54 protein-coding genes and 1 tRNA gene (1 of these 55 running past the window's edge) are annotated in these 57671 nt (G+C 60.5%); 12 read left to right on the top strand and 43 right to left on the bottom strand.

All coding sequences use genetic code 11. From position 1 onward, the window contains the following. A partial coding sequence (locus ACM62R_RS05245) for a hypothetical protein (RefSeq protein WP_415183076.1) occupies positions 1–89 on the top strand: 89 nt, incomplete at its 5' end. A 66-nt stretch (positions 90–155) separates the two neighbouring features. Here ACM62R_RS05245 and ACM62R_RS05250 read toward each other — a convergent pair. Continuing rightward, a complete protein-coding gene (locus ACM62R_RS05250; protein ID WP_415183009.1) occupies positions 156–1262 on the bottom strand; it encodes an anhydro-N-acetylmuramic acid kinase in 1107 nt (368 codons plus the stop codon). 60 nt (positions 1263–1322) lie between these two features. Here ACM62R_RS05250 and tyrS point away from each other — a divergent pair, with 60 nt between their 5' ends. Beyond that, positions 1323–2573, top strand: a complete 1251-nt coding sequence (gene tyrS / locus ACM62R_RS05255) for a tyrosine--tRNA ligase (protein WP_415183010.1) — start codon at positions 1323–1325, stop codon at positions 2571–2573. A gap of 49 nt (positions 2574–2622) precedes the next feature. Here tyrS and ACM62R_RS05260 read toward each other — a convergent pair whose 3' ends face one another. From ACM62R_RS05260 to ACM62R_RS05295, 8 genes are all read right to left on the bottom strand, one after another. Further along, the gene (locus ACM62R_RS05260) at positions 2623–3963 is read right to left on the bottom strand and encodes an NAD(P)/FAD-dependent oxidoreductase (protein ID WP_415183011.1); all 1341 of its coding nucleotides are present in this window, start codon (positions 3961–3963) and stop codon (positions 2623–2625) included. A 7-nt stretch (positions 3964–3970) separates the two neighbouring features. Further along, positions 3971–5242, bottom strand: a complete 1272-nt coding sequence (locus tag ACM62R_RS05265) for an NAD(P)/FAD-dependent oxidoreductase (RefSeq protein WP_415183012.1) — start codon at positions 5240–5242, stop codon at positions 3971–3973. Between the two features lie 39 nt (positions 5243–5281). Then, the gene (locus tag ACM62R_RS05270; RefSeq protein WP_415183013.1) at positions 5282–6010 is read right to left on the bottom strand and encodes an amino acid ABC transporter ATP-binding protein; all 729 of its coding nucleotides are present in this window, start codon (positions 6008–6010) and stop codon (positions 5282–5284) included. A gap of 54 nt (positions 6011–6064) precedes the next feature. Continuing rightward, positions 6065–6718, bottom strand: coding sequence for an amino acid ABC transporter permease (locus ACM62R_RS05275; RefSeq protein WP_415183014.1), 654 nt, complete (start codon positions 6716–6718; stop codon positions 6065–6067). A gap of 18 nt (positions 6719–6736) precedes the next feature. Next, positions 6737–7378, bottom strand: a complete 642-nt coding sequence (locus ACM62R_RS05280; RefSeq protein WP_415183015.1) for an amino acid ABC transporter permease — start codon at positions 7376–7378, stop codon at positions 6737–6739. 107 nt (positions 7379–7485) lie between these two features. Beyond that, on the bottom strand, positions 7486–8289 hold the full coding sequence (locus tag ACM62R_RS05285) for an ABC transporter substrate-binding protein (RefSeq protein ID WP_415183016.1): 804 nt from the start codon (positions 8287–8289) through the stop codon (positions 7486–7488). A gap of 65 nt (positions 8290–8354) precedes the next feature. After that, positions 8355–8879, bottom strand: coding sequence for an Lrp/AsnC family transcriptional regulator (locus ACM62R_RS05290; protein WP_415183017.1), 525 nt, complete (start codon positions 8877–8879; stop codon positions 8355–8357). 118 nt (positions 8880–8997) lie between these two features. Then, positions 8998–10899 (bottom strand): heavy metal translocating P-type ATPase, encoded by a 1902-nt coding sequence (locus tag ACM62R_RS05295; protein WP_415183018.1) that lies wholly within the window; start codon positions 10897–10899, stop codon positions 8998–9000. Positions 10900–11272: 373 nt separating this feature from the next. Between ACM62R_RS05295 and ACM62R_RS05300 the strand changes: the two genes are divergently transcribed. Next, positions 11273–12979, top strand: a complete 1707-nt coding sequence (locus ACM62R_RS05300; RefSeq protein WP_415183019.1) for a bifunctional sulfate adenylyltransferase/adenylylsulfate kinase — start codon at positions 11273–11275, stop codon at positions 12977–12979. A gap of 211 nt (positions 12980–13190) precedes the next feature. Here the strand turns inward: ACM62R_RS05300 and ACM62R_RS05305 are convergent, their stop codons facing one another. The 6 genes from ACM62R_RS05305 to ACM62R_RS05330 form a co-directional block, all read right to left on the bottom strand. Continuing rightward, the gene (locus tag ACM62R_RS05305) at positions 13191–14132 is read right to left on the bottom strand and encodes a 2-hydroxyacid dehydrogenase (RefSeq protein WP_415183020.1); all 942 of its coding nucleotides are present in this window, start codon (positions 14130–14132) and stop codon (positions 13191–13193) included. After that, positions 14132–14467, bottom strand: coding sequence for a tRNA-binding protein (locus ACM62R_RS05310; protein ID WP_415183021.1), 336 nt, complete (start codon positions 14465–14467; stop codon positions 14132–14134). Before ACM62R_RS05310 ends, ACM62R_RS05305 begins: the two co-directional genes overlap by 1 nt. Further along, positions 14464–15276 carry a pyrroline-5-carboxylate reductase gene (gene proC, locus ACM62R_RS05315; protein WP_415183022.1) on the bottom strand — a complete coding sequence of 271 codons (813 nt, stop codon included), beginning with the start codon at positions 15274–15276 and terminating at the stop codon, positions 14464–14466. The genes ACM62R_RS05310 and proC overlap by 4 nt, the downstream gene beginning before the upstream one ends. A gap of 27 nt (positions 15277–15303) precedes the next feature. Next, positions 15304–15807: a YbjN domain-containing protein gene (locus tag ACM62R_RS05320; protein ID WP_415183023.1), complete on the bottom strand. Its 504-nt coding sequence runs from the start codon at positions 15805–15807 to the stop codon at positions 15304–15306. A gap of 261 nt (positions 15808–16068) precedes the next feature. Then, entirely contained in the window at positions 16069–16500 is a 432-nt protein-coding gene (locus ACM62R_RS05325; protein ID WP_415183024.1) for a hypothetical protein, read from the bottom strand. Between the two features lie 8 nt (positions 16501–16508). Next, on the bottom strand, positions 16509–16859 hold the full coding sequence (locus ACM62R_RS05330) for a DUF883 family protein (RefSeq protein ID WP_415183025.1): 351 nt from the start codon (positions 16857–16859) through the stop codon (positions 16509–16511). 202 nt (positions 16860–17061) lie between these two features. Between ACM62R_RS05330 and ACM62R_RS05335 the strand changes: the two genes are divergently transcribed. Beyond that, a complete protein-coding gene (locus ACM62R_RS05335; RefSeq protein WP_415183026.1) occupies positions 17062–18612 on the top strand; it encodes an AAA family ATPase in 1551 nt (516 codons plus the stop codon). A gap of 64 nt (positions 18613–18676) precedes the next feature. Here the strand turns inward: ACM62R_RS05335 and ACM62R_RS05340 are convergent, their stop codons facing one another. After that, positions 18677–20557 carry a PHA/PHB synthase family protein gene (locus ACM62R_RS05340; RefSeq protein ID WP_415183027.1) on the bottom strand — a complete coding sequence of 627 codons (1881 nt, stop codon included), beginning with the start codon at positions 20555–20557 and terminating at the stop codon, positions 18677–18679. 439 nt (positions 20558–20996) lie between these two features. Here ACM62R_RS05340 and aat point away from each other — a divergent pair, with 439 nt between their 5' ends. Continuing rightward, a complete protein-coding gene (aat, locus tag ACM62R_RS05345) occupies positions 20997–21638 on the top strand; it encodes a leucyl/phenylalanyl-tRNA--protein transferase (RefSeq protein ID WP_415183028.1) in 642 nt (213 codons plus the stop codon). Here aat and ACM62R_RS05350 read toward each other — a convergent pair. From ACM62R_RS05350 to ACM62R_RS05380, 7 genes are all read right to left on the bottom strand, one after another. Beyond that, positions 21602–21958 (bottom strand): DUF2155 domain-containing protein, encoded by a 357-nt coding sequence (locus ACM62R_RS05350; RefSeq protein ID WP_415183029.1) that lies wholly within the window; start codon positions 21956–21958, stop codon positions 21602–21604. The genes aat and ACM62R_RS05350 overlap by 37 nt on opposite strands. Beyond that, complete coding sequence (gene mlaD, locus ACM62R_RS05355; RefSeq protein WP_415183030.1) at positions 21955–22425, bottom strand: outer membrane lipid asymmetry maintenance protein MlaD; 471 nt, start codon at positions 22423–22425, stop codon at positions 21955–21957. Before mlaD ends, ACM62R_RS05350 begins: the two co-directional genes overlap by 4 nt. A gap of 4 nt (positions 22426–22429) precedes the next feature. Then, positions 22430–22804 (bottom strand): NADH:ubiquinone oxidoreductase subunit NDUFA12, encoded by a 375-nt coding sequence (locus ACM62R_RS05360; protein ID WP_415183031.1) that lies wholly within the window; start codon positions 22802–22804, stop codon positions 22430–22432. Between the two features lie 102 nt (positions 22805–22906). Continuing rightward, entirely contained in the window at positions 22907–24172 is a 1266-nt protein-coding gene (gene clpX, locus ACM62R_RS05365) for an ATP-dependent Clp protease ATP-binding subunit ClpX (RefSeq protein WP_415183032.1), read from the bottom strand. A 126-nt stretch (positions 24173–24298) separates the two neighbouring features. Continuing rightward, positions 24299–24928, bottom strand: coding sequence for an ATP-dependent Clp protease proteolytic subunit (locus tag ACM62R_RS05370; RefSeq protein ID WP_415183033.1), 630 nt, complete (start codon positions 24926–24928; stop codon positions 24299–24301). Between the two features lie 433 nt (positions 24929–25361). After that, positions 25362–25435, bottom strand: a tRNA-Gly gene (locus ACM62R_RS05375). Between the two features lie 91 nt (positions 25436–25526). Next, positions 25527–27047 (bottom strand): bifunctional metallophosphatase/5'-nucleotidase, encoded by a 1521-nt coding sequence (locus ACM62R_RS05380; protein WP_415183034.1) that lies wholly within the window; start codon positions 27045–27047, stop codon positions 25527–25529. A gap of 159 nt (positions 27048–27206) precedes the next feature. Between ACM62R_RS05380 and ACM62R_RS05385 the strand changes: the two genes are divergently transcribed. From ACM62R_RS05385 to ACM62R_RS05395, 3 genes are all read left to right on the top strand, one after another. Further along, positions 27207–27545, top strand: coding sequence for a DUF952 domain-containing protein (locus ACM62R_RS05385; RefSeq protein WP_415183035.1), 339 nt, complete (start codon positions 27207–27209; stop codon positions 27543–27545). Continuing rightward, positions 27542–28600, top strand: coding sequence for a quinone-dependent dihydroorotate dehydrogenase (locus ACM62R_RS05390; RefSeq protein WP_415183036.1), 1059 nt, complete (start codon positions 27542–27544; stop codon positions 28598–28600). Before ACM62R_RS05385 ends, ACM62R_RS05390 begins: the two co-directional genes overlap by 4 nt. A gap of 231 nt (positions 28601–28831) precedes the next feature. Continuing rightward, a complete protein-coding gene (locus ACM62R_RS05395; RefSeq protein ID WP_415183037.1) occupies positions 28832–28930 on the top strand; it encodes an ArsC/Spx/MgsR family protein in 99 nt (32 codons plus the stop codon). A gap of 85 nt (positions 28931–29015) precedes the next feature. On the opposite strand, the gene ACM62R_RS05400 is transcribed toward ACM62R_RS05395, so the two are convergent. The 11 genes from ACM62R_RS05400 to ACM62R_RS05450 all read right to left on the bottom strand — a co-directional run bounded on the left by ACM62R_RS05400 (position 29016) and on the right by ACM62R_RS05450 (position 44994). Beyond that, positions 29016–31112, bottom strand: a complete 2097-nt coding sequence (locus tag ACM62R_RS05400) for an exonuclease domain-containing protein (RefSeq protein ID WP_415183038.1) — start codon at positions 31110–31112, stop codon at positions 29016–29018. Continuing rightward, positions 31109–31516, bottom strand: coding sequence for a response regulator transcription factor (locus ACM62R_RS05405; RefSeq protein WP_415183039.1), 408 nt, complete (start codon positions 31514–31516; stop codon positions 31109–31111). Before ACM62R_RS05405 ends, ACM62R_RS05400 begins: the two co-directional genes overlap by 4 nt. 3 nt (positions 31517–31519) lie before the next feature. Further along, positions 31520–32041, bottom strand: coding sequence for a hypothetical protein (locus ACM62R_RS05410; protein WP_415183040.1), 522 nt, complete (start codon positions 32039–32041; stop codon positions 31520–31522). A gap of 29 nt (positions 32042–32070) precedes the next feature. After that, positions 32071–33894, bottom strand: a complete 1824-nt coding sequence (locus ACM62R_RS05415) for a DUF294 nucleotidyltransferase-like domain-containing protein (protein ID WP_415183041.1) — start codon at positions 33892–33894, stop codon at positions 32071–32073. Positions 33895–33984: 90 nt separating this feature from the next. Beyond that, positions 33985–35745 (bottom strand): sodium:solute symporter family protein, encoded by a 1761-nt coding sequence (locus ACM62R_RS05420; protein ID WP_415183042.1) that lies wholly within the window; start codon positions 35743–35745, stop codon positions 33985–33987. A 15-nt stretch (positions 35746–35760) separates the two neighbouring features. After that, positions 35761–36018, bottom strand: a complete 258-nt coding sequence (locus ACM62R_RS05425) for a DUF4212 domain-containing protein (protein ID WP_415183043.1) — start codon at positions 36016–36018, stop codon at positions 35761–35763. Between the two features lie 61 nt (positions 36019–36079). Next, positions 36080–36766: an adenylate kinase gene (locus ACM62R_RS05430; RefSeq protein ID WP_415183077.1), complete on the bottom strand. Its 687-nt coding sequence runs from the start codon at positions 36764–36766 to the stop codon at positions 36080–36082. Positions 36767–36781: 15 nt separating this feature from the next. Continuing rightward, on the bottom strand, positions 36782–38716 hold the full coding sequence (gene acs, locus ACM62R_RS05435; RefSeq protein ID WP_415183078.1) for an acetate--CoA ligase: 1935 nt from the start codon (positions 38714–38716) through the stop codon (positions 36782–36784). A 351-nt stretch (positions 38717–39067) separates the two neighbouring features. Next, positions 39068–40747, bottom strand: coding sequence for a SulP family inorganic anion transporter (locus ACM62R_RS05440; RefSeq protein WP_415183044.1), 1680 nt, complete (start codon positions 40745–40747; stop codon positions 39068–39070). A gap of 126 nt (positions 40748–40873) precedes the next feature. Then, the gene (locus ACM62R_RS05445) at positions 40874–43165 is read right to left on the bottom strand and encodes a glycosyl hydrolase family 28-related protein (RefSeq protein WP_415183045.1); all 2292 of its coding nucleotides are present in this window, start codon (positions 43163–43165) and stop codon (positions 40874–40876) included. Positions 43166–43413: 248 nt separating this feature from the next. Then, on the bottom strand, positions 43414–44994 hold the full coding sequence (locus ACM62R_RS05450) for a lysine--tRNA ligase (protein WP_415183046.1): 1581 nt from the start codon (positions 44992–44994) through the stop codon (positions 43414–43416). 107 nt (positions 44995–45101) lie between these two features. On the opposite strand from ACM62R_RS05450, the gene ACM62R_RS05455 reads away from it, so the two are divergent. Then, positions 45102–45524: a tellurite resistance TerB family protein gene (locus tag ACM62R_RS05455; protein ID WP_415183047.1), complete on the top strand. Its 423-nt coding sequence runs from the start codon at positions 45102–45104 to the stop codon at positions 45522–45524. A 9-nt stretch (positions 45525–45533) separates the two neighbouring features. On the opposite strand, the gene dacB is transcribed toward ACM62R_RS05455, so the two are convergent. The 6 genes from dacB to ACM62R_RS05485 form a co-directional block, all read right to left on the bottom strand. Then, the gene (dacB, locus tag ACM62R_RS05460) at positions 45534–47030 is read right to left on the bottom strand and encodes a D-alanyl-D-alanine carboxypeptidase/D-alanyl-D-alanine-endopeptidase (RefSeq protein WP_415183048.1); all 1497 of its coding nucleotides are present in this window, start codon (positions 47028–47030) and stop codon (positions 45534–45536) included. A gap of 49 nt (positions 47031–47079) precedes the next feature. Continuing rightward, complete coding sequence (locus tag ACM62R_RS05465) at positions 47080–47688, bottom strand: nicotinate-nucleotide adenylyltransferase (RefSeq protein ID WP_415183049.1); 609 nt, start codon at positions 47686–47688, stop codon at positions 47080–47082. Positions 47689–47746: 58 nt separating this feature from the next. Then, the gene (locus ACM62R_RS05470) at positions 47747–48865 is read right to left on the bottom strand and encodes a diguanylate cyclase domain-containing protein (protein ID WP_415183079.1); all 1119 of its coding nucleotides are present in this window, start codon (positions 48863–48865) and stop codon (positions 47747–47749) included. 2 nt (positions 48866–48867) lie between these two features. Next, positions 48868–49455 carry a heme NO-binding domain-containing protein gene (locus tag ACM62R_RS05475; protein ID WP_415183050.1) on the bottom strand — a complete coding sequence of 196 codons (588 nt, stop codon included), beginning with the start codon at positions 49453–49455 and terminating at the stop codon, positions 48868–48870. Positions 49456–49609: 154 nt separating this feature from the next. Continuing rightward, positions 49610–50323 carry an HAD family hydrolase gene (locus ACM62R_RS05480; protein ID WP_415183051.1) on the bottom strand — a complete coding sequence of 238 codons (714 nt, stop codon included), beginning with the start codon at positions 50321–50323 and terminating at the stop codon, positions 49610–49612. Between the two features lie 55 nt (positions 50324–50378). Further along, positions 50379–50660, bottom strand: a complete 282-nt coding sequence (locus ACM62R_RS05485; protein WP_415183052.1) for a DUF3572 domain-containing protein — start codon at positions 50658–50660, stop codon at positions 50379–50381. A gap of 64 nt (positions 50661–50724) precedes the next feature. On the opposite strand from ACM62R_RS05485, the gene ACM62R_RS05490 reads away from it, so the two are divergent. After that, the gene (locus ACM62R_RS05490) at positions 50725–52155 is read left to right on the top strand and encodes a diguanylate cyclase (RefSeq protein WP_415183053.1); all 1431 of its coding nucleotides are present in this window, start codon (positions 50725–50727) and stop codon (positions 52153–52155) included. A 299-nt stretch (positions 52156–52454) separates the two neighbouring features. Here the strand turns inward: ACM62R_RS05490 and argF are convergent, their stop codons facing one another. The 3 genes from argF to ACM62R_RS05505 all read right to left on the bottom strand — a co-directional run bounded on the left by argF (position 52455) and on the right by ACM62R_RS05505 (position 55806). Beyond that, the gene (gene argF, locus ACM62R_RS05495; protein ID WP_415183054.1) at positions 52455–53381 is read right to left on the bottom strand and encodes an ornithine carbamoyltransferase; all 927 of its coding nucleotides are present in this window, start codon (positions 53379–53381) and stop codon (positions 52455–52457) included. A gap of 222 nt (positions 53382–53603) precedes the next feature. Beyond that, on the bottom strand, positions 53604–54785 hold the full coding sequence (locus tag ACM62R_RS05500) for an aspartate aminotransferase family protein (protein ID WP_415183055.1): 1182 nt from the start codon (positions 54783–54785) through the stop codon (positions 53604–53606). Positions 54786–54984: 199 nt separating this feature from the next. After that, entirely contained in the window at positions 54985–55806 is an 822-nt protein-coding gene (locus ACM62R_RS05505) for an ABC transporter permease (protein WP_415183056.1), read from the bottom strand. A gap of 140 nt (positions 55807–55946) precedes the next feature. On the opposite strand from ACM62R_RS05505, the gene ACM62R_RS05510 reads away from it, so the two are divergent. Together ACM62R_RS05510 and rimO are read left to right on the top strand one after the other, a co-directional pair. Beyond that, on the top strand, positions 55947–56576 hold the full coding sequence (locus ACM62R_RS05510; protein ID WP_415183057.1) for a GcrA family cell cycle regulator: 630 nt from the start codon (positions 55947–55949) through the stop codon (positions 56574–56576). 95 nt (positions 56577–56671) lie between these two features. Continuing rightward, positions 56672–57671 carry the 5' portion of a 30S ribosomal protein S12 methylthiotransferase RimO gene (rimO, locus tag ACM62R_RS05515; protein ID WP_415183058.1) on the top strand. 389 nt of this gene lie beyond the right edge of the window, so only the first 1000 of its 1389 coding nucleotides appear in the window; its start codon is at positions 56672–56674; its stop codon lies beyond the right edge, outside the window.

The following is a 57671-nucleotide window of genomic DNA, read 5'->3' on the forward strand; positions in this document are numbered from 1 at the left end:
GGCTGGCAAAGTATAACCAACTGATCCGCATCGAGGAATCGCTGGGCGAAACCGCCGAATACGCGGGCCATTCGATCCTGAGGGCCTGAGCTTTCGATTTTGATGGATCCACCCCGCCAGCGGCATGCGCCTTTGGCGGGGTTTTCAATGGCAGATCAGCGCCCCGTATTGGGCCGGCTGATCTGCCCACCCCCCACCTGCGCTGCGACCCCGGTGGTTGACGGCCCCGAGGTGGAAAGCCCCCGCGCCACCCGCACCGCCAGATAGGCGAATGCCTGCGCCTCAAGCATATCGCCGTTCAGGCCGATATCCTCGACCGGAGCCACGGGACAGGCCAGACGCGCCGACAGCATCGACATCAGCGTTTCATTCAGCCGCCCGCCACCCGTAACATAGACGGCTATGGGCGCATGGGGGAAATGCTCGGCCCCGCGTGCAACGGCGGCGGCGGCGGCGGCGGTCAACGTGGCGGCGGCATCAGCGTCTGAAAGCGGCGCTACGGCGGCAAGAAGGGTGTGAAAATCGTTCCGGTCCAGCGACTTGGGCGGGATCTTGTAAAAATAGGGGTGGGTCAGAAAACCCGCGATAATGCTTTCATCGACGCGCCCTTTTGCGGCCAGCGCCCCACCCTCATCAAAAGGCAGGCCGCGCCGTGCGCGGATCAGGTCATTGACCGGGGCATTGGCGGGGCCGGTATCAAAGGCCAGCACCGCGCCGGGTACCTCGGGGCCGGGTTGCGACGGGTCAACCCAGGTAACATTGCCCACGCCGCCAAGGTTGAGAAAGGCCACCGGAGCGCGCAGCCCCGCCCATTTCGCCGCCGCAAAGTGAAAATAGGGCGCAAGCGGCGCACCCTGCCCGCCCATTCGCACATCGGCTGAGCGGAAATCCCACACCACCGGACGGCCCAGAACCTCGGCCAGAACCGCGCCGGAACCGGCCTGATGGGTGCCCCGCCCAGCCGGATCATGCGCCAGCGTCTGGCCATGAAACCCGATCATATCCGCCTCGGGGAAATCGGCCAGCACTTCGGCGTGGACGGTTTCGATCAACTCGGCCACGGGTTCAACACCGGGATCCCCCTGCCAAAGCCCTAGCCCCGCGCGCAAGCAGGCGCGTTCCGCACCACTATAGGGACGGTAGGCATGGCGGCCAAATTCGGCAATGACCTCACCATCGGTATGCAGCAAAGCCGCATCTACCCCGTCAAGCGAGGTCCCCGACATCGCCCCCACTGCCCAGACCGGCCCGCGCTTCAACACACTCTTCCCCTTTATCCGCTGGCCCGATATACGCATGCGCATAATAAAGGAACAAGCACGATGACCTACCATGCAAAATCAGACTTCATGCGCGTGATGATCGAGCGCGGCTTTCTGGCCGATTGCACCGATTATCAGGCACTTGACGATGCGTTGCTGAAGGGCGTTGTGCCAACCTATATCGGTTATGACGCCACGGCAGCCAGCCTGCATGTGGGGCACCTTCTTAACATCATGATGCTGCGCTGGCTGCAAAAAACCGGCCATAAGCCGATTACCCTGATGGGCGGCGGCACCACCAAAGTGGGCGACCCATCGTTTCGCGCAGATGAACGCCCGCTGCTGACCCCGGCGCAGATCGACGCGAATATCGCCGGAATGCAGAAGGTATTTGCGCGCTACTTGCAGTATGGTGAGGGTGCAAACGATGCGCTCATGCTTAACAACGCCGAATGGCTGGACGGGCTGAACTACCTCGATTTTCTGCGCGACATCGGGCGGCACTTTTCCGTCAACCGGATGCTCAGCTTTGAATCGGTCAAGTCGCGGCTGGACCGGGAACAAAGCCTTTCTTTCCTTGAATTCAACTACATGATCCTGCAAGCCTATGATTTCCTTGAGCTGAACCGCCGCTATGGCTGTTTGCTGCAAATGGGCGGGTCGGATCAATGGGGCAATATCGTCAACGGGATCGACCTGACGCGCCGGGTGCTGGACCATGAAATCTACGGCCTTACCTCGCCGTTGCTGACCACATCGGACGGCAAGAAAATGGGCAAATCCCAGGGCGGCGCGGTCTGGCTGAATGGCGACATGCTTAGCCCCTATGACTTTTGGCAGTTCTGGCGCAATACCACCGACGCCGATGTTGGCCGGTTCCTGCGGCTATACACCGAATTGCCGCTGGAGGAATGCAACCGTCTGGGCGCACTGGCCGGATCAGAGATCAACGCCGCCAAAGTGATTCTTGCCAATGAGGTCACGACGCTTTTGCATGGGGCTGATGCCGCCGCCGCCGCCGAGGCCACGGCCCGCGAAGTGTTCGAAAAAGGCGGCGTCGGTGATGAGCTGGAGGTGATCACGCTTACGTCCTCACAGTTGGGTGCCGGGCTGGCCAGCCCGCATTTTCTGACCGCGACCGGCATCGTCGGTTCGGGCAAGGAAGCCAAGCGGCTGATCGCGGAAAACGGTCTGCGCTACAACAACGATCTGGTCACGGATGCGGCCACACTGGTTACGGCTGATCTGATCGGGGCGGGGCTGAAAGTCTCGGTCGGGAAGAAAAAGCACCGGCTGATCAAACTCGGCTAAGGCACCGCGACGATTGTGTCGGGGGACCGCGAAGGGCGCCTTTACCCCGTCAAATCGCGGTTCCCAGCCCCAAACGGGACCCGTCACTGAACCGCGACAGGCGAAACGGATAAAGATCATGCGCCGGGGGGCGCCCCAGGGTCAGCTCAGAAATGACCCCGGCCATGCCCGGCGCTATGCCAAAGCCATGGCCGCTCATCCCGGTGGCAATGATCAAACCGGGGATCGGCGCGTGATCCACCACGGGCAGCGCGTCGGGGGTGACGTCAATCATGCCAGCCCAGCTTTTGGCAATCTCTGGCCGGCCTATTTCAGGAAATGCCGCGGCAAAACGCGTTTGCAGGCGCGATATTTCAGACATATTCGGGCGGGGCGACAGGATCCGGCACCGCTCGAACGGGGAGATGTCGGTGGTGGACCAGCGCCGCGCGGTGCCCCAGCCGTCCGGATAGCCCTTTGGTGCGAGGGGGCGAAAATGCGTGCTCGACAGATCTGCCCGGATCTGCGGCAGAAAGGCGCGCAGATGACGGAACGCATCGGGGCCTATGAAGAACTCGTGAAATGACCATGGCGTCAGCGTATAGCCGCCATCCACGCGCCGCCGGATCGCAAAACGGTCATCCGCCGCCGCCGCTGAAAAGAACGCGGGCAAAGGCGCCGTCGCCGCAACGCTTGAGACCACGGCAAGCTGTGGAATGGACAGGCCATGCGCGCGCAAAAACAGCGAAGACCACGCCCCTGCGGCCAGTATCACCTGATCGCAGCGCACCCGCCCGGCCTCGGTGATCACCCCGGCCACCTGCCCCGTTGCAAGGTCAAGGCCGCGCACGGCGCAACCTTCGCGCAGGATGACGCCCGCATCGGCGGCAAGTCTGGCAAGGGTCGGAACGGTCACAAACGGCTCTGCCTGACCGTCCGAGGGGGTGTGCAGTCCCCCCACCCAGCTGGCCGCATTGGGCAACATCGCCTCAACCTCGCGCCGGGACAGAAGGCGGCTGTCAACCCCGTGCGCCCGTGCCGCCGTCAGCCAACGCTCATACCCCGCCATCCGCTCTTCCGAGGTGGCAAGATAGCTGATCCCGTTTTGCCGAAACCCGATTTGGGCGCGCAGACTATCTGACAGCGCCGTCCAGCGGCGCATTGCGTCCATCATGATCGGCAGCTCAGACAGATCGCGCCCCTGTTGGCGCACCCAGCCCCAGTTGCGGCCCGATTGTTCGCCCGCGAGGCGTCCCTTTTCGCAAATCAACACCCGCTTTCCGGCCCGCGCCAGCGACCAGGCGGTCATCACGCCAATGATACCGCCGCCAATAATGACCACATCCACCGCCTCGGGCAGCGGCCCGGCGAAGGTGGGGGGTATTGCAAGAGTGATGGGAAAGCCGTTCATCTTCACCTCAGAACCGCGACACGAGATAGGGTTTGGGATCAACCGGGGCCGGGGTGTCGCTGATACTGGCCGCCACCATCTGTGCGGTAATTGCCGCCAGCGTCAGGCCAATGTGACCGTGGCCAAAGGCATAGACCACATCGCCCCCCTGCGGCGACGGCCCGATAACGGGAAGCGAATCCGGGGTCGAGGGGCGAAAGCCCATCCATTCCGTTGCCGGGGCCGCATCGTGCAACGCGGGCAGCGCCCGGCGCGCCTGCGGCACCAGCGCGCGAATCCGGCGGTAATTGGGCGGCGCCTTCAGCCCGGCCAGCTCATCCCCGCTGACCAGACGGATACCCTCATCCATCGGTGAGAGCACCAGCGACAGCGCCGGAAACACCACAGGCCCGCGTAAAAGCCCAACCGTCTGCGGGCCAAAGCCGATATGATAGCCGCGTTCGGTATCAAGGCTGACCCGGTCACCCAACTGGCGCACAAACCGGGCCGACCATGCCCCAGCGGCCACCACTACCCGGTCAAACTGTTGCGCGCCCCCCTCAGTATGGAGCGTCACGCCACCGCCGTCGCGGCGCGCGATACCGCGCACGGTCTGGCGCAGATGCACCGCCCCCAGCCGCGCCGCCCCGTCAAAATACGCCTGCGCCAAGCCTTTGGGCGCGCTGACAAACCCGCTTTCGGGTTGGTGAAACCCGATCTGGCACAGGGCGGGGTCCAGGTTCGGCTCCAGATCTGTCACCGCCTTACGGTCAAGGATGGTGTAGCGCAGGCCGAACCGGTCCATCAGGCGGCGGTCCGGGGCGCTCGCGTCAAATTCCTGCTGCGTTGCATAGACCTTCAGCCAGCCCGCATCGGTTATCAGCCCGCCCGCGCCGCAGCTTGCCGCCAGCGCGCGGTGCGCGGTCAGCGCCTGCGCCACGATCGGGTGCAACGCAGCGGCGATGCGGTCCACCTCGGCCGGAAAGCCGGCCCGAAGAAACCGCATGAACCACGGCATGACCCGCAGCGAATGGCGCAGCCGCAACACCGCAGGCGACGACCGGTCCAGCAGATACGCAGGCAATGCGCGCAGCACCGCCGGGGTGGCGGTGGGCGTGACCGCGCCGGTCACAATCCCGCCCGCGTTCCCCGATGAGGTGCCCGCCCCCGGCGCATCGGGGTCAAACAGCGTCACCCGCTGCCCGCCCTGCGCCAGCGCCAGCGCCGTGGCACAGCCCACGATCCCCGCGCCGATCACCGCGACCGAATACCCGGCCCTATTCTTCACAGGCTTTTGCATGGCACCCTATCCGTCCCAAAACGCTGCGTTTCACCGTGATCAGTGTTGCAAAACCTTGCTTAGAAAATCCTGCGTGCGTTCGCTTTTTGGATTGGTGAAGAAAGTTTCTGGCGGTGCCATTTCAACAATCGCACCCTGATCCATAAAGATTACCCTGTCGGCCACCTTGCGCGCAAAACCCATCTCATGGGTGACCACCATCATCGTCATGCCTTCACGCGCCAAGGATACCATGACATCCAGCACCTCATTGATCATTTCGGGGTCCAGCGCCGAGGTGGGTTCGTCAAACAGCATGATCTTGGGCTGCATGCACAGCGACCGGGCAATCGCCACGCGCTGTTGCTGCCCGCCCGACAGCTGATGCGGGTAATTGCCCATCTTGTCGCCCAGACCCACCTTTTGCAGCAGCGCGCGGCCACGCTCATCAGCCGCCGCTTTCGACAGTTTGCGCACATGGATAGGCGCCAGCGTCACGTTTTCAAGCGCGGTTTTATGCGGGTAAAGGTTGAATTGCTGGAATACGAAACCAACCTCCATCCGCAGATCGCGCAGCCGGGATTCGTTGCCGCCCAAGGCCGTACCATCCACCACAAGCGCACCTTTTTGAAACGGTTCCAACCCGTTCACACAGCGGATCAGCGTGCTTTTGCCTGACCCCGACGGGCCGCAAACCACGACAACCTCACCCGCCGCGACGTTCAGGCTGATGTCACGCAGCACATGCAGGCTGCCGAACCATTTGTTGACGTTGGAAAATTCGATCATGTGACAGGTTCCTCGGTACCGCCGTGACGGCGCAGTGCGTTAGGGATGGGCGGGTTACAGGGCAGTGGCCTGGGCTTTGCGCTCCATCCGGCGCGACAGGTAGATCAGCGGATAGCAGATCACGAAATACGACAGACCAACGATGCCAAACACCAAAAGCCCGTTCGGCACAGTCTGCACGATCATCCAGCCCGACCGCGTCAGATCCAACAGCCCGATTGCCGAAACAACCGATGAATCCTTGATCAGCAGCACGAACTGCCCCACCAGCGACGGCGTCACGATCCGCACCGCCTGCGGCAAGATCACATGGCGCAACTGCTGAATACGCGTCAGACCCGAGGCGGCGGCGGCCTCGGATTGGCCCAGCGGCACCGCCTTGATCCCCGAGGCAACGATTTCCCCGATAAAGCAGGCAGCAACATTGGATAGCGCCACCACGCCTGAGGCAAAGGCGCTCAGCTCGAGCCCGAATTCGGGCAGGATGAAAAAGACGATAAACACCTGAAGCAAAAATGGCGTGCCCCGGAAAAAATCGACATAAAGCCCGACAATCTGCGCCAGTGGCCGGTTACGCCCCGCCCGGATGATGCCAAAGACAAACCCCAGCGCCACCCCGATCAGCAGCGACAGCACCGACAGCGACACCGTCATGCCAATGCCCTTCAAGAGCACCGGCCAGAAATTCAACACGCGATCAAGTTGCATCCAGAACATGCTCGCCCCCTATGCCCGGCCCGGAAGGCGGTTTTGGTAGGCCCATATGCCCGCCAGCGTTTTCAGCAGATAATAAAGCACCAGATAGGCCAGCGCAGTGGCAACCAGCCCCTCGACCGGCAGGAAATGGTCAATCGCAATCCGCTGTCCGGCGCGGGTCAACTCGACCACCGAAATCAGCGACAACAGCGAGGAATCCTTTACCAGCACGATCGCCTGCCCGATCATCGGTGACACCGTCGGCCGCAGCGCCTGCGGCAGGATGATCAGCCGCATCCGTTGCAGATAGCTCATCCCGGTGCTGACCCCGGCCTCGACCTGCCCGCGCGGGATCGACAAGATCCCCGAGCGGATGATCTCAGCCATATAGGCGCCCGAGTTCAGCGCCAGTGCGACGATACCAATGGCCATTTCCGGCATCACGATGCCAAGGCGCGGCAGGCCGAAATAAAGGAAATATAGCTGCGCGAGCAGCGGCGTTGCACGGATTGCGTCAACATAGGCAACAGCGGGCGCGCGCAGCCAGCGCAGCGGCTGAATGCTTAGCGCGCAGGCCAGAACCCCGATGACCATCGCCCCGGCAAACCCCGCTGCCGACAGCATCAGCGTTGCCAGAAAGCCCTGCCAGATATCGGGCAGATACTCCAACATCACGCGTGTATTTAAAGAGGTAAACATATCTGGCCGTTATAACCCTTGTTCAGGCGCGGGCGGGTCTTGCAGGTGCCCTTTGCCCCCGCAAGACCGATGGCGCAAGCCTAGTGTTCGTCTTGCCACTTGGCTGAATTCACCCAATAGTTCAGGTTCTCGTCAAGGCGACCATCCAGGGTGGTGGTGTCGATGAACAGGTTGACCCAGGTCATCAGATCCAGTGAATCGTAGCGCACGGCATAGGCCAGCGGCTCTTTCGTCAGCATGTCGGGGAAAATGGTAAAGGTGCCCGGCTCATACGAGGCCGATTGCGCGGCCACGGCAGAGCTGTCGTTCAGGCCGCAATTCGCGCGCCCCGTGGCGACCGCATCCAAAAGCAGCGTGCCGCCCCCCTTGAAGGATTTGATTTCCGCGTCCGGAAAAATTGTCGGCGCCAGTTTTTCACCCGTTGAGCCCAGCAAAACCGCAATAGTGGCGCCCGGCGCCTTGCAATCCTCGACCGTCTTGAAATCGCTGTCGCCTTTGCTGAATGCAACCGCGCCGATATACATGAACGGCTTGGTAAAGGCGACCTTGGTTGCACGCGACAGGGTTGGCGTCATGTCAGCGGCCAGAATGTCGGCCTTGCCCGACAGCAGCGCCGGCAGCAAACCGTCCCAGTCAAAATCAAGATAGACGATCTTGACGCCCATTTCCTTGGCCATAAGGGTGGTCAGGTCAATCGCGCTACCGGTCCGGTTGGCGTTCTTGTCCATGAACGAAAACGGCGGGCCTTGGGTCTGCACGGCCACGCGCAGCTCGCCGCGCTGAAGAATATCCTCCAGCGTTCCCGCCTCAACAGCGGTCGCAACCCCCACCTGCGTCATGACGGCCAGCATCGCCGTCAGTGCAAACGCATTCAACTTTGTCATCTCTCTCTCCCTTTGGAACACGAGTCCGGGCTAACCCCGGCTTTCGCTCATCTTTGTGGCCGCCCCTATTCCCGGCCCGGTCCAGCGGCAACCGTGTCACCGCCGATATCGTCATCCCAGACGCCTTTCGGCAGGCTGAGCCATTTATTGTGCGTCTTCATCACCACAAAGGTTTCGCTGCCCCGGATCATGCCCGGTGCGGCCAGCCCCGGCAACAGTTCACTTGTAACGCGGTAAAGCGCCTCCATATCCCCCTCGAACAGAACTTCGGCAATGATATCATAGCGCCCCGTCACGATACTGACCGATGTAACAAAGGGCAGGTCGGACATTTTCCTGGCAATCTCATCCAGGGTCCCCTGGCCGTTTGCATGAATACCGACGATCGCGCAGATCAGTTCCGGCCGCTCTGCGACATTCACGAGGCCGACGATTTTGACCAGATTGCGCTCGACAAGGGATTTCAGCCGCGCCCGCACGGTTGGCGGGCTAAGATCCAGCCGCGCGGCAAGCCCGGCCGGCCCCTCGCGCCCGTCTTGCGACAAAAGCTTTGCAAGCCGCCTGTCAACACGGTCCAGTAGCGCGCGCACCCTGCCCCCCGCAGCATCGGTTCAGATTATAACACTGGGAAGGATGGCGTAACTGAAAGAATTTGTCAAAATTAATTTCCATATGGAAAAACAAAAGCCAGAACACTTTCTGATTCGCCTAATCCGAGGCCAGACGTAACGCAGGCCCCGCCGCGGGCGGCTCTGACAGGGGGTAAACAGGTTTGGTCGGCACGATCCTGAGCGCGCGCAGCGCATTCAAGATAACAGCCACATCAATCACCTCTTGCAGCAATGCCCCCTGAACAGGGGTCAGATACCCCAGCGCGGCCGCGACCATCCCCGCAGCCGAAAGCCCGATCCCCGCGATCACGCTTTCCACCGCAATCCGGCGTGATCTACGCGCAATTTCCAGACCCGGCAAAAGCCGGTCCAGCCGGTCGACCAGCAGCACGACATCGGCCGCCTCGGCGGATGCCGCCGCACCGCGGGCGCCCATTGCCACGCCAACATCGGCAGCAGCCAGGGCGGGCGCGTCATTGACACCGTCACCAACCATCATCACCGGGCCGGTCTTGCGTTCGGCCAACACCAAAGCCACCTTTTGATCGGGGCCAAGATCGGCGTGAATACCGTCAAGATCCAAGCCTTCGGTCACCACCTCGGCTACGTCCCGGCGGTCGCCCGTCGCCAACAAAATTCGCCCCATACCCTGCTTGCGCAGGCCCGCCAACAGCTCTGCCGTGCCTGCCCGCAGCTCATCCGCCATTACCAGACTGCCCGCAAACCTGCCATCCAGCGCAAGGGCGACACGCACCGCCCCCGCATCACCGTGCCAGCCGCCCTGATCCACGGCGCCAGTTTGTGCTGTCACAAAATCGGCGCCACCCACGCGGACATCGCGCCCCCCCACGCGCCCCGACACGCCCTCTCCAGGGGCCTCGACTACCTGTTCGGGTACCGGCAAAACCATCCCTCGCACTTGCGCAGCCGTAACGATCGCTTGGGCAACCGGATGTTTTGAGGCCTGATCCAGGGCTGCGGCATAAAACAGAATGTCACCTTCGGACCAACCTGCCTGCGCCGTTATCGACACGATATGCGGGCGCCCGTCCGTCAGGGTGCCGGTCTTGTCCAGAACCAGCGTCCGGATCCGGGCCAGCGCCTCAAGCGGCTTGGCCCCCTTGATCAGCACCCCGAAATGCGCCGCCCGCGACAGCCCCGCAACCAGTGCCACCGGCACCGCCAGGATCAGCGGGCACGGCGTGGCGACAACCAAAACCGCCACCGCGCGGATCGGATCGCCGGTAAACCACCACGCACCACTGGCCAACACCACCGTAACAGCCAGGAATACCAGCGAATAGCGGTCAGCCAGCCGGGCCATCGGCGCCTTTGATTTCTGCGCCGCCTCGACCAGCCGGACGATCCCCGCATAGGTGCTGTCCGCCGCGCGACGGCTGGCACGCAGATCGAACGCCTCGCCCGCGTTGGTTGACCCGCTCATCACGTCTTGGCCCTGCATCAGGCGGGCAGGCATGGATTCGCCCGTCAGTGCGGACTGATCCAGCACCGCACTGCCGTTCTCAACCGTCCCGTCGACCGGGGCCACATCCCCCTGCCGGATCAGCAGCAGATCACCCGGCGCGATATCATCCAGCGGCACCTCCTCCAGCGCGCCGTTTTGGTGCCGCGTTGCGGTGCGGGGCACGCGAGACAAAAGATCGCTCATCTCACGCCGGGCCCGGCCCTCGGCAAAGCTTTCCAGAAAGGTGCCGCCCGAATACATCAGCGCCACCACAGCCGCCGCCAACGTTTCGCCAAAAAACAGCGCCGCCGACATCGAAAGCGCCGCCACGATGTCCAGCCCCACCTCGCCCCGCCACAGGCTGCGGACAATCTCAACCAAAAGCGCGGCCAAAACCGGGATGACGGCGGCCGACCATGCCGCGCTGGCCAGTCCGGGCAAGACAGCAACCCGCAAAACCAGCCCGGCAACCAGCCCGACAAGCGCGACCGCCACCAGCGCAATATTCAGCCGATCGTGAAACGAAGATGACATTCGGCACCGCCCCCTTACTTGTCAGCCAACACATCCCCGGACAGAGGGCCAACCGCCCCGCCCCCTTGTGGGCACAATTTCGGGCCAACCAACCAATGAATACTGCAACAATCAACACTCTAGGCGGGGATTGCGGCCCCGCCAAGCTACATTCCGCGCGCAAATCCCTCACCAGCGCAGAAGAACCAATGCCCCCGATCAGCCACAAGACCGGGACAGTTGTTCCACGCCGCCAGCCAGCTGAAGCAAAACCGCCTCATTTGGGAAAAATCCCGGTGTAGTGCTTGAAACCGGCGTTTCCGGCGCGTTATTTGCGCCCAAAACGAGGGCGACGCCCCCGATGCACAGCCTCAGTTAAAAAGGTCATATTTCAATGCAGCTTGCCAATCTTGCCCCGGTGCCGGAACTTTATGTTTCATACGAATCCTCTCAGAAACTAAAGGCAGAGGCGGGCGATCTGCCGTCCTGGGATCTGACCCAGCGCCAGATTTGCGATTTGGAATTGCTGATGAACGGCGGCTTTTTTCCGCTTAAAGGGTTCATGTCCGAGGCTGACTATGACGGCGTCGTCAACGATATGCGGCTGGCCGATGGCGCGCTGTGGCCCATGCCGATCACGCTGGATGTATCCGAGAAATTTGCCGAAACCATCACCCCGGGCAGCGATATTGCGCTGCGCGATCAGGAAGGCGTGATCCTGGCCATCCTGTCCGTCACCGACAAATGGGAGCCGAACAAATCGCACGAGGCCGAAAAGGTTTTTGGCGCGGACGATCTGGCCCACCCTACCGTGAATTATCTGCACAATACCGCGGGCAAAATCTATCTGGGCGGCCCCATCACCGGTATCCAGCAACCGGTTCATTACGATTTCAAGGCGCGCCGCGATACGCCAAACGAACTGCGCGCCTATTTCCGCAAGATGGGCTGGCGCAAGGTCGTTGCCTTTCAGACCCGCAACCCGCTGCACCGCGCCCATCAGGAACTGACATTCCGCGCTGCCAAAGAGGCGCAGGCAAACCTGCTGATCCACCCGGCCGTCGGGATGACAAAACCGGGCGACGTGGATCATTTTACCCGGGTGCGCTGCTATGAGGCGGTGTTGGACCAATACCCGTCATCGACCACGACGATGAGCCTTTTGAATCTGGCGATGCGCATGGGGGGCCCGCGCGAGGCCGTCTGGCATGGGCTGATCCGCAAGAACCATGGCGTAACCCACTTTATCGTCGGCCGCGACCATGCCGGCCCCGGCAAAAACAGCCAGGGCGAAAATTTCTATGGCCCCTATGATGCCCAGGCGCTGTTCAAAAAGCACGAGGCAGAAATTGGGGTGACCATGGTTGACTTTAAGCACATGGTATATGTGCAGGAAAAAGCACAGTATTTTCCGTCCAACGAAGTGCCGGAAGATTGCACCATCCTCGATATTTCCGGCACCGAGCTACGCCGCCGGCTGCGCGAAGGGCTTGAGATTCCCGAATGGTTCAGCTTTCCGCAGGTGGTTGAGGAACTGCGGCGCACCAAACCCGCACGTTCAAAACAAGGGTTTACGGTGTTTTTCACCGGGCTTTCCGGCTCTGGCAAATCCACCATCGCCAATGCGCTGATGGTCAAGCTGATGGAGATGGGCGGGCGCCCGGTCACATTGCTGGATGGCGATGTGGTCCGTAAACACCTGTCGTCCGAGCTGGGATTCAGCAAGGAACACCGCGACATCAACATCAAACGTATCGGCTATGTCGCGTCTGAGATCACCAAGAACGGCGGCATAGCCCTTTGCGCCCCGATCGCCCCCTACACTGCCACCAGACGCGCCGTGCGCGAGATGATCGAATCCTTTGGTGCCTTTATCGAGGTGCACGTTGCCACCTCACTAGAAGAGTGTGAACGCCGTGACCGCAAGGGGCTGTACAAGCTTGCCCGTGAAGGTAAAATCAAGGAATTCACGGGGATTTCAGACCCTTACGAGGCGCCAACGGCGGCTGAACTGGTGGTCGATACGGAAAATGTCAGCGTTGACCACTGTGCCCATCAGGTCATTTTGAAACTGGAATCGCTGGGGTTGATCCGCGGCTGACAGGACCCAGCGGCAAGACGTCAGAACAAAATTCCGCCGAACGCCGCCCTACTGCCGGGCGGCGTTTTCGTATCCATGACCCGAGGGCGCCCAACCATAGGCGGCAGGGCCGCGCACCGTCAGGGCGCCCCCCTCATCCGCGCGCCATAGCTTTGCCGAAACGGCCATGACGCAAGGCGCGCACGACTGCCCCCCCCCCCGCCAACGGCTGCTATAGCACGTTGGGCAGCGGATGCCCTTCTGCGAGGGCGATCAGGTTGGCAACGGCCATCAGGCCCATCGCATCGCGGACCTCTTCGCAGGCGGTGCCCAGATGCGGCAGCAGGGTGACATTCTCAAGCGAACGAAGCGCCTCGGGCACCAGCGGTTCTCGCTCATAGACATCAAGGCCCGCACCGGCAATTTTGCGCGTCGAAAGTGCTGCGATCAGCGCAGCCTCATCCACCACATCGCCCCGTGCGATGTTGATCAAATGCGCGTGGGGGCCCATCTGCGCCAGTTCATTCGCGCCGATCAGGTGCCGGGTTTCTGGCCCGCCCGGCACGGCAATGACCACGAAATCGGCCCCCAACGCATCGGCCAGTGTCCCCTGCCGCGCGGGCATGTCCAGGGTGCCAAGGGGCGAGCGGTTGTAAAACACCACCTCCATGCCAAAGCCAAAATGGCCACGCCGCGCAATCGCCTGACCGATCCGCCCCATACCGATAATGCCCAACCGCTTGCCCGTAACATGCTGGCCCAGCATCTGCGTGGGTTGCCAGCCGGTCCAGGCACCGGCGCGCAGCAACCGCTCGCCTTCGCTGGCGCGCCGCGCGCTCATCAGAATCAGGGTCAGGGCAATGTCGGCGGTGGCATCGGTCACGGCACCGGGGGTATTGCTGACGGCAACCCCGGCGGCGCGGGCGGCAGCCACGTCGATGTGGTTATACCCCACGCCGAAATTGGCCAGTAGCCGCGCCCGGATTGGCCCCTGAAAGGCGGCTGCGCCAAAGGCATCGCCCAGCGTCGGCAATATTGCGTCATAGTCAGCCAGCGCCGCACGCGCCGCGGCCAATGTCAGCGGCGCCGAGTCATCGCGCAGCACCACGTCAAACCGGGCGTTCAGCGCGGCTTCAACCTTGGCGGTCTGCCGCCGTGTCACCAATACCCGCATCAAAACAGCCTCCCGCCCAAAGGTACGTCCTGCTCTGGCGCGATCAGTACCACCTCGCCGGTCGCGTCCGGCACGCCCAGAGTCAACACCTCGCTCATGACCTTGCCGATCTGACGTGGCGGAAAGTTGACTACCGCCAACACCTGCCGCCCGACCAGATCTTGGCAGCGGTAATGCGTGGTGATCTGTGCCGATGACCGTTTTTCGCCAATTTCGGGGCCAAAATCAATCCATAGCTTGTAGGCGGGTTTGCGCGCCTCGGGGAATGGTTCGGCGCGGGTGATGCATCCGACGCGGATATCGACCTTCTGGAAATCATCAAAGGTAATGGTCATTTGCCCAGTTCCCGCCCGCGATCTGCCGCCGCCTTCACCGCGCGCCGCAACAGCGCCGAAAAGCCCGTCGCAGGGTCCATCAACACGGCCAGGGCCGCCGCAGTGGTTCCCCCCGGCGAGGTCACGTTGACACGCAGCTGGGCGGGGGTTTCATCGCTGGCTTCGGCCAACGCCCCCGCACCGGCGACAGTGGCGCGGGCCAATTGCAGCGCCAGCGCGGGTGAAAGCCCCTGATCTTCGCCTGCCGCAGCCAGCGTTTCAATCAAATGGAACACATAGGCCGGACCGGACCCAGAAACGGCGGTGACGGCATCCATTTGATGCTCGCCCTCCAGCCGCACGACCTGCCCGACGGCTGATAAAAGCCCCTCGGCCAGCGCAAGATCAGCCTCTGTGGCGACGGTATTGCCGCAAATGGCCGTGATACCACGCCCTATTGCTGCAGGCGTATTGGGCATCGCGCGCACGAGCGGCGTCGCCGCCCCCAAAACCGCCTCATAGGTGGCTATCGTCGTGCCGGCCGCCACGGCCACAAACAAGGTGTCGCCCCCCCCCATTGCCGCAATAGCGGGCAATGCGGCCCCCATCATCTGCGGCTTGACCGCCACCAGCACTACTGCGGGCGATGCGGGTAGGGACGCGTTCACATGCACCCCCTGCACCAAAAGCCACTCGGAGGGGTTTGGATCAATCACCCAGACCGAGGCGGGCGAAAGCCCCCGCCCCAGCCAGCCCGACAGCATCGCAGAGCCCATCTTGCCGCAACCCAGAAGCACCAGCCCGCGCGCTGAAATATCATGAAAGTCCATGCCATCCCCTTTCGTTAGGAAAGAAGATTAGGCGCGACCGTAGGCCTCGGCAATGGCAACCTGCATTGCAGACTCGGGCGACTCATTCCCCCAGCAGGTCAGCTGAAACGCCGGATAGAACCGCTCGGCCGCCTGCACCGCCGCGCTGATAAGCCGGTCAATCTGCTCGGGGCAGGCCATTTGACCCCCCGACAGCACCAGCCCATAGCGCCAGACCATCAGCCGCTGTTCGGGCCAATAGGTAAACGCCCCGGTCCAGACCTGATCGTTGGCGCGGTTCAACAGATCGTAAAGCGCGGGCAGACGGTCGCTTGGCGGGTCCATCTCGAAGGTGGAGATCAGCCGCAGCGTTTCATCCTGCGCCGACCACGCCAATGTCAGCGAATAGGTCCGCCACTGCCCCTCAAGCGCCATGGCGATCTGGTCATCCGCAACCCGGTCAAAGTCCCATTCGTGATGCGCGGCAAGCGTTTCGACAACGTCGATTGGATGCAGATCATCAGAGTAGAGGAAATCCTCACTTAGCGCCATGTCTGCTCTCCTGCTTGTCTTGGCCCCTTGGGGTGGGGTCCAAGGCTAGATGTAACCACAAGGATCGGCGGCTGTTCACCTATCCATAACTATATATGGTGGGCACATTGGCGGGCACTGTAAAGGGAATACTCCGCCTTTTCTGCGGCCAAGGCGCAGAAAGCTGGGGAAAACTCTGCCAGATGGCGCCTTATGACAGGTTTGCGGGGTAGCAAGGGGGGATGGGGGTGCTTGCGCCGCCCTGAAAACGGGGGGCTATTGTCAGGCCTTATCATCCGACTTTAGGGCCGCGATGATCATTGCCCCGATCGCCAGGCCCGAAATGACAAGCGCAGCCGCAGATCGACGCCGTAACAGGCGGGGCAGCGCCGCCAAAACCGCCACAGTCGCTTTGCGACGGGCTTCAGACTGGTCAATCGCAGCGCGCACGCGTTGTAATCGCGTGCGCCGTTTCAGCACCGCCAGCAGGACAAAAGCCACGATGATGATCACCAGCGCCACGATGAACAGCGCCGTCGCCATACCCCAAAGCGGCGCCAGCACCGTGACAAGCCCCGCAATGCACACCACCCATGCCGTAAGGGCCAGCAATGCGACCATCGCCAGAATCGCCGCATTGCCGACTGCATCACGAAGGCGATTTGAAACACCTTGGGACAGTGATGTTAAAATGTCGTTTATCGGGTTTCGCATTTCAAGGCTCAGTCGTGGTTACGCCGCACCAGCATCGCAATCACCAGCCCAAGGCCCAGCGCCCCCAAGAACCACTGAAGGGGGTTTTCTTGAACATTGGCCTTCATGTTCTTTTCCAATTTCGCCACCTGCTTGCTTAATTTTTTCACGGCGCGGCGCGATTCGGTCAACATTTCTTCCGTAAAATCGCTGGCGTCGATTTGCAAACCATCTGCGCGTGCCTTTCCGTATTTACCCAAGGTCTTGGTCAGCGCGGCAATGTCCTTGCGGATGTCGGCCATATCGGCCCGGATTTCTTCTTCATAGGCAGAAAAGTCTGCTTGTGTGTCAGGTTTGGATTCTGCTCCAGCGGTCGCCATGTCCATTCTCCTCTTGGTTTGCCTATCCAACGCATCAGGGGGCAACTGGTTCCACCCTGCCCAAACTAAAGGCTATCATCTTGCAAGTGAGGCCACATTGATACCTGTCAATAACATATCGGCCACAAAGGCCCATAATGACCCCGGCCCCCGGACATGGCAGCCGCATCCTGAAATTTGCGTACAATAACATGGTAACCAAATGAACAAACAATCACAGGCCGAGGTTATCGCCTTCCTGTCGGAAAAGATGAACTTACCGGGGCACGAACCCGTTGACGTTATTCACACCCATGGCGCGGTCATATTTTTAAGCGGCACCAATGCGTACAAGATCAAGCGTGACGTGCGGTATGATTATCTGGATTTTTCGACATTGCAAAAACGCCACGACGTGCTGTTGCGAGAGTTGGAGCTGAACGCGCCCGCTGCCCCCCTTATCTATCGTGACGTGATTGCCGTGACGCGTGACGATTCGGGCCAACTACAGCTTTCCGGCGCCGGCAAAGTGGTGGAATGGGTGCTTTGGATGCGCCGCTTTGATGCCGCCGACGAGTTGGAGAATGTGGCCGCGCGGGGCGCGATTGATGATCCAATGGCCGCATCGCTGGGCAAGATCATCGCACAGTATCACAGCACGGCGATGCCCCGCACAAAGATTTCCGGGTCAGATCTGATCAGCGCCATTCTGGACGAATTGAGCACCGCCTTTGCGACCATGACAGAGGATCTGGGGTCTGATCAGGTTGCGAAGTATCGACTGGCCGCTGATCACGCATTTCGCACTATCCGCGCCACCCTGGATACCCGCGGCAAGAATGGCCATGTGCGGCGCTGTCACGGCGATCTTCATTTGCGCAACATCGTGCTGATTGACGGGGTGCCAACCCTGTTTGATGCGCTGGAATTTGATGAAACGCTGGGTACCTGCGATGTGCTTTATGATCTGGCATTCTTGTTGATGGATCTGCACCGCAAGGGGCTGGAAAGGGCCTCCAACATCGTGCTGAACAGCTATCTGTCAAAGACTGCGGGCAAGGATCATCTTGCAGATCTGGCCGTCTTGCCATTGTTCCAAAGCGTTCGTGCCGCAATTCGGGCAATGGTCGCGGTGCAAACGGCACATTTCACCCCTGACAACGCCGCGCTTTTACGCGAAGCGCGCAGCCATCTGAAAAGCGCGCTGGCCTATCTTGCCCCTGCCCCCCCACAATTGGTCGCGGTTGGTGGGCTTTCCGGCACGGGCAAGACGGTGCTGGCCGCGGCGTTGGCCCCATTGATCGGTGCGGCACCGGGGGCGGTGCATCTGCGCAGCGACCTTGAACGCAAGGCCCTGTTTGGCAAGGCGCCCCTTACCCGCTTGCCACAATCGGCCTACGAAGCCGGGACAAACAGGCGTGTTTACGACATCATGCGCAGCAAGGCACATGACATTCTTTCCGGCGGGCATAGCGTGATCCTGGACGCCACCTGGCTGAATGAGGATGAACGCGCAACCCTGCCCGCACTGGCCAAACAGGTTGGCGCCCAATTTATCGGCCTATGGCTGACGGCAGACACTGAACTGCTGCAAAGGCGGGTCAAGGCCCGCCGCAAAGATGCCTCTGATGCCGATGCAGCCGTCGTCTTGCAACAAAGCACAGAGGTGGCCCTTCCGGCCGCATGGCAGCAGATCGACGCCTCTGGCGGGGTTGGCGATACCTGTCATAAGGCGCAGCGTATCTTGGCCCGGATTTCACGACCCAAGGCTTGAACACGCATCCCATCGCCAACCGCAGGTCGAAACCATCCGCGCGGGGGGCGGTCTTTGGCACCGATCATCTTTGAAAGACATAGGTGCCCGGCGCATCGGTCAGAGGGCTGGTTTGGCCTGTTACGGTGCCCATGGGTGGCGGATTTCGTGATCCCCCGCCATGATGACGCAGCCAGATCGCCAGCTCTGGCCACCAAGAGCCCGCCATGACGGGCGTCTTTACGCGCCAATCTTCGGGCATCTCATGCCGGGCCTTATCTGGCGCCGCTGCAATTTGATAAAGCGCCCCATCTTTTTCGGGATCGCTTACAATCCCGTCGATATGCCCGCCGGATGTCAGCACAAAGGTAAGATCGGCATTTGTCAGCAGATGCAACTTGTAGACGGATTGCCATGGCGCCACATAGTCATCAAAGGCCAGAACGCAGAACATCGGAACAGAGATGTCACTGATTTTGACCGCCGTGCCCCCCACCTCATAACGGCCCTGCGCCAATTCGTTATCAAGAACGATGTGGCGCAGATATTCACTTTGCATCCGGTACGGCAAGCGGGTCGCATCGGCGCTCCACGCGGCAAGGTCAGTCATCGAATGGCGTCTGCCCATCAGATAATCGCTGACATACTGGGGCCAAATGGAATCTCGCGATTGTAAGATCTTGAACGCGTCAACCATCTGCTTGGTGTCCAGATACCCCTGACCCGACATCAGATGCTCAAGAAAAGTGACGTTGTGTTCATTGATCAAAAGCTGAGATTCACCCGGATCCTCAAAATCCGTCTGAGTAGCAAAAAGCGTCATTGTCTTTAGGCGCTGATCCTTGTCGCGCGCCATCTGCGCCGCCTTGGCAGACAAAAGCGTACCGCCAAGACAGTAACCAACGGCATGAACCTGCGTGTCGGGCATGATCGCGCCAATGGCGTCCAGCGCCTGACCAACTGCATCAAGGTAATCGCTCAACCCCAGATCACGATCCGCCGTATCAGGGTTGCGCCAAGAGATCATGAAAACCGTAAAACCGTTCCTGACCAAAAAACGCACCAGCGAATTTTCAGGGGACAGGTCGAGAATATAATATTTCATGATCCATGCCGGCACGATCATGATCGGCTCGGCGGCGACGCTATCGGTTTGCGGGGCGTATTGGATCAGTTCCAGAAGATGCGTGCGAAAGACCACCTTGCCCGGCGTCACGGCCACATCGCGGCCCGGCATGTAATTCTCGGCCCCGATCGGGGGTTCGCCCGAAATCTCGCGTTGCCAATCCTCAAGCAGGTATTGCGCGCCACGGATCAGGTTGCCCCCCCCTTCCCGCATCGTTTGGGCAATCACCTCGGGATTGGTCCAAAGCCCGTTCGACGGTGACACCATGTCAAGCATCTGCCGCGCCACCAAGGATACAATCCTGTCATCGCGGCGTGGCATCCCGTCTGGATTATTGGTGGCCTCATGCCACCACCGCTGCGTCAGCCGAAAATTTCGTTGGATCAGATCAAAGGGCCAGTGTTGCCATTCGGGGGCATCGAACCGGTCATCATGCTTTGGCGGCAAAATCGCCCGATCTGGCGGCGCCTGCGGATGCGGCTGACCCAACGCCACCGCGTGACGCGCCATTTTTTCCAAAAGCCACCTTTGCTTTTCCGGTGAACTGGCCAAACGCATCCACCAATTCAGAAAGCTGGACGAAAGCCCATCAGCCGCCGCCCCCATCGTGACCCGCGCAAGATACGCCCTGATCGCGTGCCCCAGTCTTTCCGCATCGGGGTAATCCGGCATGCCCCAACTCGGGCGCGGATCCGTATCCGGCGAAACAGGATCGGGCGGCGAATCAGAGCCGTGTTTTTCAACGAAAGGGGTGGCGGTTTTTTCCATCGTCTTTTGCAGGCGCTGGATCGGCACGACCCTATCGGGTGGTGCTTGCTTTTTCTTTCCAGCCGAGGACATCGGTTTTTCCAATCATCTTTCAGTTGCTTGCGTTTGGCCAGCCAAGGACGGATCATGGATTTTCGGCCTGGATAAGACATCCTCACCACGATGCAGCCTGAGAATTTCGGTCGTTTTCCGTGTCTTTTCCCGGCACCGATACGCTTTGTTAATAAGATACCGCCAATTTCAATCTAACGGGGCATTATAATCTTAAAGAGGGATGGCGGATCGACGCACCAGCAATAAACCGCCCCAATTCCTGCCCCTTCGCAGCCATGATGCAATCTGCGGATTTTCAGATCGGCTGAACAGGTCGGCTCTTGCGGGTCCTGGCCACCCAAGGGGTAAGATGATCAGGCTTTTCGGCGGGTCAGTCGTTTGCGCCCGCTCTGGTTCTGCGTCATGCTGCGGTTACGGATCCAAAACGCCACCCTACCGCAGTTACAGGCCCCTCCAGATGACCTCCTCCACGTTGTCGCCACAAATGTTGCTCGCTGGCTATTCGCAGGGCGTTTTTCCCATGGCCATGTCGTGTGACGACGATCAGCTTTATTGGTTCGACCCAAAATTACGCGGCATTATCCCGTTGGAGGGCTTTCACATCTCGCGCTCCCTCGCCCGAAAAATTCGACGCGCAGCCTTTACGATCCGGACCGATACGGCATTCGACGCCGTTGTACGCGCCTGCGCGGAGCGGGAAGAAACCTGGATCAACACCCCATTGAAGGCGCTTTACGCCACTCTACACGCGGCCGGTTTTGCCCATTCGCTGGAGGTTTGGGAAAATGGCACGCTGGTTGGCGGGGTCTTTGGCATCGCAGTGGGGGGGGCCTTTTTTGGCGAGAGCATGTTTTCACGCCGCGTCGATGCATCAAAGATCGCGCTGGCCTATCTGGTGGATCGGTTGCAACAGGCCGGGTTTATCCTGTTTGACACACAATACCTTACCCCTCATCTGGCCAGTCTGGGCGGGGTTGAGGTCACACGGGCCGAGTATCATAAGCGCCTGGTTACAGCCTTGAGGCAGGATGCGGATTTCACCCGACCTGCCCTGCCGGCCCCTCATTCGCTTTTGCAGCGGATGACCCAAACATCGTAGCGTTGATGATCAAGCGCAGAAAGCGCAGGGCTATCCGCGATCATCCAACCGGAAAAAATCTCGGCGTTCTGCGCACTATCAAAGATGGTCAGTCGCGCAAAGGCATTGGACGAAGGATCCTCTGCGGGGAATCGACATTCGTTCAGCGTGACCTGCAATTGACCAAACGCGAGGGTCTGGCCGACGGACAATTCCAGATCGACCGCGGTTCCCGCAATCTTGTCCAATCCGCGCAGTAACGCACCCCCTGCTTCTGCCATGCCTTGCGCCTCGGCGGTTCCCGCCAATGCGAGCACCATCAACGCCGCACGGAGTATCATTTCGGTGCCTCTGCGGCAGGTGCGGCTGCGGGGCCATCGACAAATTTCATCATCAGGGAAATCACACTGACTGCACCTTGCGTATCCTCAATCTCATCCCCGGCAGCAAGGTTTTCAAAACTTCCCCCCGGTTGCAGTTCAATGAATGCGCCCCCCAACAGCCCCTCTGACGACACGAGAATGGCCGAGTCTTGCGGCAAAACAACGTTCTTTTTGATGGATACCGTCGCATCGGCAAAAAATGTCTGGGGGTTAAGCGAAAGCGACGTGACGGTTCCAACCTTGACCCCGGCAAGCCTGACATCGGTGCCAATCGTGACCCCCTCAACGGATCGAAAAGAGGCACGCAATTCATAGCTGTCAGCCTCGCGGCCAAGCCCAACGCCCTGACCCACCCACACCAGAAAACCCAGCGCGACCGCCAGAACGGCGGCCCCTGCCAGCACTTCTGTTGGGCTTTCACTCATCGACTTATTCCGGCTGCCAAGCCTCGTAATCGCTCCGCGCCACGGGGGCCGCCTTGCGCAACGTGCCGGTCGGCAAATAGGCACCAGACGTGCCGGTCAGATTTTCCTTGTGCGGCAATTCCCATGGCTTGCGGACAAGCGGCATCTTGGTCGGTGGCTCATCCCAGGTGAAATGGATCCAGCCATGCCAGTCAGGCGAAATTCTGCTGGCCTGGCATTCGCCATTGTAAATCACCCAACGGCGTTTGGCATCGCGCGTCTGATAATAGATGTTACCCTGCTCGTCCTCACCCACTTTCACGCCCTTGCGCGCGGTGAAGATCTGGGTGCCAAGGGTCTGGCTGTTCCACCAAGTCAAAAGGCGAAGCAGGAATTTCATCTTATATCCTCCGCAGGGTATCGTTGGCCCCTTATAGCGCAGGCGCAGGCAAGGTCCAGCACCTTACCGGGTCATAAAAGGCGGGTGCGACCCCGCCTTCCTTTATCCGGCAGATTTGGGCTCTTTCTTTGCGTCTGAGTGTATCAGCAACGGCTTTGTTTCGGGCGAGTCCACGGCTTCTTCGTTCACCACGACCTCTTGCACCGACTCAAGGCCAGGAAGCTCGAACATGGTATCCAACAAGATATCCTCCATGATCGAGCGCAACCCACGCGCACCGGTCTTACGCTTGATCGCGCGCCGGGCGATCGCTGTCAGCGCATCCTCGGTGAACGTCAGCTTGACGCCCTCAATATCAAACAGTCGCTGATACTGCTTTACCAGCGCGTTCTTGGGTTCTGTCAGAATGGTCACCAACGCCGCTTCATCCAGATCGGTAAGTGTGGCGATCACGGGCAAGCGCCCTACGAATTCCGGAATCAATCCGAATTTCAACAGGTCTTCCGGCTCCAGCTCCATGAACAGCTCACCCACGCCGCGCGATTCGGGGTCTTTGACGTCTGCACCAAACCCGATGGCAGACCCTTTACCGCGCTGCGCGATGATCCGATCCAGCCCCGCAAAGGCGCCGCCACAGATAAACAGGATGTTCGTTGTGTCCACCTGCAGGAATTCCTGCTGCGGGTGTTTACGGCCGCCCTGCGGTGGCACCGATGCCACAGTACCCTCCATGATCTTCAAAAGCGCCTGTTGCACGCCCTCGCCTGATACGTCGCGGGTGATCGACGGGTTGTCAGATTTGCGCGTGATCTTGTCGACCTCGTCGATATAAACGATGCCGCGCTGTGCCCTCTCGACGTTGTATTCCGAGGCCTGAAGCAGTTTAAGGATGATGTTTTCGACATCCTCCCCCACATAACCTGCCTCGGTCAGCGTGGTCGCATCCGCCATGGTGAACGGAACATCCAAAATCCGCGCCAGAGTTTGGGCCAGCAGCGTTTTACCGCAACCGGTTGGGCCAATCAGCAGAATGTTTGATTTCGCCAGCTCGATATCGGATTTCGAGCCATGATTGAGCCGCTTGTAGTGGTTATGCACCGCCACCGACAGCACGCGTTTGGCGTGTATCTGGCCGATCACATAATCATCCAGCACCTTGCAGATATCGCGGGGCGTCGGCACGCCATCAGTCGTTTTCAGCCCGGAAGATTTGGTTTCTTCGCGGATGATGTCCATGCACAGTTCGACACATTCATCACAGATGAACACGGTCGGGCCTGCGATAAGCTTGCGCACCTCGTGCTGGCTCTTGCCGCAGAACGAGCAATACAGCGTGTTCTTGCTATCGGAGCCGGAATTGTTCGCCATGGTTTCCCTCTGTGGCTTGCCCGGCGTTACCACCGGGGCCTTGGTCGGACTGCTCTTTCCTAAAGATTAGGGCAGCCCCACTGTCATCACAATGTCAAAATGTTCACCCCGCCGCCTGGCGCGGAATCATTCTGACGATTCAACCTTGGTTCGGCTCTCCAAAATCTCGTCAATCAGGCCCCAATCCTTGGCCTGCTCAGCAGACATGAAATTGTCACGCTCCAGCGCGGCCTCAACCGTGGCTAGGTCTTGCCCCGTGTGTTTGACGTAGATTTCATTCAACCGGTTCTTCAGTTTTTGTGTCTCTTGCGCGTGAATCATGATGTCAGTTGCCTGCCCCTGATACCCCCCCGAGGGCTGGTGCACCATCACACGGCTGTTGGGCAAAGAAAACCGCATCCCTTTTTCGCCGGCTTGCAGCAGCAAGCTGCCCATTGACGCAGCCTGCCCGATGACCAGCGTCGAAACCTTCGGCCGGATGTACTGCATCGTGTCATAGATCGACAGACCCGAGGTCACGACACCGCCGGGGCTATTGATATACATGGCAATTTCTTTCGACGGGTTCTCCGCCTCCAAAAACAAAAGTTGCGCACAGATCAGTGTCGACATGCCATCATGCACCGGGCCGGACAGAAAAATGATCCGCTCTTTCAACAGGCGCGAATAAATATCATAGGCGCGTTCGCCACGGCTGGTCTGTTCAACGACCATCGGCACCAAGGTGTTCATGTAAAGATCAATCGGGTCTCTCATCGCGCCTGCCTCTTTCACTGTCTCTTGGACTCCATAGCCCCAGAACGTTACCCGAGTCTTAGTGTCGCGCGCAGGGGGCTGCAAGGGCAGGAACGCGGGCGTGACTGCGCGCGCTTAAGGTTAATTCAACCAACACCGCATTCCAAAAGGCAGGCCCATGCGACGCCCGAAGGTGCCGGGAAACATTTTTGTGAGGCATGTTGGCTTTATGCCGCACCCCCCCAGCGGCCTGCCCGCTGACGGGCATCGGCAAGGGGTCATCCAGCCATCTGAACATCATAGCCAAAAACGGCGCGCCGATCTAAGCCCGACCTGATTCGCGAACCATCATGATCAATCCTGCATGGAATGTTGATCAGCGAGCAAACTTTCGCACCTTATAACATGCGCAAACGGCCAGGGTATGCGGCGCTGATCCAAGGTAAAACCGGGGTGGAGCGGGTGAAGGGAATCGAACCCTCGTCGTAAGATTGGAAATCTTCTGCTCTACCATTGAGCTACACCCGCACACCCGCCGTATAATCCGCCCGGCGGGCAAAAGGCAATATACCTTGCCCGCCCGCAACACGCAAACACCGGGCCCCTGCCTATACGGTAATTATTGGCCGATCGTCTTGATCCGGCCTTCAACCGTGCTGGTAACCTTACCGGTGGCCATGACGTAGTGCATCACATCATTGGCCATCAGATTGCCGTTTCCCGCATTGATCAGCACCTTGCCGCCACCAAATGCGCCATAACCATCGCCGCCCTCCAACATGTAGTCATTGGTGGCAACCCGGTAAAGCCGGTCCATTTCCAGCGCTGTGCCGCCAATCGCGACGGAAACCACCCGCGCCCCGGCAGGTGCCGACGGGTCATAAATCACTGTCAACCCCGCAACTTGCGGGAACCGGCCGGCACCCTTTTCAACCTGGCTGAAGCCATTTTCCAGCGCCGCCAGAACCTGGCTTCCGGGGATTTCGGTCATCACCGTTACATTGCCGAATGGAAGCTCATTCAAAATATCGCGGCGGGTCAGTTTGGTGCCTGCATCATAGGTCCGATCCGCGCGAATGCCGCCGCCCCCAATGATAGCAACATCCGCCCCCGCCGCCTTTTGCACCGCATCGGCAATCAGATTTCCAATGGCCGCTTCCTCTGCCCGCACCACGTTGCGCCGCGAATCAAGCGGCACTTCGGTCACGCCTATTTCCAGGTTAAGGCTTTCATCCAACTGGTTCTTGAAGCCATTGACCATCGCCAGCGTTTCAGGATCCGGGCTTACGTTTGCCGTGTCGATAAACCGGAAAATCGGCGTCCAACTGATCGTGCGCTTGCCGTCTTTTTCGTCGATCTCGATATGCAGATCCACAGGTGAAAGGTATCGCGCGTCCATCGACGTTTCAACATAGGCCGTGATGCCGTCATAGGCGGTGGCATAGGAATGGTCATCACCTGACAAGATCACGTCAAACTCGTGGCTCTGGAACAGCTCACTGTCGTTTGCCTGATCGGTCTGCACGACGCCAATCACCAGATCGGCCCCGTCATCACGCGCGGCCTTGGCAGCGGCAATGCCGGTTTCGACCGTTGGCAGAAACTTCAAATCGCCAGAGCTGGCCACCTCGGGCGTCGTGTCCTGCGCCACCGGTACCAGCGCAATTTTCAGCCCGGCCATCTGCTTGATCATCACCCCGCCAAGCCCCGGCACCGCCGATCCATCCGCATTCGTGATGTTCACCGCCGCCCAGGGGTATGCCGACGCCGCCATCTTTTCGGCAAAGTTCTCAGGGCCGAAATCAAACTCGTGATTGCCCGGAACGGCAATGTCGAACGGCACGAGGTTGGTCAGATCAATGGTATTTTGCCCCTTGTCAAACCCCGACAGGATCGAGGGCGACAGCATATCCCCGTCAAATACATAAAGCATATTGGGGTTGGCCGCACGTTCGGCCCGGGCCACGGCATTCAACCGGGCAAAGCCGCCGCGCCCATCCTCTTCGGCAAAGTTATAAACATCGCCAACGCCAAGGATGGTCAGCTTGACCGTTTCGGCAAAGGCCGGGGTCAGGGCCACGGGCGCACATACGCCCGCCCCCAAAAACAGCGCAGCAAGGCGGCAGATCGGGGTAAGCATCGTCGCTCTCCTTGTTATGGCGGTCCCTCAACCGATCATTGCGCCGCGGGGGGCTTCTGTCAAAGCCTTGATCGCCGCCCTTGGATGATGCCGCGCGGATGCATCCCCCCCCGAATACACCCCATTGACCCCCCAACAGTCCCGGTGCATGTCAGGCAGATGCTGATTTACAAGATATTCCGCCGCCCCGAATGGGATGCTCTTCGCGCCAAAGGTCAGACCTTGGGCGCACCCGTTGATCTAGCCGACAGGTTCATCCATTTCTCGACCGGGGCGCAGGTGATGGAAACCGCCGCGCGCCATTTCAACGGCCAGTCCGATCTGGTTCTGGTCGCTTGCGACCCGGCTGCCCTGGGCGCCGATCTGAAATGGGAACCGTCACGCGGCGGGGCACTGTTTCCGCATCTTTACCGTCCGCTGGCGCTGTCCGATGTGGTCTGGGATAAATCTCTGCCGCTGGGCGCCACCGGCCATATCTTCCCCGAGGGACCACTGTGAAACTGATCGAGCGCGCGGGCCTTGCCGCATTGCACCGCCTCGACCCCGAAACCGCGCACGGGCTCTCGATCCGCGCCTTGCGGGCGGGGCTCGTGCCGCTGGCCGGGCCGGTCACCTCGCCCCGGCTGGCCACCACGCTCGCGGGGCTGAGCCTGCCAAATCCCATCGGCCTTGCTGCGGGCTTTGACAAGAACGCCACCGCAGTTGCGGCGCTGATGCGTGCAGGTTTTGGCTTCATCGAACTGGGCGCCGCCACGCCCCGCCCGCAACCCGGCAACCCCCGCCCAAGGCTGTTTCGCCTGACCGAGGACCGCGCCGCGATCAACCGCTTCGGCTTCAACAATGAGGGGGCTGACGCAATCGCCGCACGTATGGCCACCCGGCCCAAGGGTATCCCCGTCGGGCTCAACCTTGGCGCCAACAAAGACAGCAGCGACCGCGCCGCCGACTTTGCCACCGTGCTGGCCGTCGCTGGCCCACATGCCGACTTTGCCACCGTCAACGTCTCATCGCCCAACACCGAAAGGCTGCGCGACCTGCAAGGCAAAGCCGCCCTCGCCGCCCTGCTTCAAGGGGTGCTGGCCGTGCGCGCCACCCTCCCCCGTCCAATCCCGATCTTCCTCAAAATCGCGCCCGATCTGACCCCGCCCGAGCTCGAAGATCTGGCCGAAGTGGCCCTTGCCGCCCGGATCGACGGGGTCATCGCCACAAACACCACCCTGTCGCGCGATGGTCTGAAATCTGCTCATAAAAGCCAATCAGGCGGGCTTTCGGGCGCGCCATTGTTTGAAAAGTCCACCCGCATACTGGCGCAGCTTTCGCAGCTCACAGCCGGACAGGTGCCGTTGATCGGCGTCGGCGGGATCGGCACCGCCGATCAGGCCTATGAAAAAATCCGCGCCGGTGCCAGCGCCGTGCAACTTTACACCGCGTTGGTCTACGGCGGTCTGTCACTTGCCGCCGATATCGCGCGCGGGCTTGATGCGCTTTTGGCGCGAGATGGTTTTACCTCGGTGCAAGAGGCGGTCGGAACGGGGCGCGGCACATGGACCTGACGATCTGGCACAACCCGCGCTGCTCGACCTCGCGCAAGACACTGGCGCTGCTGGAAAGCCGGGGCCTCGCGCCCATCATCCGGCTTTACCTGCAAGACCCGCCCACAGCGGCTGAGCTGCGCAGCGCCGTCGCCGCCCTCAACCAACCGGCCCAAATTCTGATTCGCTGGAAAGACGCACCCGCAACCCTGCCCCGAAACGCCCCCGATGACAGCCTGATCGCCGCCATGGTTGCGAAACCCGCACCTCATCGAACGCCCGCTCGTACTGCACGGCCCCCACGCCGCCCTCGGCCGCCCTCCCGAAGCCGTCCTCGGTCTGCTCAAATAGCTTTTTTTTGGCAAAATACTCTCGGGGGGAGCCGCTTTGAAAAAGCGGCGTGGGGGGCAGACAGCCCCCCTGCCTGGCCACCCGCTCAGCCGTTCAGATCCTTCAGCAACCGGCCATGCTTGCGCACCTCGGCCAGCACGTCGCCAAACGTTACCAGCCCCCGTGCCTTCAGCGCGGGCAGCAGCTTCAGGAACGCATCCGCTGTGGCCACCGTGTCGCCAATGGCAGTGTGGCGCGCCTCTTCGGGGATGGTGATCCCCAGCCGGTGCGCCAGCGCATCAAGACTGTGCGTTTCGCTTTGCCCAAACACCACCGCCGACAGCAGGACCGTATCCAGAATCGGGTGGTCGAAGCCCAGCCCGATCACCGCCTCTTTCCGGCGCAGAAACTCCATATCGAAGGGCGCGTTATGCGCGATCAGCACCGCCCCTTCAGCGAATTTATGGAACCGGCGGCCCACTTCGGCAATATCGGGCGCCCCTTCGACCATCGCCTCCGAGATCCCATGCACCTCGGTCGAGCTGGCGGGTATCCGCCGTTTGGGGTTGACCAGCGTGTCGAAAACCTCTTTTTCTACCCGCCGCCCGTTGACGATCCGCACGGCCGCAATCTGCACGATCTCGTCACCCTCGGATGGCAAAAGCCCCGTCGTCTCGGTGTCGAACACCACATAGGTCAGGTCTTCCAGACGCGCGTCGGCCACTTCGGCGTTGCGCGCCTTGGATAGCAGGTCAAAATCATAGACCACCGCGCGGGTGACCGGCGCCGGCCGCTTGACGGATCGGCGCGCCTCGCGCAGCGGCATCGCAACCCGGTGGCGCCCGCCGGCGCCGGATTCGGGCCAGATTTCAGTGGCATGGGTCGTCAGAACCCGGTGCCCGGTCACATCGGCCATGCCAACCTCCAGCGGCGCGTCCAGCCAATGTTCAAGGTCCGTGATCGACAACGCCGCCCCCACCCAGGACAGGGTTATCAACGCACCCGGCCCGTCTTCGGCAATCTCGATCTGCAGATCGTCACGCCCCGGTTTCAACCGCACGGCCAGCGCCGCCAGCAGCGCGACCACCTCAAAACCGTCGCAACGCAGGATCAGCGGCTGCGCGGTTGCGCCAACGTCCACCCCTTCGGCGCCTGCGCGCGCACGCACGGCCTCGGTCAGGTCCAGCGATCTTACCATCGACAGCGGCCACCAATCCGCGCGGGCGGCATCATAGCGGGCGGAAAGTTCGGTGACGGCGCGGGCTAGGCCCGTAACCTCGGCCAGCATCGCGTGGCCCATCGCGGCGGGCACGGCCGCGTCGTCTTGTTCCGACAACACGCCAATCACCGTTTGCAGGTTGGCGGCGGGGCGGCGGATACGGTCGAACATCTCTTCCATCATCGCCTCGCGGGCGGAATGGGCCGACAGATCGCCCGTCACATCGCGCAGCGTCAGCACATAGCCGGGGCGCGCGCCCGCCCGCCCGTCTGACGCCTCCGATAGCAGCCGCATCCGCGCGGCAAGGATCTTGGCATCACCCACCGTAGCGCATAAAAGGTCCGATGCCGCGTCCACATCATCGGTTTCCAATAGGCGCGCATAGGCATGCGCCACCGGCGCCTTGTGCAGATAATCAAACACCCGCCGATCCAGCCCCGGCGCATGCGCGGCATCCAGCCCGCCCAAAAGATCCACCGCCTGCCCGTTGTAAAACACCAGCTGATGGTCAGGCGTACACAAAAGCACCCCCACTGGCACATCCGACAAAAGGGTTTCCAGACGCTCTTTTTCCGCCGCCAGACGCGTGGTTTCACGCATCACGGATTCTGCCAAAGCTGAACGCGTTTCCGCCAGATGCTGCGTTACCGCCACCGCCGCCGGGGCCAGATCCCCCAGATAGCGCGCGGGCTTTTCATCAATGGCGACGGCAACATCGGCATGGGTGCGCGCACGCATCCCCCCTGCCAGCCGCTCGATAGGTTTGGCGACATTTTCATCAAACAAGAACCACACCCAGGTAATCAGCCCGAAAATGGCAAACCCTGCCACCGCCCCCCCAATCACAAAGGCATTGAGTGCCGACGGATCGTTCAGCCGATGATAGCCAAAATACAACCCAGCCCCCAGCGCGCCGATATTCCCCGCGGCAAGCGCTGCAAAGAACAAGAATACCCGCAGTCGAAGGCCGAAGCGTTCCATCATGCCACGCCGCCCGGTTCGTCCGGCACATCCAGCAGGCGCTTTACCTCGGCGCGCAGCTCTTTCAGCTCAAAAGGCTTGGCGATGAACCCATCGGCGCCCAAGGCCAGCCCCTTGCGCCGCTCCATCGCAGAGCCGCGCGCGGTCATCATCAAAATCTTGACCCCATCAAGTGATCTGTCGGCGCGAACCTCTTGGCAGATTTCATACCCCGACACCTCGGGCAGCATGACATCCAGCAGCACCAGATCAGGTTGCGTTGCCCGTATTTGCGCCAGCGCCTCACCGCCATTGGCAATCCGGTCATGGATATAGCCTTCACGCGTCATCAGAAAATCCAGCGCGATGGCGATGTTGTCTTCGTCTTCCACGATCAGGACGCGGTGTTTCGTATCCCCGTCTCCCATTGTTCATCCTCCCAAACAGGCGGCCTTCAGGACATCGTCATTTAACCCGACCGGTAGCCAGACAGCCCCACTCAGGGTTCCATCCGGTGTCAGCTCCGCCCCCTCAAGCAGGTCAGCCCGCAGCCCCTTGTTGCAGTCAAAGGCCACCGGCACGCGGGTTGTGGGCACATAGCGCTGCACCAGCATCACCTCGGCCGCGACCAGACCCGGAACCGTGGTTGAGCGGATCGTGACCGCGCTATCGACGGCCATGAACCGCAGCGTGATCGGTGCAAGATAGGTCCAGGGCCGGTACGCCTGACTGCTTTCAATGGTGCGCACAATCGTAACCGTTTCAGGCAGTTGCGCCTTGACCCGTGAAAACCACGAATACTCGTTCCAGATCGAAAAACCCAGCATGACCACCCCGACCGCAGCGGGCATCAGCCACCTGGGCAGCCGTTTGCCGCTAAGATGGTTGGCGGCAAAAACGATACAGGCCGTCAAAACGCCTGCCGCCAGCATCGAGATCAGATCAATCGACATTCAGTTCCTTCCAGATATCCGGCCTCATATCAGCTCATTGCTCCTTTGCCGTGACCCAGTGCTGATTGCATCGTACGCACCACCACAAAGGCGTCACGCAGGTGGCTACGCTCAAAATCAGAAAGGTCCGTCGGTGACAAAAAGTTATCGGGTTTGCGGTTTGACCTTATCAAATGCGCCTGGTTTTCCAGCCGCATCCGGGCAATCAGATCATAGGCCTCGATCAGATCGCGCGCCCCCGAGGGGGAAATCACGGCCGCATCTTCGGCGCCGGTCAGCCGGGCGCGGGTGTTGATTGCGCTAAGGCGGCCTTGCAACGCATAGATCCGCGCCAGATCCGCGACCGGCACCACGCCGTTGTGCTTCATGTCGATATGGTTACGGTATTCGCCCGACCGTATGGTCGCAAAGCCGCGGATCAGCCCCAGCGGTGGCGTGTGTTTCAGGCTGTTGACCACCATATGCGCCACGAAGATCGAATTTCTTGAGGCATTCTCAAGCGTTTCCGCCTGAATATCCTGATAGAGGCTGGCGGTTCCACCGATCGCGCGCAGATCAAACATCACCGAGGCCAGCATCTGCGCCTCGGGGTTGGGGGTCGCGATCCAGCGGCGGAAATAATCGCGCCAGACATGCTGCGGCTGACACCAGCGGTCTGCCGTGGCCATCATATCGCCGGGGCAATAGACATAGCCACACTGATGCAACCCATCAGACACGATCTTGGCCAGCGCCTTGAAATAGGCCATGTCGCCATCTCTTACCGCGTCATCAAGGATCAGACAGTTGTCCTGATCTGAAACGCCGGTCTGTTCCTGCCGCCCCTGAGAACCGCACGCCAACCAAAGATAGGGCACCGGCGCCGGGCCCAGCTGCGCCTCGGCCATTGCCAACAGGCGCCGAGTAACGGCATCGGCAATGTCGGTGATCAGGCGGGTGACTACCTCATGGCCGTGATTTCCGCCGACCAACTGTACCAGCAGGCGGGGGATCTGCCCCGTGGCCGTGGCCATATCCGCGACGGTTTCAGCACCCGCGATATCGCGGATCAGGACAGCGGTGCTGACGGCCTGAAAACGGGTCAGGTCGGTCTGGGTGACCATCCCGGCAAAGCGACCCTGATCGACAATCGGCAAATGGCCGATCCGGCGCTCCAGCATCAGATGCAACACATCAGACCCCAGCGCCGTCAACGGAAGGGACACGGGATCCGGCGTCATCACTGCGCTGACCGGGATCGCCGGATCGCGACCTTCGGCCAGCACCTTGTTGGACAGGTCGCGCACCGTCAAAATGCCTTTAAGCGTGCCGTCTGCGGTCACCCCAAGGCTGGAGATATGGGCATCACGCATGATCCGGGCGGCCTCGGCCACCGAGGTGTCAGGCTGGCAGGTGACTGGCTTGCGGGCAATCAGATCTGCCACTTTCAGTGTGACAATCTCATTGCTGCGCGGGTCGTGACCCCGCCCACGGTTGAAAAAACGCTCAAATGAGGGAAAATCATGTATCAGGCGATGAAATTCGGACGCTGGCAGCATCAAGACAATACTGTCTTGCTTGGTGCGTACAGTGGTTGCGGCCAACCCGTCGCGGGCCATCCCGCGTTCGCCAAAGGAATTTCGGTGCGACAGCAGTGATACCAGCGCGCCGTTGCGGTCCAACACCTCGACGCCACCTTCCTGGATCACGAAGATTCCGCCAAGGGGCTCGTCAATTTCATAGATGAGGGTTTCGGCGGGAATGGTCTTGCGCCGAATGGCGCCGGCTACGCGCGCCAGTTCGTCACGCGGCAGACTGTCATAGGGGTGAACGGTTTCCAGAAATCCGATCAAAGACTGAAGGTCCGGTTCCATCGTTCGCTCCTCGTGTGGCACACGCCCCGGCGGGGTGCTGCCTTGGATTTTGCGCGCGGGCGGCAGGTTATCCTGCCGCCCGACACCTTTTTAGTGAGCGGTGGCCGTCCCCGCGCCTTTCGGAACACGGATAGACTCTACCAGTTCCTGAACTTCGACCGGCGGCTCATCGGTCGCGCTCGACACCACATAGGCGACGGCAAAGTTGATCAGCGCACCCACGGCCCCGAACGACGTCGACTTGATCGACAACAGCAGCGGATCGGCATCCGTAAAGCTGTTGGTATCGGGGATGAAGAACCAGCCCTTATGCAGGAAGATGTAGACAAGGGTGATGCCCAGACCACAGATCATCCCTGCAACCGCACCCTTGTTGTTGATGCGTTTCGAGAAGATCCCCATCATCAGCGCCGGGAAGATCGAGGCGGCGGCGATACCGAACGCCAGGGCCACCGTCTGCGCCGCAAAGCCCGGCGGGTTCAGGCCAAGGTAGGTTGCAACCGCAATGGCAACAGCCATCGAGATACGCGCGGCCAGCAATTCGCCCTTTTCCGAGATATTCGGATTCAGCTGCCCCTTGATCAGGTCGTGACTGATAGCCGAGGAAATGGCCAGCAGCAGACCCGCCGCCGTCGACAGCGCCGCTGCGATACCACCCGCGGCAACCAGCGCGATCACCCAGCTTGGAAGTCTTGCGATTTCCGGGTTGGCCAGCACCATGATGTCGTTGTTCACGGTCAACTCGTTCCCGGCCCAACCTTCGGCCGCGAATTTCTCATCCTTGGATTTGTCGTTGTAGTACTGGATCAGGCCATCACCGTTCTTGTCTTCGAACACCAAAAGCCCGGTGGTTTCCCAGTTCTTCATCCAATCGGGACGCGCATCATAAGCAATCGGCGCCTCAGAGGTGCCACTTGGATAGATGTTCGAGATCAGGTTCAGACGGGCCATCGCACCCACCGCCGGAGCGACAAGATAAAGCAGCGCGATGAACACCAACGCCCAGCCAGCCGACCACCGCGCGTCAGCCACCGTCGGAACGGTGAAGAAGCGAACGATAACGTGCGGCAGACCAGCCGTGCCGATCATCAACGACATGGTGAACAGGAACAGGTTCAGCATGGTGTCGGTGTGGCCGGTGTATTTGGAAAAGCCCAGATCGGTAACCACCGCATCCAGTTTCGCCAAAAGCGGCATTCCCGATGCCGTATGCTCGGAGAAAAGGCCCAACGGCGGCAACAAGGTATCCGTCAACTCAAGCGAGATGAACACAGCCGGGATCGTATAGGCCAGGATCAGCACGACGTATTGCGCAACCTGCGTGTAGGTGATGCCCTTCATACCGCCCAGAACCGCGTAGGCAAACACCACCGCCGCACCGATATAAAGGCCGGTCGAAACCTTGACCTCAAGAAAGCGCGAAAAGGCCACGCCAACACCGGTCATCTGACCGATAACATAGGTGACGGAGGCGATGATCAGACAGACCACGGCCACAAGGCGCGCGGTCGGGCTGTAAAAACGGTCCCCGATGAATTCCGGCACGGTAAACTTGCCGAACTTGCGCAGGTAAGGCGCAAGAAGCATCGCCAGCAGCACATAGCCGCCGGTCCAGCCCATGAGATAGGCCGAGGTATCATACCCGCCGGCAGCAATGATGCCCGCCATCGAGATGAACGAGGCGGCAGACATCCAGTCCGCGCCGGTTGCCATGCCGTTCAGCACAGGGTGAACACCCCGGCCAGCGGCATAAAACTCGGATGTGGAGCCCGCGCGGGCCCAGATCGCGATGCCGAAGTAAAGCACGAAGGTCGCGCCCACCACCAGCAGGTTGAGGGTAAATTGATCCATTGTCCCGACGCTCCTTTATTCTTCCACGCCGTGTTCTTTGTCCAACCGGTTCATGCGCCAGGCATAAACAAAGATCAGAACCAGAAACACGAGGATTGAGCCTTGCTGGGCAAACCAAAAGCCCAGATCCGTACCACCCACAGCAATGCCCGACAGCATCGGACGCAGAAGGATGCCAAAGCCAAAGGACACGAGAAACCAGATTACCAGAAACAGCTGGATCATCCGGATGTTCGCTCTCCAGTAGGCGTTGGACGATGATTTGTCCGCCATTTGCGTAACTCCCATTTTTGTTATCACCAAGGCAGCCCCACGCGGGCGCTGCCCCTCCCCGTCAAACCGCCGAGACCCGCGCGACGATCTGGCCCAATCCGGTAGCGATCTCGTCGATGTCACCCATCGCGTCGATCGTTTCCAGAACACCCAAACCGTCATAATGCGCAATCAGCGGCGCCGTTTGGGCGTGGTAGGCCTTCAGCCGTTCCCGCGCCGTGTCGGCATTGTCGTCGGCACGCCGCTTGAATGTTGTGCCGCCGCATTTGTCGCAAGTGCCCGCAACCGCGGGCCGCTTGAATTCGTCATGATAGCCTTCGCCGCAGGTGCCGCAGGTAAAGCGGCCAGCGACGCGGTTGACCATCGCCTCGTCGTCCACCTCAAGGCTGATCGCCGCCGTGACGCGCTGACCGGCCTCGGCCAACAGCGCATCCAGCGCCGCCGCCTGCCCGTCGGTGCGCGGAAAGCCATCCAGAATGATACCGCGCGCCACATCGGGCTCTGCCAGACGGTCCTTGAGGATCGCCAGCACGATGTCATCGCTGACCAGCCCGCCCGCCTCCATCACTGCCTTGGCGGCCCGGCCTGCGTCCGTGCCCGCCGCCACGGCAGCGCGCAAAAGATCGCCGGTGGATAGCTGGATCAGGCCAAAGTCCTGTTCCAGTTTGCGCGCCTGTGTGCCCTTGCCTGCCCCCGGAGGGCCAAGCAGGATCAAGACGGCGGGGGCGGTTTTTACGGTGTTTTCCATCATCGCCGCCACCACTCAGTTCCGGTTCATGCGGTTGTTGATCAGTTCATCCACCACCGATGGATCAGCGAGGGTCGAAATATCACCCAGGGCGCCAAAATCGTTTTCGGCAATCTTGCGCAGGATGCGGCGCATGATCTTGCCCGAGCGGGTTTTCGGCAGGCCCGGCGCCCATTGGATCAGATCAGGCGAGGCAATCGGCCCAATCTCGGTGCGGACCCATTTGACCAACTCTTTGCGCAGATCCTCGGAGGGCTCTTCGTCGTTCATCAACGTCACATAGGCGTAGATGCCCTGCCCCTTGATGTCGTGCGGATAGCCCACCACGGCGGCCTCGGCCACTTTGACATGCGCAACCAGCGCGGATTCGACCTCGGCGGTGCCCATCCGGTGGCCCGACACGTTGATCACGTCATCGACGCGGCCGGTGATCCAGTAATAGCCATCCTGATCGCGGCGGCAGCCGTCACCGGTAAAGTAATATCCGCGATACTGCGAGAAATAGGCTTCCTGAAAGCGCTCATGATCGCCCCAAAGCGTGCGCATCTGGCCCGGCCAGCTATCCGAGATGCACAGCACCCCTTCGGCTTCGGTTTCGCCAATACGGCGGCCAGTTTGCGGATCCAGCACCACAGGTTTGACGCCAAAGAACGGGTTGGTGGCCGAACCGGGCTTTGTGGGCGTGGCACCCGGCAGCGGGGTCAGCATATGGCCGCCGGTTTCAGTCTGCCAGAAGGTGTCGACGATGGGGCATTTGCCCTTGCCGACATGTTTGTCATACCAGACCCAGGCTTCGGGGTTGATCGGCTCACCGACCGAGCCCAGCACGCGCAGGCTTGAGAGATCATATTTGTGAACCCACTCACTGCCCATTCCCATAAGCGAACGCAGCGCGGTAGGCGCGGTGTAAAACTGGGTCACCTTGTGCTTTTCGCAAACTTCCCAGAAACGGCCGGCATCGGGAAAGGTCGGCACGCCCTCAAACATGATTGTCGTCGCACCATTGGCAAGCGGGCCATAGATGATATAGCTGTGCCCCGTGACCCAACCCACATCGGCCGTGCACCAGAACACATCGCCATCTTGATAGTCGAACGTGTATTGGTGGGTCATCGCAGCATAGACAAGATAACCGCCGGTGGTATGCACCACACCCTTTGGCTTGCCGGTCGATCCGGATGTGTAAAGGATGAACAGCGGGTCTTCTGCCCCCATCGGACGGGGCGGGCATTCAGGGCTGACCTGCTCCATCAACGCCAGAACATCGACATCGCGACCATTCACCCAAGAGGTCTGCTCGCCGGTGTGCTTCACCACAAGACAGCGCACCTTGTCAGAACAATGCAGCAGGGCGACATCGGTGTTGGCCTTCAACTGGGTCCGGCGCCCACCGCGCGGGGCCGTATCAGCGGTGATCACCAGCTTGGCGCCGCAATCATTGATCCGGTTGGCCAGCGCATCGGGCGAAAATCCGGCAAACACGATCGAGTGGATAGCGCCGATCCGCGCACAAGCCAGCATCGCATAGGCGGCTTCGGGGATCATCGGCAGGTAAATCACCACCCGGTCCCCGCGCATCACGCCCTGGCTAAGCAGCACGTTGGCCATCTGGTTCACCTTGCGGGACAGTTCGCGGTAGGTGATGTGCTTGGCCGGGGTGGCCGGATCATCCGGTTCGAAAATGATCGCGGTTTGCAATGCGCGATCTTTCAGGTGGCGATCGACGCAGTTCACCGAGGCATTCAGGACGCCGTCTTCAAACCATTTGATTGAAACCTTGCCATAGGTAAAATCTGTGTCCTTGACCTTTGTGTAAGGCTTGATCCACTCCAGCCGCTGCCCTTCGCGACCCCAGAACGTATCAGGGTCGCTGATCGATTCTGCATACATCGCGTTATATTTGGCGGTATCGGCATGGGCGTTTTCAAAGCCCGCGGGAATGTCCCGCATCACCGGCGCTACGACTGACTGTTCCTGAACGGCCATAATGGCATCCTCCTTGGATATCTGTCGGCACAAAGGCCGCTCCCGCACCTTGACCACAGCCAAGGACAATTAACCCAAGGTCAATGTAAACCCATTCAGCCTTTCTATGTAACCCCCTTTATTAATTGAATTATTTTGTAAAGTTATTCACATTGATAGCGTTAACTTTGTTAATCTTAGTTTTTAGCCAGCATTATTGATATTTTATTTCAAGCTGTTGGCTGTTCACGAGGCGGTGAAGATGCGTAAAATTCAAGCGCCTCCGGCAAGCGGAGTGCATGTACACACACAAAATAAAGATAACTGTGCTTTCGATCAGCCCTTGGGCGATTCGTCGGAATCGGGGGTAACTGTAGCAACCGCCGTGGCGACATCGGGCAGGAAAAGGGCCAGGGGTTCGTGCAAACCCTGAGCATGCAACGCCCGGCGAATTTCAATAGCGGCGCCAGTCACATATAGCTGTGCGCCGCGGCGACGCATCTTTTGCGCCAGCGTCACAACCATTCGTGCCCCGGTGCTGTCAACCAGTGGCACGTTCGAAAAATCAACCACGACCGCCCGCGGACGCTGTGCGATCCGGTCCAGAACCGTCCCCAAGCGCGCAACCGCGCCAAAGAACATCGCCCCACGCAACCGATACACCACCACATCACGCCCCTGCGGATCAGGTGGCATTTCACCCTCGGCCGGGCTATGCGCCTCAATTCGGGTCATCTCGGACATGTGGCGGATGAACACGAGGCCCCCCAGCGCAAAACCGACGATTATACCCTCGGTCAGGTCGCGGAAAACCACCAATGCAAACGTCACCAGCAGCACCATCGCATCCCCACGCGAAGACCGCATAAGCGCCTTGAATTCGTCCTTTTCAATCATGTTCCAGGCAACGATGGCCAGCACCCCGGCCAAAGCAGCCAATGGGATGTAACCAGCCAACGGCGCCGCAACCATCATGAACGCCAACACGAACAGCGCATGCAGCATCCCTGATACGGGACCGTGCGATCCTGCGCGCACATTGGTTGCAGTGCGGGCAATGGTGCCGGTCACGCAGAACCCGCCAAACAACGCCGAGCCGATATTGGCCACCCCCTGCGCCACCAGCTCCGCATTCGAGCGATGTTGGTTGCCCGTCATCCCATCGGCCACAATCGCTGACAACAGCGATTCAATCGCGCCCAGCAGCGTAAAGCTGATCGCCCAAGGTAGCGCCTCGGTGATCGCGTCCATCGAAAGATGAGGCAGGGCGGGGGCAGGCAAGATGCGCGGCAAATCACCAAATCTGGAATGTATTGTCTCAACCGGTAAACCCAACAGCGCGGCCACAATCGCCGCAACCGTCACCCCGATCAACATCCCGGGCAAGCGCGGCAAGAACCGTTTGATCGCCTCGATCAGCACGATCGTGCCCACAGTCACCGCCAACGCCGCCGGTGTAAAACTGTCTCTTGCGTGCCACATCGTTTCAAGTTTGGCAATAAATGCGCCCGGTTCGGGGCCGGTCAATGTCAGCCCGAAAAGGTCCTTGATCTGGCTCGCAAAAATGATGACCCCGATCCCAGCAGTAAACCCGACCGTCACCGGATAGGGAATAAAACGAATGTAACTGCCCAATCGAAGCAACCCCAACGCGACCAGCATGAAACCGGACAGAAAGGTAGCCAATGCCAACCCGGAAAAGCCCGTCTGCATCACGCATGCCGCGATCAAGATGATAAAGGCGCCAGCCGGCCCGCCGACCTGAAACCGCGATCCGCCCAGCAGTGACACCAGAAAACCGCCGACGATCGCCGTGAAAAGCCCGCGCTCGGGCCCGACACCCGACGCGATCGCGATTGCCATCGACAAGGGCAGCGCAACGATTGCCACCGTCAACCCCGCCAATGCATCAGCCTGAAGAAAGCGCAGGCTGTAGCCTTCGCGCAGCACCGTCAAAGACTTGGGAATGAATTCTTCGCGCCATGAAACGCGCGCAATGGGTGATGCAGGAGTCATCTGGAGGGCAATCTCGTTTGTTCGGTGATGCTTCTTCCTCACAATCGAAATTGTCAACCCACCCCGACACAGATTGATAAAGCGGGCACCGGGGCGCCCGCTTATCGTCAAACCGTAGGAACCAGTTCAGTTGGGGTTATCCATTCGCACCCGCACATGCACCCGCCCCTTGGCCATTTGCGACCAGTTCAACTGAATCTGGTTACTGCGGCTGCCCTGCTCAACCGTCACAAAGGGCATTTCACTGACGCGCGCACCCGCCGTGTTGCTGATCATCCCTTCAGCCACAACGCTTTCCACATTTCGGGCCCAGCCGTTAAAAGGAAGATAGGCCGCCAGATCAATCGACCATACATTTTGCGCTGTGGACTGATCGTACTGCAAAAAGGCCGGGTTGCTGACGACCTGTGCAACTCCGTTAAAAATATTACCTTCCATCAAGATGTTGCGCATCCGACCATAGTCCAGATCGGCAAAGCTCGTGTCCACGCGTTCGGGCCGGTCAATAACACCGTTTACGGCCTTGAACACGTTACACGAAACATTCAGCCCGTGGATGAAGTGCCCCGCGCCATAAGGCTTGACCGAGAACCATGCAAACCATGGCGCCGAATTCAGGCTGATGAACGTATTACCGGTAACAGTCAGCCCGCCAAAAGAGTATTCGTTGTTATAATCGGGACTGGGTGCATATTCGTTGGTCCACTCAATCACCGAATTGTCGATATAGTTGCCGGTAACAGCCGATTGTACATTGGTCTGTGCCAACACCAGCCCCGCAACCCGCACCCCGTTGTTTTCATCATCCCCCTGAAACCAATGGTTTCCCACAATCAGATGCCCCGAACCGCCCATGACCATGGTGTGGCCGAATCGTACAAACCGATTCGTGCGGATCTTTACATCATTGGCGTTGACGTTCAGCGCGATGCTGGTGCGGTCTTGCGCAGGCACCTGCATTTCACTTGACAGGAACTGGCATCCATCAATCGAAAGATCTTGACAGCCCCACCCTATCGACGTGATCGCCCGATCCTTGGGATGCGTGACATAGCTGTCGCGTAGTTGAAACATCTGCCCTTCCGGCGCCAGCATGATGCAGCTTGCCGTGTGGTTGCACAGAAACTCGACGTTCTCGATATGAAAACGGTCCAGTTGCGCCATCCCCGAAAAATCCAGAATGTATTTATAGCGGGTAAAGGTAAACGTCCGCGTTCCCGCCCCCCCATAAAGCGGCTGCGACAGTGTCAGGCTCGACGCCCCGACGTTGACCGCCTTCACATAGACCTCGCGCCCGACACCGGTGCCCGACACCCGCGCGCCCACCGCAATATTGGCGATATTGGCAACCGCGGTCAGCGTCGTCGGCTGCCCCGTCGAATAGCTTGCCTGCGACGTGACAACGACAGTATCCCACGCGGGCCCGCCGATCACGTTGAACTGCCCGTTGGCAATTACCCGTCGGTTTGAAAACGCGGCCACATCCGGGGCCAAAGCGCGCACATCAATGGGTTCGCTTACCTCCACGCGGCGCCCCTTAAGATCCAGCGTGTTATGGTCCGTGTAGGCAAACAGCGCCTGAAGCGCCTTCTTGAAGCCCGCCATCTCATCCCCGAACGCATCGGCATAGGTCGGAAAATCATAGCTCGACAGCAGCAAAAGCTTTGCCGCCGTTGGCATCACCAGACTGCCCTCGAACCGGATAGGTGCCGCTATCGTCAGGCTTGCGCCAATAAGAAAACTACCCGCCGACACCAGAATATAGCGCCCCGCAGCGGCATCATCGGCCGCCGCAAACGCGGCCCTGTCATCGGTGACACCATCGCCCACCGCGCCAAAATCGCGCACATCGACCCAGTCCATCATATCGCGCAGGAAGGCATCGGTGATATCTTCAATCTCGATATCATCAATGCGAACGACGCCACCATTCGGGCCGGTCAGATTCAGCCCAAAGTGGCCGTAAACCGGGCTTCGCCCCCAAACCATGTCCACCCCGCCGCGCGCACCGGTGCCAATGATCGCGCTGATCGTCACCACTTTGCCGTAGCTGGTCAGCGCGACTGCCGCCGTCGCTTCGACCAACCCGTTCACATGGCTGCCATTGGCCTGCGCCGCATAGCCGGCAATTGCCACTGAGGGCAGATTGCCGCTGACCGCCTTGAGCCGCGCGGTTACCCGCAGATAACACCCCGGCAGGATCGGTGTTTCCGCCATGGCACGCAGCTTTTGGGTATTGCTGGTCTTGACCATCTCAAGGCAGGATCCAAAATCCTGATCCGCCGTGACCAGTGCCGCATTCGCCGCCCCTTGGTAGGTGTTCGATCCTGCCGTGCCATCCTCACTTGACCAGGCATCCAGGCCAAACTCAAAAGCGGGCGGCGTCAAGACCAGCCCATCGGTAATCGCCTTGTTCATCTCGGGTTCCCCTTCGCGTGTTCCGGCCAACCCAGCCCCCCACCACAGGTTCGCAGGCGCGAAAACGCGCCACGGGCGAAAGACCGCAACAGGGGTTTTCTCATGCTGGGGGTGCCGGGCGCACCATGCCCCGGCCTCACGATTGCTAACAGGCAATCCTAAAGCAGTCTTAACCGGACCGCGCGCTGCCTGCCCGACCCGGCGTTTACACACCGGTTTCGGGCAGGCTGGCGCACGCCTCCGTCAGATCAGCTGATCAGTTCCGCCGCCAATGCCCGCTCGATCAGCGAGACCGTTTCTTCAACCCCGTAAAGCGCTATGAACCCGCCAAACCGCGGCCCCTGGCTGGCCCCCAGCAGCACCTCATAAAGCGCCGTGAACCAGGCGCGCAGCGGGTCGAACCGATGGTCGTTGCCAACCGCGAATACCATGGTTTGCAATGCCTCTGCGTCCAGCCCGCCATCCCAGCCTTTCAGCCGTGCCGCCAGATCTGCGAGCGCGCCGCGTTCTTGATCGCTTGGCAGACGGAACACCCGCGTCGGGGCGACAAAGTCCCGGAAATAGCGCACCGCAAATTCTGCCGCCTGATCCAGATCCGGGTTTGCCTCGGGGCTGGCGTCGGGCGCATACCGCTTGATAAAGCCCCAAAGCCCGGCCTTGTCGACCGCCCCCGAAACCGAGGCCAGATTCAGCAGCATCGCAAACGGCACCACCATATGGCTTTGCGGAACGTCCCCGCCGTGGATATGCCACACCGGGTTATTAAGTTGCGCCGCCGCATCCTGCCCGTGGTAGGCCCGTAGCTGCTGGTGATATTCGTCCACCGCCTTCGGGATCACATCGAAATACATCCGCTTGGCGGTTTTCGGCTTCAGGTACATGAAATAGCTAAGGGATTCAGTCGATGCATAGGTCAGCCACTCATCAATCGACAGCCCGTTACCCTTGGACTTTGAAATCTTTTCGCCATTCTGGTCCAAAAACAGCTCGTAGGTGAAATGCTCGGGCGCGCGCCCGCCCAGAACCTCGCAGATCCCGTCATAGATCGGCGTATTGGTCGAATGGTCCTTGCCGTACATCTCAAAATCAACGCCCAGCGCCGCCCAGCGTGCGCCAAAATCGGGCTTCCACTGCAACTTCACATTGCCGCCCGTGACCGAAACGGTGACTTCATCACCATCCTCGTCGACATAGCTGATCGTGCCGGCCTTTGCGTCCACATTGGTCAGCGGCACATAAAGCACCTTGCCGGTTTTTGGGCTGATAGGAAGAAAACAGCTATAGGTCTGCTGACGCTCTTCGCGCAGCGACGCCAGCATGATCTTCATGATATCGTCATAGCGTTCGGCAGCGCGCAGCAAGATCGCGTCCATTTTGCCCGATTTGTAGTATTCCGTCGCGCTGGCAAATTCATAGTCAAAGCCGAACGTGTCCAAAAACCGCCGCAGCATCGCGTTGTTATGATCGCCAAAACTGGCATGCTCGCCAAACGGGTCAGGCACGGCGGTCAGCGGCTTTTGCATATGATCGCGCAGCATTTCCTGGTTCGGCACATTTTCGGGAACCTTGCGCATCCCGTCCATATCATCCGAAAAACACAGCAGTTTCGTGGGGATATCGGAAATAAGCTCGAACGCGCGGCGCACCATTGTGGTGCGTGCCACCTCGCCAAAGGTGCCGATATGGGGCAGCCCGCTGGGGCCATAGCCGGTCTCAAACAGCACATAGCCCTTTTCCGGCGGCACCTTTTCGTAGCGTTTCAACACGCGACGTGCTTCCTCAAAAGGCCAGGCTTTGGAGTTCATCGCAGCATCGCGGAGCGTCGTCATATCACACCTCATAGCAGGCGCCTCTTGCGCCCATCGCGTTCCACCTATTGAATGAGCGTGCGATCGTCAATAATTTGCGCTCGAACACAATTTTCAGGATGGCCACCGTGACCGACAGTCTGCCCTCTCTTTCGCCGCAAGACGCGCTTGTCGCCGTTATGGTCACCGTTTCGGTGTCTGATGAATCCGTGCGCACCGTCGAGTTGATCGCCATTGAACGCATGGTCAACCACATGCCGATCTTTGCCACCTATGACATCGACCAGATCAGCGGCGTCGCTGCCATCGTCTACGCCCTTCTGGAAGAGGAAGACGGCCTTGACGCCCTCTTCGGCCTGATCCGCGACAGCCTGCCAGAGCGGCTTTTTGAAACCGCCTATGCGCTGGCCTGCGACGTTGCCGCCGCCGATGGCACCCTGCGCCAGACCGAGCTTCGCCTGCTAGAGGAAATCCGGCACGAATTGAACGTGGACCGCCTTCACGCCGCTGCGATTGAACGGGGCGCAAGGGCACGGCACCTGACGCTCTAAATCGGTCCGTCAGTGCCCGTAAATCGCCGCCCAGCGCTCAATCAGTTGCTGTTGCAGCCGCTTTGAGCGCCGAACCCATGCCGCCGTGCCCTCGGGCGCCTCGGCGCGCGCCAAAGCCTGTCGGCGCGCCACATCCCCCGTGAAAATCGCAAAGACCAACTCTGTGCCGTCGGGTGCCGTCATATAGCCCGCCAGCGTGGACACGAAATTCAGCGTTCCCGTCTTGGCATCCACGCGGATCGGATGGTTCCGCACCTCTTTGCCCTTGGCGTCACGCAGGGCAATATGGCGCAAGATACCGCGCAGCCCCGCCGTCTTCCCCAGCCCAGCCAACGCCCCTACCATGTCGCGTGGCGATATCCGCGACGCGGCACCCAGCCCCGAATGGTCAACAAACCGTGCACCACTGGCACCTGCGCGCGTCCGTAGCCACTCACTCATCGAACGTGCCGACGCGCCACCAGTGCCCTCGGCCGCCGACGCGGTCTGCCCCACAGCCTCAGCAGTGATATTGGTCGAATACCGCAACATGTCGCGCAAAACGCTGCGCAGATCATCGCTGGTCTTTTCCACCAAAACCGTGCCGCCGGGCAGATTGGCCACCACCTTTGGCGCGGGCAGCACCATCCCCTGCGCACGGGCCAGCGTCTGAAACACATCGCCGGCATAAAGCTCAGGGTGGCGCACCGGTAGCCAACGGCTTCCGCCCTTGCCGAGGGCCGCGCTGGCGACCGTCCAGTGTTCCTTGCCCGCTTTTTCCGAATAGCTGAACACGGGTCGATCCCGGTTGGCCAGGCTGACGTCCGAGGTGTAAACCGCCGGCTGAAATCGCGCGCCCCGTGCATCCATCGCCAGCCGATAGCCAGCCCCCGCACGGCGCCACTCAAAATGCACCCTGTTATAATTGAGGATGATCCCCGAGACGGCAGGGTTATATCCCACATGAACAGGCTGATCAGACGCAATCTCATGCGCATAGGGCAACGCGCCGCCCCAGACCAGAAACCCGCCGGATACACCCGTCACGCCCCGCGCAGCCACTGCCGCCGCCATCTCTGCCAATTGGTCGGTGCCAAGCGTTGGATCGCCGCCCCCCGCCAACACCAGATCACCCTGGATTTTACCGTTCGAAATTGGCCCCGTCGCAATCAACCGCGTTCGAAAGCGGTAACCGGGCCCCAGGCGGTCCAGCGCATAAAGCGAGGTGATGGTTTTGGCCGTACTTGCCGGGGGCATCGCCCGGTCACCGCCCCGCGCTTCCAACACAAGGCCCGTCGCGGCATCTGCGACCAGATAGGCCACCTCTCCGCCCAGCTTGGCTGCGGCAATCAGATCCTCGGCTGACGCGGTTGAAACCGATGCACCCTTGGTCATCGCCCCTTTGGCCGGGCCCGCCCGATTCACCCGCGCCAGCGGACGGGGCGAACTACCGGGCGCTTGCGCATGGGCCAGATCGGCCGCCCCGGCCATCAGCCACCCCAAAATCAGACGCCTGGAATATCTCATGCCGCCCCCGCCAACATCATTCCCGTTTAGCCCGTCACGCCCGCCTTGATCAAGCTTTACCACGCCAGTCGCCCCGCGCCCGGATTGATGATGATGACAGATCCAGCATCGGCACATTCACAAAACACCACGCCGGTGGCGGTCGACCGGGTAATAGCGGTGCCTGTTCTGCAGATAGCCGCGCGCCTGCGAATATACTTGCCGCTTTTGATCGTCGTGCCGCTATCCGCATCCCCGGTCGCGCCAAAATACCAACCGGCACCATCCGCAGGATCTTTTGCCACCTGTCCCAGCGGTGAAACTGCACCAGATTGTCCGCCCCCATCAACCAGACAAACCGCACGCCGGGGTAAAGCCGGATCAGGCGTTCCAACGTTTGCGTAGTGTAGCGGGTGCCCAGTTCGGCCTCGACCCCGGTAATGACAACGCGCGGATCGGTCATCACCGCACGGGCACTGGCAATCCGTTCTCTAAGAGGCGCGGGGCCGTGGGCTTTCAACGGATTACCGGGGCTAACCAACCACCAGACCCGATCCAACCCAAAGCGCTTTAGCGCCTCACGGGTGATCATCGCATGTCCCTCATGGGCGGGGTCGAACGACCCCCCCAACAAACCGATCGTCATGCCCGGCAACGCAATAGGAAAACCCTGTCTCATACCGCCCAGCCCTAGCGGATCGCCCCGGCATTGGGGAGAGGAAATTTTATACGCTCCATCAACTCCTTGCCAATGGCTCTCCGGTTGCGGGAAATGTTGGCGCAGCCCCGGCCGGAACCGTGCCTGGAGGGCCTTTTTCATCCAGATACGCCGCACGGTTTTTCACCCGAGCTGGCGTTTTATACACAATAGTGCAGCGCGCCCTGCCAAGCCGCTTGGAGGCATAAAGCGCCGCATCCGCATCCGCCAGCATCGTTTGCGGATCGGGTGCTGCATAACTAGTCGACATCACCATCCCTATGCTGGCTGAAACCCCGGTTTGCCGATCGGCCAGGGTGCAACTATTCTCCAACCTCGCGATGATACGCTCGCCCAACGCGTCCAGCCTGTCAGACGAATTGGGGCCTCGCAAAATCAGCACGAATTCATCACCACCGATACGCGCCACCAGATCCCCACGCCGGGTTTCATCCAATAAGACCTTGGCAACCAGCGTCAGGACGCGGTCGCCCGCGGCATGCCCCAGCGTGTCATTGACCGCCTTGAAGCGATCCAGATCCAGATGCGCAAGCGCGAACTCGGGCCCGTCACGCGCGATCTGGTCAATAGCCATCTGCAAGGCGCTGTCAAAAGCCCGCCGGTTGGCCAATCCGGTCAACGGATCGGTCATCGCCTGCGCCTCAACCGCACGATGTGCAACTTGCAACCGCTCATTCAGGGCGCGCCATTCCCCCATCACCGCCGCTTTCGCCTCTTGCAGATACAATAATTCCATCGCCAGATCGCTAGCTGCGAAATCGGCATTGGTCAGTTCATATTTTCGCACGGCTTCGGCAAGGCCGACGCCAAAGGAAAGGTTCATGAACACCCCCCCCGACTCAGCAGGGACTCCAATGCCGCGCAACAGCGTTGCCGCATCGCGTTGCAAAGCCAAGTTCAATCGCCGCCCCACCATGTCTTGAACTGCCTGCACTTGCCCGACCCGCATCTGCCAAGTGCTGCGCAATTCAAAGTGCTCGGTAAATTTTTGGCCCACTGGGTCGGCCATGCCCATCAGTTTGGTCATCGTCGGACCTGCGGCGCGAATATCCCCCTCACCGCTTACCCACAGGCACAACGGCATCAGTTGCCCGATTGCCGTTGCCGACATCATTATACCGCTTTGGGTTGGCAGCATTTTCACTCTGCCCTCCTCTCTGGTTGTGCCAACTCAAACCTTCGCCCTTCGGCAAAGCGCCCTTCATGAAGTTCGATCGACAATCGTTCCTGTCCCTGCACATCAGGCAAAGGCTCGATCGTGGCCAACGCGCCGTAATCATCCGCCACCGCCCGTAGCAGGCCCGTGGCGATGGCGCCCCAACCCTTCAGATTACCCCTTATCGTCAAAGTGAAACGGCCGCCCGAATGGACCCACAAGGTTAGGGCGGGCAGATCAAGATCCGGCAACGCCAACAGCCCCCTGCCCTGTAATTCATCCAGCGACATCAGAAAATCAGCGTAGTCAATCCCACCAAAGCGCAGCAAACGGCGCAGGGGTTCATGGGTAACCAGAAACGACCCCAGATCTTCCAGCAGCGCCACGCGCGCCTTATCCAACCTGCTGGCGGCTGCTGCCAGAACAGCTTCGGTCACGGCATCATCATAGTGCAACATCGCCTCAAACCCGTCTGTTCCCAGCTCGGCGGTCGCGGCAACATCGGCCCACAATGCCGTGCCGTAGGTTTCGCGCAGAAAACACTGGATCGAACGGTTTATAAGACCGTGCATTTAAGCCACCCTCAAAGACAACCTTCACCCTAGACCCTGTCAGTTAAGAAACTGCCAATAGCTGCGAAGGACAATGCAGGCGCGATCCGGGCCCTGTTAAGGCGCCATGCCCTCGCCAAGGGGCCCACCTAATATAGTGCCCGAGAACGCGCAGTCAGCGGTTTTGCGCTGCCAACCACTCTGGGAGTGTCCCGATATCGGGCAAGATAAAATCAGCAAACGGCGTCAGATCTTCGGCAGTGGCGGGGCCGGTCAGCACCCCCAACGCCACCATTCCCGCAGCGTGACCCGCCGCCAAATCATGGCGGCTGTCGCCAACCATCGCCACAGCCGCAGGGGAAATATCCATTGCTTTCGCAAAGGCCAGCAATTGCCCGGGTTCTGGTTTTGCGCCGTGCCCGCTGTCATATCCGGCAACAAAATCGAACAGATCAGCGACCCCCGCCTGCGCTAAATGCCTGCGCGCCGGCGTTTCGGAATCGTTGGTGGCCAACCCCAGACGCACCCCCTGCGCCCGCAACCCCGCCAGTAGCGGCCGTAGCGGCACCGCCTGAACCAACGGTACATCTTCTGCACGAATATTCATCCAACCAATCAGACGATCAGCCGTCCATCCGCGCAAATAGGGCAAAAGATATGCCGCGATCACCTCAGACGTGCTTGCGATGACAGGGCTATGGGGAAGAAAGAACCCCGGCTGGCCCGATTGCGGAAAAACATAGCCGATAGCGGCCCCAAGCCGGACAGCGCCCTCCACCCGGCCCTCGGCCAATTCCATCAGCACATCATGCGCCCAATTACCCCATGTTGCGGTAAAGTCGAACAGTGTGCCGTCCTTGTCGAACAAAATTCCCTTTATCGGGGGCATGATTTTTCCTTAGGGTAAATATGCGGGGTTATGGGGCGGGCTGTCGCAACGCGCCTCAGGTCCAGTTCGCCATATCCCCGCCGCCCAATGCCATGCGTGCCCTCATGGGTTGATCGGGGGCCATCGCGGCACTTTCGGCAAATCCCAGCACCCAATCATCGCGCAGCAACAAAAAGTCCAGCACCGATGCCAGAAACTCCGGGTCCGCCGCACGGGCGCGCACCTCGGCCACAGTGGCGCCGCTAGCCCCCAAAAATGCGCCGAACACCTCATCATCCGCTGCCATCCACCCCAAGGCCTGCAATGCTACCGTTTGCGCAATATCTTGCCGCATCATTATCCGGACTCTCCATCAGAAAGGGTTTGTTAACCATTTAGAAGGCAGGATGACGGTGAGAGCTGTGGCAGTAAAGGGAGCGCGTGGTACCGTGGCAGGAAAAATCCTGATCGTGGACGATGTGGCGACGAATCGTATCGTGCTGAAAGTGAAACTTTCCGGCGCGCGCTATGACACGGTTCAGGCCAGCACCGGCGAAGCCGCGCTGCGTGTTGCGCTGCGCGAACGGCCGGATCTGATCGTGCTGGACATGCAACTGCCGGATATGGACGGCGTCGATGTCTGCGCACTCCTGAAGGCAGATCCCGTGACGCAATCCATTCCGGTGATCATGATTGCGGCCATTGGCACCGGGTCTGCACGGCTTGCGGCGTTGCGGGCGGGTGCGGATGATTTTCTGCCTAAGCCGCTGGATGAATTGATCTTGCTTGCGCGGCTGCGCAGCCTGCTGCGCGCGCGTGAAACCGACGCCGAATTGCGCGCGCGCGAATCCACCTGCCGCGATATGGGCTTTGCCGAACCGCCCCAAGGCTTTGCCCCCCCGGCCCAAATTGCCCTTGTCGCCGCCAACCGCGAGGCGACGATGGCTTGGAAAATGGCGCTGTCGCGGCAATTGCCGCGCAATCAGTTCGCCAGCATGTCCCGTGATGAGGCGCTAACGGATACCGCGGGCCTTCACCGTCCTGATGCTTTCATCATTGCCGCTGACATCAATCATCCGGGCGATGGCTTGCGGCTGATGTCCGAACTACGCTCGCGACCCGGTACGCGCCACGCCGTTATCTGCATTGCACTGCCTCAGGGTCAGCGTGAAACTGCTGCGATGGCGCTGGATCTGGGTGCCAGCGACCTGATTGCAGCGGATCTGGGCATGCCGGTGCAGGCCGAAGAGGCCGCCTTGCGGCTTCGCAGTCAATTGGCGCGCAAACGCACCCGCGATCGGCAGCGCGCCAGCGTGGCCGATGGCTTGCGGCTGGCAGCGACTGACCCGCTTACCGGCCTCTACAATCGCCGTTATGCGCTTCCCCATCTTGCGCGGATTGCCGATAAGGCACGCAGTACGGGGCGGCAATTTGCCGTCATGGCGCTGGATCTGGATCTATTCAAAACGGTCAATGACACCTGGGGGCACGCGGCTGGCGATGCGGTGTTGATCGAGGTGGCCGCCCGTCTGACCCATAACCTTCGTGAAATGGACCTTGTCGCCCGTATCGGGGGTGAGGAGTTTCTTGTCGTCATGCCCGAAACCACAATAGCGGCCGCCCGTATCGCAGCTGAACGTCTTTGTCGGGCCGTCAACGAACATCCGGTGCAATTACCAGCCGGCCGCGGCAATATTTGGGTCACCATGTCGATCGGGCTGGCCATAAGCCGTATCACCGACGGCACGCCCGAGGTGGACAGCCTGTTGCAACAGGCCGATAGCGCCCTGCTGCAAGCCAAGGCCGAAGGCCGCAACCAGGTCGCTGTTATCAAAAGCCCGACTGCGGCCTGAATCTCCGCTTGAATGATCTGGTGATATGGCCCCATCTGAGGAATGGGCGAAATATCACCGGGCAGATATATCGCCCTATCGTCATGATGCCGCAGACCGGCAGGGCGTCTGGAAACCGCCCTGCTCAGCACATGCGCCAAAAACGCGACGCACGGCAGAGCGCCCGACTGTCCTGTAGTGGCAAGCCTGGCACGCCGGTATGAACCAGACTGTCCTCCGCCAGAATTGCCAAAGCTGTTTTCTTGGCAATGCCGTCCCGATCATGAGATGTCGAAACGCCCCTTGGCACAGGGTCGGGTTTACCGCCCCAGGCACCAGCGCATGATTGCCTTTTGTGCGTGCAGGCGGTTTTCGGCCTCATCGAAAATGACAGAATGCGGACCATCCATAACCGCGCTTGTGGCTTCGTCATTGCGGTGCGCGGGCAGGCAATGCATGAACAGGGCATCCGGTTTTGCCTTGGCCATCAGCGCCTCATTGACCTGATAGCCACGCAATTGGTTGTGGCGCCGTTCCTTGGCTGACTCAGGATCATGCATCGAGACCCAAGTATCGGTAACCACAAGATCGGCACCCTCGACCGCGCGGGCAGGGTCACGTTCGATCACCGCATTGACCCCTTTCGAGCGCGCGAAATCAAGCCACTCGGGCTCGGGGTCCAGCGCTTTTGGCCCGGTGAATGTCAAATCAAAACCGAATTGCCCGGCGGCATGCAGAAAGCTGGCACAAACGTTGTTGCCATCACCCGACCAGACCACCTTTTTACCCCTGATCGGGCCGCGGTGCTCTTCGTAGGTCATCACATCGGCCATGATCTGGCAGGGGTGGGTACGGTTCGTCAGCCCATTGATGACCGGCACAGAGGCGTGCTCGGCCATCTCTTGCAAGGTAGCCTCTTCAAACGTGCGGATCATGATCAGGTCAACATAGCGCGACAGAACACGCGCGGTATCGGCAATGGTTTCGCCGTGACCCAGTTGCATCTCCTTGCCCGACAGCACCATCGTCTGCCCCCCCATCTGCCGCACGCCCACATCAAACGAGACGCGGGTCCGGGTCGAGGGTTTTTCAAAGATCAGCGCAACCATACGATCCGCAAGCGGCTGATCGGCATCGGGGGTGCCTTTGGGCTGGCCGTTGCGCGCATCTTTCATCGCGCGGGCCTGATTGATCATGGTGCGCAGGTCAGCAGGGGCGGTGGTATGAATATCAAGAAAGTGTTTCATCTGTCAGGCCTTCGGTAAGGGCAGAGCAAGGGGACGATCACGCCCCCTTCACCCGAAAATATGTGAACATCATCAACAAGATCAGGCAAAGCGCGTTACATCACCAGCGCTGGTATATGGCGCGCATGGGTGCTGGCATGGCATTGGGCAAGGCCTGATCGTCGGCAGGTGCGCACCGCGCAATCCTTACCGAAAGCCCGCGCCGGAGGCATGATCCTTTGGTCACGCAACATTGCGGGCAAGGTCGGTTGCGGCACGGTCTAGCCGGGCGATGGCATCGGATATTTCAGCATCGGAAATGGTCAGTGCGGGCAGAAGCCGCAGCACATTGTCAGCGGCAGGCACGGTCAGAAGGTGCTGGGTATAGGCAGCGTTGACCATATCAACGGGGGCGCATTTGCATTTGAGGCCCAGCATCAGGCCCATGCCCCGGACGGCTTCGAACACGTCGGGGTGTGCGGCGACCAGACCTTCCAGCTTTTGCCGCATCAGCGCGGATTTGCGGCTGACCTCGGCCAGAAAGGCGGGGTCGGTGACAATCTCCATCACCCGCGTCCCAACGGCGCAAGCCAAGGGGTTGCCGCCATAGGTGGAGCCGTGGCTGCCCACGGTCATGCAGGCCGCCACGCGTTCAGTGGCCAGCACCGCGCCCAACGGAAAGCCGCCGCCGATACCTTTGGCGACCATCATGATATCGGGCGCGATCCCGGCCCATTCATGCGCAAACAGCCGGCCCGTGCGGCCCATGCCGCATTGGACCTCATCAAGGATCAAGAGCGCGCCGGTTTCATCGCAAAGCGCGCGCAACCCTTTCAGGCATTGATCGGGCAGCGCGCGAATGCCGCCCTCGCCCTGCACCGGTTCGACCCAGACGGCGGCGGTGCGGTTGGTCAGGGCGGTGCGCAGAGCCTCGAGGTCGCCCCATTTCAAATGGGTAAAGCCGGGCAGCAGGGGGCCAAAACCCTTGGTCATTTTTTCAGACCCGGCCGCGGCAATGGCGGCAGAAGAGCGGCCGTGGAACGCACCTTCGAAGGTAATGATTTCCACGCGCTCGGGGTCGCCTTGGTCAAACCAGTATTTGCGGGCCATCTTGACCGCAAGTTCAGCGGCCTCAGTGCCGGAATTGGTAAAAAACACGCTGTCGGCAAAGGTGTGTTCAACCAGCAGATCGGCCAGCTTTTCCTGTTGCGCGATGTGATAGAGGTTCGAAACATGCCACAGCTTGCCCGCCTGTTCCGTCAGCGCCGCAACCAGATCGGGGTTGGCGTGGCCCAGCGAATTCACCGCAATGCCGGCGCCAAGGTCAAGGTAGCGAGTGCCATCCTCGGTCTCAAGCCAGGAGCCATGGCCCCGGATGAAGGTCAGGGGGGCGCGGTTGTAGGTCGGCAAAACAGAAGCAATCATTGCAAGGACTCCGGCAAGCAAGGCCAATGGGTGCAACAAGCCCGGTAGGGCTGTCAACGATTTGCGGCGCGATGTGGCACGATTTTGATATTTTAACGCAAGATCGGGGTGCACCGGGGGTGCGAGGTGCCTGAGCCGGCCAAGAGCGGCTATCTTTGATGAGTATTTAGGCCAAAAAAAAGCCTGGTGGCCGGATCGGTCAGGGTTTCATCCGGGCGCCGGATTTCAGCAGCCGCCAGCACATCAAAAGAACCAACGCCAGGATGGAGATCGTGACGGCAAACCCTTGCCACGGCGAGGCATCGGATGCGCCGACAAGCCCGTAGCGCGCGCCGTCGATCAGGTAGAAGATTGGATTCCAGTAGGTGATGGTCCGAAAGGTCGGGGGGAGCACCTCGACAGAGTAGAAGGTGCCCGACAGAAAAGACAACGGCGTGACAATGAAATTTGTGATCATGGCCATCTGGTCGAATTTGTTGGCCCAGATCCCCGCCAATATGCCCAGACCGCCCAGCAGGGACGCGCCCAAAAGAACGAATGTCAGCGCCCAGAGCGGGTGCGCGGGCCCCTGCCCCAGCACCAGCGCCATGCCCGCCCCGATTGCAACCGCCACCATCAGCGCGCGCGCAACCGAGCCTGCCAGATAGCCGATGACCAGTTCCGCCGCCGAGAGGGGCGGCATCAGCGTATCGACGATATTGCCCTGCACTTTGGCGATAACAATGGATGACGAGGTGTTGGCAAAGGCGTTCTGGATCACCGACATCATCAGGATGCCGGGGGCGAGAAAGGCGAGATACGGCAGGCCCATCACATCGGCACGGCCTTTGCCGAAGGCAAGCGCGAATACCGTCACAAACAGTGCCGCCGTGGCCAGGGGCGCCAGAACCGTTTGCTGCCAGACCGAAAGAAAGCGGCGTATTTCGCGCGCCGACAACATGCCAAGGCCCAGCCAATTAATTCGGCCAAAGCGCCGCACACCCATTTGACGCACGGTTTGGTGATGCGTGGTATTGCTCATTTAGATGCCCTTCCGTGTGGCTTGGACTTGATTTCGGCCCTCTGTCCTTGTATCTCGGCACGTCCCGAATAAAATAGGGGGCAAGCGAAATTACCCCCTCACCCCGGATCGATGCCGGGGCGAAATGCGGAAAGGCTATCATGTCCTGGACCGATGAACGCGTCGAGACGTTGAAAAAGATGTGGGCGGAGGGCCAATCGGCCAGCCAGATCGCCAAGGAATTGGGCGGTGTCACCCGCAATGCGGTGATTGGCAAGGTGCATCGCCTTGGCCTGTCGAACCGCGTGAGCGGCGCGGCGGAACCCACGCCAACCCCCGCGCCCGCACCCAAACCGGTGCGCGCGCAGGCCGAACCGCCGCAAGAGGCTGCCACCCCCGAGGCGCCGACGGCGCGCCCTGCGGCTGCGGCCACGCCCAAGCCTGAGCCAAAACCTGTGCCCCAGGCCGCGCGCCCCGAGCCTGCGCCGACCCCGGTCGTGGTGCCGATGCGCAAGCAGATCATTCCCGCAGGCCAGCCGCTACCGCCGCAGCCTTCGGCCAATGAAATCAGCCCCGAGACGCTCGCCTCGGTGCGCGAGGTTGAGAAAAAGGCGATGAAGATCAGCCTGATGGAGCTGACCGAGCGGACCTGCAAATGGCCGATCGGTGACCCGGCGACCGAACAGTTCTGGTTTTGCGGCCTGCCCAGCCAGCCCGGCAAACCCTATTGCGAGGCGCATGTCAGCGTGGCCTTCCAGCCGATGAGCGCAAGGCGCGACCGCCGGCGCTGAGGGCGAGGTCAGGGCACCCCCCCCGGACCCGCAGCATATTTCAACCACGACGAAAGCGGCGCCTTTGGGCCCGCTTTTCAATTCGAAAGGCAAAGATGAGCCAGAACCCCCCGAACCTGCGCCCCGATCTGGCGCCGAAACCGCAGTTTGACGGTGTGCGGCGCGATGGGCAGCCGACAATCGGGATGGTCAGCCTGGGCTGCCCGAAGGCCTTGGTCGATTCGGAGCGGATATTGACCCGCCTACGGGCCGAGGGCTATGCGATCAGCCCCGATTATGCGGGCGCGGATGCGGTCATCGTCAACACCTGCGGGTTTCTGGACAGCGCCAAGGCGGAAAGCCTTGAGGCGATTGGCGAGGCATTGGCCGAAAACGGGCGGGTGATCGTGACCGGCTGTCTGGGCGCCGAGCCGGAGTATATTACCGGGGTTCATCCGTCGGTGCTGGCGGTGACCGGGCCGCATCAGTATGAGCAGGTTCTGGATGCCGTTCATGGGGCGGTGCCGCCCTCGCCCGACCCGTTCGTGGATTTGCTGCCCGCCACTGGGGTCAGCCTGACGCCACGCCATTACAGCTATGTGAAAATCTCGGAAGGGTGCAACCACGCGTGCAAGTTCTGCATCATCCCCGATATGCGCGGCCGTCTGGTCAGCCGGCCAGCCCATGCAGTGCTGCGCGAGGCGGAAAAGCTGGTCGAGGCGGGGGTGCGCGAGCTTTTGGTAATCTCGCAGGATACCAGCGCCTATGGGCTGGACCGCAAGCATGACCTTAACCCCTGGAAAGGGGGCGAGGTGCGCAGCCATATCACTGATCTTGCGCGCGAAATGGGCCAGCTGGGTGCCTGGGTGCGGCTGCATTACGTCTACCCCTACCCGCATGTGCGCGACCTGATCCCGCTGATGGCGGACCCGGATTCGGGGATATTGCCCTATCTGGACATTCCGTTTCAGCATGCGCACCCGGATGTGCTGCGCCGGATGGCGCGGCCTGCGGCTGCGGCGAAAACGCTGGACGAGATTGCTGCCTGGCGCGCGCAATGCCCCGACATCACCCTGCGGTCGACCTTTATCGTCGGGTATCCGGGCGAAACGGAAG

The sequence above is a fragment of the Phaeovulum sp. genome, from assembly GCF_047638075.1.
In the GTDB taxonomy this organism is placed as follows: domain Bacteria; phylum Pseudomonadota; class Alphaproteobacteria; order Rhodobacterales; family Rhodobacteraceae; genus UBA6197.

What these genes read in the sequence shown, in the direction of transcription:
- ACM62R_RS05265 (WP_415183012.1), bottom strand. Translation starts at nt 5,242, where the DNA reads ATGCAAAAGCCTGTGAAGAATAGGGCCGGGTATTCGGTCGCGGTGATC.
- argF (WP_415183054.1), bottom strand. Translation starts at nt 53,381, where the DNA reads ATGAAACACTTTCTTGATATTCATACCACCGCCCCTGCTGACCTGCGC.
- ACM62R_RS05285 (WP_415183016.1), bottom strand. Translation starts at nt 8,289, where the DNA reads ATGACAAAGTTGAATGCGTTTGCACTGACGGCGATGCTGGCCGTCATG.
- ACM62R_RS05370 (WP_415183033.1), bottom strand. Translation starts at nt 24,928, where the DNA reads ATGAGAGACCCGATTGATCTTTACATGAACACCTTGGTGCCGATGGTC.
- ACM62R_RS05400 (WP_415183038.1), bottom strand. Translation starts at nt 31,112, where the DNA reads ATGATGGAACGCTTCGGCCTTCGACTGCGGGTATTCTTGTTCTTTGCA.
- tyrS (WP_415183010.1), top strand. Translation starts at nt 1,323, where the DNA reads ATGACCTACCATGCAAAATCAGACTTCATGCGCGTGATGATCGAGCGC.
- ACM62R_RS05480 (WP_415183051.1), bottom strand. Translation starts at nt 50,323, where the DNA reads ATGCCCCCGATAAAGGGAATTTTGTTCGACAAGGACGGCACACTGTTC.
- ACM62R_RS05360 (WP_415183031.1), bottom strand. Translation starts at nt 22,804, where the DNA reads ATGAAATTCCTGCTTCGCCTTTTGACTTGGTGGAACAGCCAGACCCTT.
- ACM62R_RS05320 (WP_415183023.1), bottom strand. Translation starts at nt 15,807, where the DNA reads ATGGCGCTAAGTGAGGATTTCCTCTACTCTGATGATCTGCATCCAATC.
- ACM62R_RS05505 (WP_415183056.1), bottom strand. Translation starts at nt 55,806, where the DNA reads ATGAGCAATACCACGCATCACCAAACCGTGCGTCAAATGGGTGTGCGG.
- ACM62R_RS05330 (WP_415183025.1), bottom strand. Translation starts at nt 16,859, where the DNA reads ATGGCGACCGCTGGAGCAGAATCCAAACCTGACACACAAGCAGACTTT.
- ACM62R_RS05450 (WP_415183046.1), bottom strand. Translation starts at nt 44,994, where the DNA reads ATGACGACGCTCCGCGATGCTGCGATGAACTCCAAAGCCTGGCCTTTT.
- ACM62R_RS05410 (WP_415183040.1), bottom strand. Translation starts at nt 32,041, where the DNA reads ATGTCGATTGATCTGATCTCGATGCTGGCGGCAGGCGTTTTGACGGCC.
- ACM62R_RS05420 (WP_415183042.1), bottom strand. Translation starts at nt 35,745, where the DNA reads ATGGATCAATTTACCCTCAACCTGCTGGTGGTGGGCGCGACCTTCGTG.
- ACM62R_RS05500 (WP_415183055.1), bottom strand. Translation starts at nt 54,785, where the DNA reads ATGATTGCTTCTGTTTTGCCGACCTACAACCGCGCCCCCCTGACCTTC.
- ACM62R_RS05415 (WP_415183041.1), bottom strand. Translation starts at nt 33,894, where the DNA reads ATGGAACCGGACCTTCAGTCTTTGATCGGATTTCTGGAAACCGTTCAC.
- ACM62R_RS05445 (WP_415183045.1), bottom strand. Translation starts at nt 43,165, where the DNA reads ATGAACAAGGCGATTACCGATGGGCTGGTCTTGACGCCGCCCGCTTTT.
- ACM62R_RS05510 (WP_415183057.1), top strand. Translation starts at nt 55,947, where the DNA reads ATGTCCTGGACCGATGAACGCGTCGAGACGTTGAAAAAGATGTGGGCG.
- ACM62R_RS05405 (WP_415183039.1), bottom strand. Translation starts at nt 31,516, where the DNA reads ATGGGAGACGGGGATACGAAACACCGCGTCCTGATCGTGGAAGACGAA.
- ACM62R_RS05465 (WP_415183049.1), bottom strand. Translation starts at nt 47,688, where the DNA reads ATGAGACAGGGTTTTCCTATTGCGTTGCCGGGCATGACGATCGGTTTG.
- ACM62R_RS05485 (WP_415183052.1), bottom strand. Translation starts at nt 50,660, where the DNA reads ATGATGCGGCAAGATATTGCGCAAACGGTAGCATTGCAGGCCTTGGGG.
- acs (WP_415183078.1), bottom strand. Translation starts at nt 38,716, where the DNA reads ATGCGGGACATTCCCGCGGGCTTTGAAAACGCCCATGCCGATACCGCC.
- ACM62R_RS05305 (WP_415183020.1), bottom strand. Translation starts at nt 14,132, where the DNA reads ATGCGGGTATTGGTGACACGGCGGCAGACCGCCAAGGTTGAAGCCGCG.
- ACM62R_RS05270 (WP_415183013.1), bottom strand. Translation starts at nt 6,010, where the DNA reads ATGATCGAATTTTCCAACGTCAACAAATGGTTCGGCAGCCTGCATGTG.
- ACM62R_RS05295 (WP_415183018.1), bottom strand. Translation starts at nt 10,899, where the DNA reads ATGTCATCTTCGTTTCACGATCGGCTGAATATTGCGCTGGTGGCGGTC.
- ACM62R_RS05310 (WP_415183021.1), bottom strand. Translation starts at nt 14,467, where the DNA reads ATGACCATTACCTTTGATGATTTCCAGAAGGTCGATATCCGCGTCGGA.
- ACM62R_RS05340 (WP_415183027.1), bottom strand. Translation starts at nt 20,557, where the DNA reads ATGTCCTCGGCTGGAAAGAAAAAGCAAGCACCACCCGATAGGGTCGTG.
- ACM62R_RS05275 (WP_415183014.1), bottom strand. Translation starts at nt 6,718, where the DNA reads ATGCAACTTGATCGCGTGTTGAATTTCTGGCCGGTGCTCTTGAAGGGC.
- ACM62R_RS05260 (WP_415183011.1), bottom strand. Translation starts at nt 3,963, where the DNA reads ATGAACGGCTTTCCCATCACTCTTGCAATACCCCCCACCTTCGCCGGG.
- ACM62R_RS05325 (WP_415183024.1), bottom strand. Translation starts at nt 16,500, where the DNA reads ATGCGAAACCCGATAAACGACATTTTAACATCACTGTCCCAAGGTGTT.
- ACM62R_RS05425 (WP_415183043.1), bottom strand. Translation starts at nt 36,018, where the DNA reads ATGGCGGACAAATCATCGTCCAACGCCTACTGGAGAGCGAACATCCGG.
- aat (WP_415183028.1), top strand. Translation starts at nt 20,997, where the DNA reads ATGACCTCCTCCACGTTGTCGCCACAAATGTTGCTCGCTGGCTATTCG.
- mlaD (WP_415183030.1), bottom strand. Translation starts at nt 22,425, where the DNA reads ATGAGTGAAAGCCCAACAGAAGTGCTGGCAGGGGCCGCCGTTCTGGCG.
- ACM62R_RS05280 (WP_415183015.1), bottom strand. Translation starts at nt 7,378, where the DNA reads ATGTTGGAGTATCTGCCCGATATCTGGCAGGGCTTTCTGGCAACGCTG.
- ACM62R_RS05335 (WP_415183026.1), top strand. Translation starts at nt 17,062, where the DNA reads ATGAACAAACAATCACAGGCCGAGGTTATCGCCTTCCTGTCGGAAAAG.
- proC (WP_415183022.1), bottom strand. Translation starts at nt 15,276, where the DNA reads ATGGACTTTCATGATATTTCAGCGCGCGGGCTGGTGCTTCTGGGTTGC.
- ACM62R_RS05430 (WP_415183077.1), bottom strand. Translation starts at nt 36,766, where the DNA reads ATGGAAAACACCGTAAAAACCGCCCCCGCCGTCTTGATCCTGCTTGGC.
- ACM62R_RS05470 (WP_415183079.1), bottom strand. Translation starts at nt 48,865, where the DNA reads ATGCTGCCAACCCAAAGCGGTATAATGATGTCGGCAACGGCAATCGGG.
- ACM62R_RS05475 (WP_415183050.1), bottom strand. Translation starts at nt 49,455, where the DNA reads ATGCACGGTCTTATAAACCGTTCGATCCAGTGTTTTCTGCGCGAAACC.
- ACM62R_RS05350 (WP_415183029.1), bottom strand. Translation starts at nt 21,958, where the DNA reads ATGATACTCCGTGCGGCGTTGATGGTGCTCGCATTGGCGGGAACCGCC.
- clpX (WP_415183032.1), bottom strand. Translation starts at nt 24,172, where the DNA reads ATGGCGAACAATTCCGGCTCCGATAGCAAGAACACGCTGTATTGCTCG.
- ACM62R_RS05440 (WP_415183044.1), bottom strand. Translation starts at nt 40,747, where the DNA reads ATGACTCCTGCATCACCCATTGCGCGCGTTTCATGGCGCGAAGAATTC.
- ACM62R_RS05380 (WP_415183034.1), bottom strand. Translation starts at nt 27,047, where the DNA reads ATGCTTACCCCGATCTGCCGCCTTGCTGCGCTGTTTTTGGGGGCGGGC.
- dacB (WP_415183048.1), bottom strand. Translation starts at nt 47,030, where the DNA reads ATGAGATATTCCAGGCGTCTGATTTTGGGGTGGCTGATGGCCGGGGCG.
- ACM62R_RS05385 (WP_415183035.1), top strand. Translation starts at nt 27,207, where the DNA reads ATGCTGATTTACAAGATATTCCGCCGCCCCGAATGGGATGCTCTTCGC.
- ACM62R_RS05300 (WP_415183019.1), top strand. Translation starts at nt 11,273, where the DNA reads ATGCAGCTTGCCAATCTTGCCCCGGTGCCGGAACTTTATGTTTCATAC.